The sequence below is a fragment of the Candidatus Amarolinea aalborgensis genome (genome assembly GCF_900491745.1).
GTDB classification, from domain to species: Bacteria; Chloroflexota; Anaerolineae; order SSC4; family Amarolineaceae; genus Amarolinea; species Amarolinea aalborgensis.
In genome coordinates, this window is the sequence record NZ_UETR01000022.1 from 1 (window position 1) to 48,611 (window position 48,611).

Below are 48,611 nucleotides of genomic sequence, written 5' to 3' on the forward strand. Positions count from 1 at the left end.
GCCTGGGCCAGCGGCCGAATTCCCCGCGTCTGGCTTAAGGTCTTCTTGACATTGTCTTGAGATTTCTGTGCTATCATGATGCCTGGCGCAGCGGATGCGCCAAGTCACCGGGGAGAATCAGCCTATGCCGTCACGAATCCTGGTTGTTGACGACGACAAGTCCATTTTGAAGGTGCTGCGCGCCTATCTGGAGCAGTCCGGTTACCATGTGCTGACCGCAGGCGACGGCGAGACGGCCCTGCACATGCTGCGCCATGAGCGTCCAGACCTCGTTGTGTTGGACCTGATGATGCCCAACCGCGACGGTTGGGAGGTTACGCGTATCGTGCGCGCCGACCGCATCCTGGCCGCGACGCCGATTATCATGTTGACCGCGCGCGTCGAGGACACCGACAAGATCGTCGGGTTGGAACTCGGCGCCGACGATTACATCACAAAACCGTTCAACGCGCGTGAGGTGGTGGCGCGGGTCAACGCGCTCCTGCGGCGCACCAGGCTGGATCAGCTGCCCAGCGCCGCGCCGCACGTGCTGGTCAGCGGGAGTCTGCGTCTCGATCTCGATCAACATACCCTGGCGATTGATGGCCGGCCGGTCGAACTGACGCGCACGGAGTTCAATCTACTCACCTTGTTCATGGAGAATCCAGGGTATACGCTGACTCGTGACGATCTCCTGGAGAAAGCGCTGGGCTACGCCAGCGAGGGGATGGGCCGCGCGCTCGACACGCACATCCGCAATCTGCGCCGCAAGATCGAATCCGACCCAGACAACCCGGCAACCATCCAGACGGTCTACGGCGTGGGCTATCGAATGGCCGGAGGCGTACCATGAACCGGTTATGGATCCAGCTTAGTCTGATGATCGGCGGGGTGTTGTTTTTCGTTTTCTTCATGCAGTTTCTTGCCATCACGTTCGAGAGGTCGCCGCAGAATGTGCCGGCAGGCGCCAATGCGACCGGCCTACAAGCGCCTGGCGTGGATGAGGAACCGGACCAGGCCGAGATTACACGCCGCTTGATCAACTTCATGGTGTTGTCGCTCGTCGTGGGGTTGGCGGCCGGCGTGGTGATCGGTCGCGTCGTCAGCGCGCCGATGACCGACCTGGCGCGGGCCGCCCAGCACATCGGGGCGGGCAACCTGGACACACGTGTACAGGCCCGCGGCAGCCGAGAGATGGTGCAGCTTGCTGACACCTTCAACAAGATGGCGGCCGATCTGCAGCACGCCGAGACCCTGCGCAGCAACCTGATGGCGGACGTCTCGCACGAGCTGCGCACGCCCTTGACCGTGTTAGAGGGCAACCTGCGCGCGGCGCTGGATCATGTCTATGCGCTGGACGAGGCCGAAATTGCTAACCTCTACGGACAGACGCGTCATCTCATGCGGCTGGTCAACGATCTGCGTGATCTCTCATTGGCCGAAACCCATCAGCTTCCGCTGGAAAGACAACCCACGGAGCTCAATGCGCTGGTGATCGAGACCATGCAGGCCCTGGAGCCGCTCGCCGTTGAAAAAGGCGTACAGTTAGCAGACCAAACAGCGAGACTGTCGCCTGTCATGGTGGATCCAATTCGGATGCGGCAGGTGCTCTTCAACCTGCTCTTCAACGCGCTCCGGCACACCCCCACGGGCGGCAAGATCACCGTCGGCGCAGCCGAGCGGGGCGGCAAAGTCCGCTTGGTGGTGCAGGACAGCGGCGAAGGGTTGGAGCCGGAGCAGCTGGCGGCCGTTTTCGACCGCTTTTACCGGGCCGATCGGTCGCGCAGTCGTGAGAGCGGCGGCACCGGACTGGGGCTGGCGATTGTCAAAGCGATTGTGGAAGCCCACGGCGGGCGCATCGAAGTTCACAGCGACGGCAAGGGCCGCGGCTGTCAGTTTGCGATCGAGCTGTCCGCATCCTCGGCGGCAAGTCCTCCTGCCGCGGCGGTGTCCGCGACGAGCTGACCGCCGCCATAATCCACATCAGTCAGAATTGGCGCCGGATCAGTGTGGCGTTTTGCCGCGCCAGGCCGTCAAAAGTCCTGTTCAAAGCAACTAGATTGCACGGGGAGATGAATCGGATGGGCGCTTATCTGGCCTACAAGGAAATGGTACGCAATCGGGGGCGATTCCTGCTGTTCAGCATGGTCATTGCGCTGATTACGGTGCTGGTGCTTTTCATCGCCGGCCTGGGCGAAGGCCTGGGTTCGGGCAACAAACAGTATATCGAAAAGCTCGACGCCGACTTGCTCGTCTACAAAGCCAAAGTAGACTTCTCGATCGGCACGAGCAAGCTTGAACGCTCCAAGCTCAATGCCATTCGCCGCGTCGAAGGGGTGGCGGACGTGGGGCCGATCAGCTTCTCTGCAGCATCGCTGGTTTTCCAGGACGGCCGCAAACCGCTCAACGTTTCCCTGATCGGCGTCGAGCCGGGGCTGCCCGGGGAGCCGCCCGCCTACCAGGGTCGGCAATTGGTCGGCCGGCGGGCCAACGAGGCGGTGATAGATCGGAATGCGGCGTTGCGCGCCAAAGTGACTGTCGGCGATACGATTCGCGTCCGCTCCATTCAAGGCGCCAAAGAAGAATACTACGATCTGCTCGTGGTTGGGGTGAGCGACGGACGTCAGTATTCGCTGCAGCCTTCGATCATCGTGCCTGTGCTCACCTTCGAGAAGATCAAACCGCAGGCCAATGCGGCAGCGCAAGCCGTGGACTTGATCTCCAACGTGGTGGCGGTGCGCTTGACCGATCCGGCGACACGCGCCGCCATGCAGCAGCGCATCGAGGCTGAGGTCAACGATGTTCAGGCAGCCGATCTCGTCACCGCGTATGAGAACACGCCGGGCTATTCGGCGCAGCAGGGCACATTGAACACACAGCGCGGCTTTGTGCTGTTGATCGGTGTGCTGGTCATTGGCGGCTTTTTCCAGATTCAGACGCTGCAGAAGGTCGCGCAGATCGGGATGCTCAAGGCGATCGGCACACCAAACCGCACCGTGGCCGCGGCGTCTGTCATTCAGATCATCCTGGTGACGACCATTGGCGTCGCCATCGGCAGCGCGGTGACGATTGGGCTTTCCTTGGCCTTTCCCCCCACGGTTCCCATCGCATTTACTGGCCCTAACGTTATCGTGGGCGTGGTGTCGCTGCTGGTCATTGGTCCGGTGGGCGGCCTGGTTTCGATTCGGCAGGCGCTGCGGGTGGAACCGCTGAACGCGCTAGGCCTGGCATCCTGACGAAAGGCAAAGAGAATCATGCGTGTTGTACTTGAAACACAAGCGGTAACAAAAACCTATCAGGGCGGCAGCGGCCTCATCAACGCCGTGGATGCCGTTGCGTTGAGCGTCCATGAAGGGGAATTTGTGGCCCTGGTTGGCCCCAGCGGTTCAGGCAAAACGACGATGCTGGCGATGCTGGCCGCGCTGCTCAAACCGACGGCCGGCGCGATCCTGATTGACGGGCAAGACCTGAGCACGATGAGCGAAGCGCAGCGCACCGCCTTTCGTCGCGAGAAGATCGGCTTTACTTTTCAAGCCAACAACCTGGTGCCCTTTCTCACCGCGCTGGAGAATGTGGAACTGATGCTGCGTCTCAACGGTAAGCTAGACAAAGCCAGCCAGGCGCGGGCGCGTGACTTGTTGGCGCGCCTGGGCCTGGGAGATCGTCTGCACAACCTGCCGCGACAGCTTTCGGGCGGTCAGCAGCAGCGCGTGGCGATTGCCCGCGCGCTCATTCATAACCCGCAGGTGGTGTTGGCCGATGAGCCGACCGCTTCGCTGGACACCGAGCGCGCGTTTCAGGCTGTGGAAACCTTTGCCGCGCTGATTCACGAACAGCGCCGCGCCGGCATCATGGTCACGCACGACCTGCGTATGGTGCCTTACGCTGATACCGTGATTCAGATGTTGGATGGCAAGGTGTCAAGCGTCTTGACCAGCCGGGCTGACATTGCCGCCTTGGCTGGGACTGGCCGCGGCGACCGGCCGCCGACGCGCGACATCACCAGCGAAGCGCGCCCGGTGAACCCCCTGCGCACGCCGGAACTGGCTGCGGCCCTCAACGTGGTCTGACTTTCATCCGGGGCGTCGGGAGTCCTCAACCTGTTGAGGACTTTTCATGATGGCTCACACCAAGACACAAAGCCACCAAGGAGTCAAGAGCTTCTTGGTGGCTTTGTGTGAGGGCAGACTTGAAAGTAACCCTGTAACGCAATCCGCCGGATTGCAGCGCCACAGAGGCAAGCCGGCGGATTGCGTTACATTTTGTATTCCCGTCGGCAGCTACTCTGCCAGTTCAATGCCGGCCGTTTGCAGGCGAGCTTGCAGCAGCTTGGCGATCTCCAGTTTTGCGGTGGCGGCATGGGCAAAGGTGGCCTTGGCGATGACGGTCAATGGCGTCTTGTGACCCAGGTTTTCGGCCGCGGCCAACACCTGCCAAGGCTCGATCAAATCGGGCAAAAGCGTAACGGCCTCCTGCCCCAGGGCCTCCAGCAGCGCCAGGGTGCGCGCCAGATCGGTGGATGACACCATGAAAGCCAATTTGACGCTGGAGAACGCGGCGCGGCTGAAGTTGCGAATGACCCGAATCTCTCCATTGGGCACCGTGAATAACTCGCCGGTCTGCGCGCGCACCAGGGTGTCCAGCACATTGACGCGCTCGATGACCCCTTGAATGCGATCCATCCCCACGACCATTTCGATCTTTTCGCCAATGGCGAAGGTGTTGCGGAAGATGAAGCCGCCGCCGGCCAGCAGATCGTTGACAAACGCACGCGCGCCCAGGCCAAACGCGGCGCTGAAGAGGCCGATCATCCAGATCAGGGTGTCGGAGCGAATGAAGAGCGCCAGGGTGGCAACGATGGCCACGACGAAGGCAGCAAATTTGATGCCGCTGGCAATCAGCCCCTGCAAGGTCTGACGTCGCTCAGGCGACGATCGCTGGCGTCGCGGCGCCAGGTAAGTGACCCACGCCACAACCCGCGCCAGGTGGTGCGACAGCGCCGCCGCCAGCAGCGCCAGCAAGAAGTAGAGAATAATCCACATCACCGCCGTGGCCAGCGGCTGCGCGATGATCAAAGAAGTTGGAAGCGACATCGTTCAAACACGCTGAAGACCTGATGCGCGGCTGTTGGAAGCCAACAACGGGTGGTAGCGCGCCGGGCGCCGGCGCGGCGTACGCTGTTCGGCCACGTAAGCCACCCGCAGCAGCGTCGCCTCAGCCCAATGCCGCCCGATGGCCTGCATTCCAATCGGCATCCCTGCGCCATCGTACCCCACGGGAAAACTGACCGCAGGCAGACCGGTCAAGTTGCCGGGGAAGATGAAACGCATCACCTCGGTGTCTGCGCTCAGGTCTGACCAGGCGCCGCGGCCAGCGCCCGCGGGGATGACCGGCGCCGTGATGGCGGTGGCGGGAGTCAGAATGACATCCACGTGCTGGAAAATATCATGGAAGATCGCCAGGGCGCGCGTGCGCATACGCTGCGCTTTGACGTAATCCGGCGCGCTGAACCCGTTCGCCAGGGCCAGTGTGGTTTGCACGGACGGCCCCAGGCGGCGTATGCCTTGGCCGTGATTGCGCATGCTGGCCGCCATTTCGCTCAGGATGATAATGATATGGGCCAGCCGCATCGCATCCAGTTCGGGCACGGCGATCTCGCGCACCTGCGCGCCCGCGCGTTCGAACTGCGCCAGCATCGCCTCATTGGCCGCGACCACGGCCGGCGCGGCATGGCGAAACCAGGGCTGATAGACGCCGATCGTCAGGCCGGCCAGATCGGACGCGTTCCAGTCATCCAAACTAACGGCCGGCTGCTGCTGCGAGTTCGGGTCGCGTGGATCGGGGCCGGCGATCAAGCCATAGGCCAGCGCCACATCCTCCACGGTAGCGCCCAGCGGGCCGACGTGGGCCACGCTCCAGCAGAGAGGCGCCGCGCCGGCCTCACTGACGCGGCCGAACGTCGGTTTCAGGCCCACCAGGCCGCACAGGCTGGCCGGGATACGGATCGAACCGCCGCCATCCGCGCCGATAGCGATGGGGCACAGGCCGGCGGCGACGGCTACCGCCGGCCCGCTGGAGCTGCCGCCAGGGTCACGCGCCGTGTCATACGGATTACGCGCCGCGCCATAATGGGCATTGGCGCCGTTGGGGTTGATGCCAATTTCGTGCATGTTGGCCTTGCCGATCAACAGCGCGCCGGCCGCGCGCAGGCGCGCGACGGCCGTGGCGTCGGCCACGGCTGGGCCTTGCGCCAGGAAGGTCGTGCCGACCGTCGTGGGATAAGGCGTCTGATCTAGCTCGTCTTTGATCGCCACGGGCACGCCGTCGAGCAGGCTGAGGGGCTGGCCGGCCGCGAAGCGCGCGGTGGAAGCACGCGCCTGGGCCAGGATGTCGGCCGCGTCGCTGGCAATGAAGGCGCGCAGCGGCGGATCGCCGGCCTCGCTGGCCTTGATCGCATCCACCACGCGTTGGGCCACGGCGTCGGGCGTGGTAAGCCCCTGCCGATAGGCGTGCGCAAAATCGCGCGCGGTCGTGAAGACCGCGCCGGCCGTGTAAGGGCCAAGTGCTTCCTCCACGGCCGCGGGCGCCAGGGGTTCTGCTGCCGGCGCCGCCGCGGGGGTCAGCGGATAGAACGTGGGCGGTTCCTCCAGGCGCAGGGCGCGGAAACGGTCAAAGCCGCCCTGCTTGAGCAAGTTAGGCATCAGCGCGGCCCTGGAGACCGGGTTCGCCAGCGCGCCAGCAAACGCGGTCAGTGACCGGCCGGCCAGTTTGGGCAGATTGAGAGCATGGAGATCGTAGTCACTCATCGCGGCCAACTCCTGGGATGCAGAATCAGGTACCTGAGGGAGGCACTGATAGTATAGCATACTGGCACACTGAACTCGGAATTCTGAACACTGAATTCGAGCCTACTGGCTCATCGGGGCGGGGGAATAATGCCCGGCGGTTGAACCATGAGTGGTCTGGCGGCGTCTATCCATGCAAAGGAGATGACTTGTGTCTTTTACGACTCGCATGTTGACGCGCTACCGCCCGCAGGCAGCCGTCGTGGCGTCTTTGGCGTTTGCTACGGCCGTTTGCCTGGCGCAGTTGGCGGTGCGCGCGGTTTACGCGCGCAGCGCTGTCCATTTTGGCCTGGTCTGGAACCTGTTCCTGGCCTGGCTGCCGATGCTGGGCGCGCTGGCTGCCTACAACCTGGGTCAGCGCGGCCGCTGGCGCGATTGGCTGCTGGTGCTGCCCTGCCTGGTCTTCTGGCTGCTCTTCTTCCCCAACGCGCCCTATATTCTAACCGACATCCTGCATCTGCAGCCGCAGGGCAACGTCCCGCTCTGGTACGACTTGATCCTGCTCATCACCTTTGCCTGGACCGGCGCGTTCCTGGGGCTGATCTCGCTTTACCTGATGCAGTCGCTCGTGCGGCGTTCGGCCGGCGCGGGGATCGGTTGGATCTTCTCGCTGGCGGCGCTGGCCTTGAGCGGTTTTGGCGTCTACCTGGGACGCTTTCCGCGCTGGAACAGTTGGGATGTGGTGGCCAACCCGGCCGGCCTGCTGCTCGACATCGCGCACCGCGTGCGCCATCCGGTGGCAAACGCCTCCACCTTTGTCTTTTCCGCGCTCTTTGCCCTGTGCCTGGCCGCCATGTACTTCATGCTGGTGGCGATCATCGAATTCAGGCAGGAGGAGGCCGCGCCGCGGGCCGACTGACGAAAAATCATTCTCTTTGGCCTGCCATATCGCCTGTGTTATAATGAGGATACTCCCTCGCTTGACGTTGGGGACATACCCTCAGGAGCGTGTCATGGACGTAGAAACGATCGCCGCCTGGCTGGCAGCTGGTGAGGACAGCCACACTGAATTTAAGGAGAAGTACAGCTCACGGGTCATCGAGAGCCTGGTTGCTTTTGCCAACACGGCCGGCGGACGCGTGCTGATTGGCGTGAACGATCGTGGGCAGGTGGTGGGCCTGTCAGATGCTGCCAGGGCGGTGGAAAGTGTATTGAGCGCCTGTCGCGAAGCGGTTAGCGCACCACTGACGCCCGTTGTGAAGGTCGTGCAATTACCGACTGGGACTATTGTAGTCGCCCAGGTGAAGGCCACGGGGCGGATGCACGCCAAGAGCCGGTCTGTGTTCGTGCGCCACGGGCGGCAGACGCGGCGGGGATCGAGCGAAGAGATCAGGTTGCTCACCTTGCGTGAGACGCCAGAAGCCTACGAGACGTCACCATGTCCCGGCGCCGCGTGGCGTGATTTGGATGAGGTTGCGCTGCGCAAGTATTTTTCGGCGCGCGCGCCGGGTGCGCTGGAACAGCCCGGTTTGACCCTGACAACTATAGCGATCGGCCAGAAATTCGCTGTGCGACACGGAGATGGGGCGACGCCAACGGTGGCCGGGTGCGTGCTGTTTGCGGGGCACCCAGAATGGCAACAACCGACCTGGCGTGTAACGGCTTTGCGCTTCAGCGGAATTCAGATCACCGACCCGATTGTGGACCGCCTTGACAGCGAAGGCCCGGCCTTGCGCGCCATCGAGCAGGCGGAGTCATTCTTGCGACGAAACTTGCGTGTGGCGCGTCTACTCGTGGACCGCGGCACCCATTTCGAAGAGCAGGATGTGCCGGAGTATCCCTTGGCGGCCGCGCATGAAGCCGTGGCTAACGCGGTCGCGCACCGCGATTACGCCTCCCCATCCCAGGTATTTGTGCGGCTGTACGATGACCGCTTGGAGATTCAGAATCCCGGCGGTCTGCTGGCCGGCGTGACCCTGGAACAAGTGCTGGCCGGCGGCGAGTCCCGCCGACGAAACCCAGTCATTGCCGAAGTGCTGCGCCAGATGGGCAAGATGACTACGGTGGGCCGTGGGCTGGCGCTTATTCGCCAGGAAATGGCGCGTCTCGGCTCTCAGCCGCTAGAGTTCGCCAGCGAACCGCAGCACTTTCGGGTCACGCTTCCGTCGCGGCATGTCAGGCTGCGTTCGCCGGCCGGTCAAACGACGCAGCCGATGACGTAGAGCGCGTGGCGCCCATTCTCAACGAAATCCGAGAGCAAGCCCTGACCCCGTAACCGCCGCCGCTGTCCTATGACCCGTCGTACCGCCGCCGCGTGACGGTTAGTTCGGGTGAAATCTCCAGTCCTAACCAGTCTAGCTGTTGGCGCAGGGCATCCAACTGCGCTCGATCCACCGCCACCAGGTTGGGCGCCAGCTCACCGCGCAGAAGGCTGTACAGCTTGGGACTGGAGACGATAGCCTCGAAGATGGCCGGCTGCCTGCACTGCAACACGACGATCTCGGTCAAGCTGACGGCGCTTGGCTCGCCGGCCCAGGCGCTCAGCGCCACATGGAGCAGCCGCGGCAAAGGGTAGAGCAAACGGTCGGTCAGCAGCTTGAGCAGTTCCGTCAACGCCAGCCCGGCCTTCACCCCGGCCGCCACGCTCGCGCGCGTCAACTGCCAGCGGCCCGCGCCCCGCGGCTCGGCCCAGCAGCCGAGCTGGGCATCGAGCAGCAGGTCAGGGGGAGGCGTCGTCACCGTCAACACGCCCTCTTCGTCTGCAACCAGGCACCTGGTCAACGCCGCGGCGTAGTTCACCCGCACACGGGCGCGCGTCTGAGCAGCCTGGGCCGCGTTCACGAGCAGGAACCGGTCGCCGACGACCACGCCCGGCAGGTTCGTCGTCGCGGCGTCACGCGCGGCCGCGTCCGCGTATTCCACCAGGTGCGCCCGGCGGTAGATCGTCACCTGGTCACGCAGGGCTGCCCAGGCGCGGATTTCGGCAACGACGTTCTGAGGCAGCGGCTGGCCAGCCCCGCTTTGCAGATCTGCCAACAACCGGTTCAACTCCGAGCCGCTTTCCAGGGCTGCGTAGATCGCTTGCCGCGTGAGCCGGTACTGGGCGACATGCTGCTGCGCCTGCAGCCGCTCTGCATGCCGTTCCAAGAATGCCAACTGCTGCGAGGTTGTCCGATCCAGGTAGACCAGGATCTCGAAATTGGGCTGCACCACCCAAGCCGCGCCATCTTCGGCCTTCGTGAGGATCGCGTAAGGCGTCTGACCAGGATGGAGAACCGCGCGCCCCAAATCGGTCAGGCGCAGCGCGTGAGGCGCTTTGTCCCGCAGGCCCAACTCGACCAATCCCAGGAAGTAGCACCACGTGGTCAGCGCACGGTCAATCCAGGGGCGTTCGCGACCTAGCCACGCTTTGCGTGCGCGCGTCTGCCAGGCTCTCAGCTGTTGTTGAGCCTCGGCGGGCGTTTTACCACGAGTATGGGGAGCGGGTGGCAAGTGGTCGAAAGAGAAGTGCTCGCCGATGCGCTCGAAGAGCGCGCGATCGAGGTCATCTACGGCAAAGAAGTTGACGCCCTGGTTCGGCAGCGCGCTCAGCGCCGCGGCAAGCGCCTGGCGCGCCTGGAGCAAGGGCGAAGTAGCATCATAGTCCGCCTCAAACCCACCCTCGTTCCATTCGCCGGCCTCTCGGAAGCCGTTAAAGAGCGGACGCACCTGTTCAGCATACGGCTGCGCCGCAAACTCGCTCACCGGCATGGCGAGCGTGAGATAGCCAGCGCGCGCGTTGAGCAAGCCCCCATAGCGCAGGGCGTGGATCAGCGCCGGGACCAGGTCTGGGAAAGGCAGACCGTCCACCAGGGTCATGTCTGCACTCCAGCCCATGGCCTTGGCGATACGCCGCACTTCGTTGACGCGGGGCAGGCCATTCTGCGTCAAGCCGATGCCGTCGTGGTTCTCGATCGCTTGCAGCAGACCGATCAGATTGAGCGCAATCGCGGGAGGGCGCCGAAACACCGTCGCCGCTGGGGGGGCGATTGGCTTCAGAACAAACGGCGCCACGGCGAGCGCGCCCGCGGCCGCCAGCAGCCGTTCGTCGCTAAAGATCTCAACCCGGCCATAGCCGGTCGCGTAGGTGGGGTTCTGGGGGTTGCTATTCAGCACCAAACCGCGTTTGATCAGATGTGAGATGACCTCGGCGTGATCGTCCCTACGGGCCGAACTCCTGCCCGGCAGTGGGGCGCCGCTGGCGCGCAAGGCCACACCGAACGCGCGGGCTTCCATGGCGCCGCCCGCGGCCTTGATGAGCGCCAGCGCATTCGCCTCCGCGGGCGTCAGCGTCGCCACGGCGGCTCGCACCTTAGCTGGATCGGCCAGGCTTTGCTGAATCAGGCTGATGCACTCGTTTTTGCGCGTCAGGCTGCTGCCGCCCCACAAGCGCGCCATGCTCTTCAGTTCGTTGGATTGGATTTGGGGCAGAAACGGATCGAACCGCAAGGAACCTATCGCCATCATTCCTCCACGACATGCGGCAGATGCCCGAGTTTGCGCAGGCGCGCGAGCAGCGCATCGAACCCGCCCGGCGCGATGATGGCCACACGATCCGACAGACGCACGAGGATCAACGTGCGCGCCTGCGGATCCGCGGCGATGACGTCGAGGAGCACGCCATCGGCGACTTCGATCAGCGGGATGTTTTCATGCAGAGTCGAGGCTATAGACATCATTGGGTTCCATGCTCAAACAAGCGATGCGCCGTGTGGGTGTTCACCGAATGGTGTTGCCCGATGCGCCCATGATAAACTCGGACGTTGCTTGCTGTCAATTTAGGGTCGCGCGCAGTGATTAGTGGTCTCTGTCGTCAAGAACCCAATGGGCGGCCACACAGGGCCGTCCTGGCGAAGTGTTAGCAGTTCCAAATGCGGCCTGGTTTTTGACCACAGAGATCACAAAGAACGCAAAGAAGATGCCAATTTGCGTCTGATCTGCCTTTTCTTTGTGTTCACCACCCCCGCATGTGGTCTTTGCGGTTGGATGTGTGCTACATTTGGAAATTCCTAGTCGAAGCGCAGTTCTCTTTGGATTGCCATCCCAAGTATGATATAATGACAGTACGCAGCGAACCTGGTCGTTGTGTCCGTCATTGGCCCGGGCCCGGTATGCCCCGTCTTGGCGTCGGTATGCCCGTTCCCACATGCTCACCGGGATTCCAGCATGCATCGAGCCGTGTTCCCAAACCGACGCTCGTCCATCTACAGCCGTCCGCGGCGCGCTTACGCGTGCTGCGGGCGGCTGTTTTGTTTTTCAGGCGTCGGCTACCGGGCAGGGGATGAGTTGCCCGACGGGGTACGCGGCGGCGCCAGTGCTGACGACAATAGCCTGTTGTTGCAGCATTGGCTGATAAACCGCCAGCCAGGGCGCGTCTGCATAGGTGAGCGCGAGACTGGCGGTCAGCCAGTTGGGGATTTTACCGCTGAGGATCACGCCCTTGGCGGGCGGCGCGAGCGGAACCGCCACTTCATCCAACTGGCTGTAGTCCATGTAATCGCGGGGAAGGCTGCAGGCCACATGCAGCCAGGCCGCGTCTTCGTCGCTGCGCACGGCCAGCGGCGCTTGCGGCCCGCGCGAACCAAAGCGCAGCGGCTGCGCCTGCGCCCAGCCCAAACGCACATCGAAGCTGTAGAACGCGGCCGGATGGGCCAGTCGCGCCAGCGCTGCGATCAACCAGTTGGGCGCACGGCCATAGATCGCCAGCGGCGTCGCGGCCGGCAGATAATCGAGCACCACCGGCAGATGTGCAGGCAGCCAGATCATCTTGGCGCCAGGCCGCGCCCAGCCCAGCGTCACCGCCAGGCGATCGAGGTCAACCGCCATTTCTACAGGCGCTGCGTCCAAGTGACGGCGGCGCAGGTCGTCCTGGTAGGGAGCAAAGAGCTGGCTCAGAACAGCCGTCAGCGCGTCAAGCGCCGGGTTGGCGACGGGCGCGTGGCGTTCGAGGCCAGCGATCACGCCGCTCAGGATAGGCGAGACGCTCCGCACCTGGCTCTCTCCTTCCTGGCGGGAGGTCAAATCCGCAAGCAAGGGCAAGGCATGATGATCCAGGCGCGCCTGCCATTCTGCGTGCGAAGCCTCGTCTTTGGTGAGCAGGATCGCATGGGTGCAGGCGTCGAAGATGCGCTCCTGATCGGCCGTGGGGCGACCGCCGACATCCACCAACAGGGGGAGGTGGCGGTTGCGGATGTCGCGGCAGATTGCGTCCACCCAGGCTGGCGTCCATTCGCCTTTGATGCGAATTGCGCGCACCTCGGGCGGCGGCGCCTCCTGGCTCCAGTCGCCTTCGCCGTCTGGGCAAGCTCGCAGCGCGTAGTGGGCCACATCGAGGTCGCGCAGCGCCTGGCTCAGGGTGTAGAGCAGAACCGATTTGCCGCTGTGCGGCGGGCCGCCAATCAAGACGGCGGGGAAGACCTGCATCGTTGGATCCTTTCTGATGGATGAGATTTTCAACCATTCCAGTACAACCGGCTTGATGTTAGCGACGCTCGGCGGGCAGCCCCAGGTGGTGACCTTTGCCCTGGATGCGCTGGCTGGCCGGGGCGAAACCATCCGCGACGTCGTCGTCATCCACCTGGACACGGGCAATCCGCGCACGCGCGCCTCGTTGGCCCGCCTGGCGACTGAGTTTGCCGGCGATCGCTACCAGGGCCAGGTGTGCCGGCTACGCCTGGCGCCGGTGCGCCTGCTGGACATCCGCGACGAGCAGGAGGCGGACGTCGCCTGGAACACCATGCACAGCCTGATCGGCGCCTTGAAAACTCAGGATCGGCCTTTGCACCTGTGCATTGCCGGCGGCCGGCGGATGCTGGCTCTGTTGGCCCTGTCTGCGGCTATGCTGCACTTTGGGCATGCCGACCGCCTGTGGCATTTATACACACCGGACGCGTTTCGTCAAGCTGCGGCTGGCGGCGCCATCATGCATGCCGCGCCGGCCGACGGCGTGCGCTTGATCCAGGCGCCGCTGGCGCCCCTGGGGGCGTATTTTCCGCCCATACGCGCTTTGGCGGCGACGCCAGCGGCGGCCATCCTGGCGAAGCAGACACAGTGGTTGGATGAGATCACGCGTAGCCGCGGTCGCGCGGTCATGGCCCAGTTGACCAGTCGGCAGCTCGACGTGCTGCGGGCCTTTGCCGGCGGCGCCAGTCCGCAGGAAGTCGCCGAGCAGCTGCACATCACCCTGGCCACGGTCAACACGCACAAGACCGCGATCCTGGCCGAATGCCGCGTGGCGTGGGACCTGCCGCCGGACGAATGGCTGGACTACCACTTCCTGCGCGACAAGTTCGCGCCGCTGTTCACGAGCGTACCACACCCGGGCGGGGATAGCGTCAGAGGAAATGATGAGAAAAGATGAGAGAATGTTGGAAGGAGAAAGGGGAATGGTGTGGTAGAATGGTGTAGTGGCTGTACCGTGGTGTACCGCGGCGAGGCCAGTCGGCTGGGCTGAAGCGATGCTAGGGGGTAGATGGATGGGCGGTGAAAGGCCCTCTCTGATCCTTCTCGGCTATGGGCGATGAACATCCCTCGACACCGCGACGACATCTCTGGCGAGAGCGTGTTGGTTGGGGATGGGGGAAACAGAACGAATACCATCTCACCCTGTTAGCGCCCGCGCTAGTATGCCAGCTACACATCCTAAACCAGGCGCAGGGCGTAGGCGAATGTCCCCAGGCCAAATATGGGCCACTGCTCGACCTGGCCGAAACTGTGCGGCTTGACCGCCACAAGACGACATGGCTGACAGGCAGGCAGAATGGCCAGCGCAACGACATGCCGCTGGAAGACTTGTCGTCCAGGCCTGGTACACCGCCCCCGCCGACCTGCACCGACTGGCCCATCCTGTGGTTGCGACCGTGGGTGCAAGTGGGCAAGGTGGCGGTGTGGGCGATGGGGCGGTATGAGGTGGAAGTGATCTGATCGCGATGGAGAAGCTATGACCCAAGACGTGACTGCATTCGACCGCTATCGTGTCGATGTCCTGTTCTTGCTTGTCGGCGGTAATCCACTACCGAACTACGTATCGGCGCAGTTGATGGCGAAGCCGAACGCCGATATTTTCCTATTGACGACGCCAGGCGTCGCGGGAGTCGCGCAACGCCTGGAGACGAAACTACAGCAGGTGATGAGCCAGGCTCGTATCCAACGTCACACAATTCCTGAAGTGGGCGGTTTTGAGATCGAAGACGAGCTGAGAAAGATACTTGATAAAGAGAAGAAGACCCTCGAAGGGCGAAGGATCGGCCTTAACTATACTGGCGGCACAAAGGACATGGCCGTTCACGTCTACGACCGGCTTCAGGATTTGTATGGGAATAAAAAGGCGGTCTTCAGCTATCTGGATGCACACAGTCTTCGCATGAGCATCTACGTGGAGGCGCAACCCACCCAGTGGCCGTCCACAGCATGGGCTATCACGCCATCGCTGCAGGACCTATGGCAGCTACATGGCCTGCTGCTTGATCCAGACCATCCTGAGCCACGCCACGAACCGCAAATCCATCTTAAGGACGTGGTCGCCAGCATTGCTGAGATCCATAGCACCTCGAACGGCTTTCGCCAATGGCGGCAGTGGCTGGCGATGCTCAAGAAGGAAGAAACCCTGCCCGATCCAGAGACCCATGATGAGTTGCTCCCCTTCATAAATCAGATCACGCAGGCGTGCGGTGTTGAGCATCCCACTCCCATGCAGGCAGCTGCGGTTTTGGGAAAGTCATCCCTTCGGCAATGCGACGATTTTCTGCGTGGCAAGTGGTTGGAAGAGTGGGCTTTGTGGTCGCTTCTACCAGTGTTACAGGCGAATGGTCTGGAGCAAGTAGCCATGAACCTGTTTCTCAAGCAGGAGCCCGAGCCAACACGCACCAAACCCGTGCCCCCACCTTTTGAGCTTGATGTGGCGACCGTAATGGGCTACCAACTGTTCTTGCTCTCATGTATCGCGACTGAGGGCATGGAGAACATGAAGGTGAACGACAGAGATGAGCCGAGAGCCGGTGATCGTGGCGAAGCTAAGCGGCATCTTTTTGAAGCCTATTCTCGAGCACGGCAAGTGGGCGGTGATGAAGCGCGGGTTGCGCTCGTATCATGTGTAGCAAATCCCGACACACTCAAGGCAGAAGTCGTGCATGAATGGGATGCCGAAGGTAAGATCGAGGTCTTTGGCAGGACACATCTACGCGACCTATCCACCTATCTCGCGAAATGGTTCAGAAGCGCTAACCAGCAGTAAGGAGATCGTATGGCACAAAACACGTTACTGCTCATCGAAGCAACCCGAATTCAGGATTACATCTTCGGCAGCAACGAATTGAAACAGATCATCGGCGCATCGGAGTTGGTGCAGCAAGCGACCCAAGATTGGGTCTTCGCAGCGTTGGCTAAGTTGCCGCTCCCTGTGAATGTCCAACTTGATGCCAAGGAACCGGATGGCTGGAAAATCACCGCTCCTCTGTTGGCGGGCAACTGGGCTGCCCAGGTGATTTACGCCGGCGGCGGGAATGCGGTGATCCTATTCGCAAACCCAGAGGAAGCCAGGAAATTCGCTCGTGAGCTGAGCTTCAAGGTGCTCCGGGATGCGCCTGGGCTGCTCATCATCGAAACGCAGCAGCCATTCGATCCGACGAGCCAGTCGCTCAAAGACGAATTGAACAATCTCCGCAAAGCCGCGGCGCAGCGCAAGCGTACGCCGCCTCGCTCGGCGCCGCTGCTGGGACTGGGGGTCACGGCGGCCTGCGTCTACACCGGCGCCCCGGCTGTGGATCGGCGAGACCGACGCTGGATATCAAGGGAGGCGCAGTTCAAACAGGATGCCGCGAAGCCTGGCGAGACGCGTCTGCGGCGCCACTTGCGTGACATTCAATTGGCCGGCTTCGGGTTCATTTCCGATTTCGACCAACTGGGCGAACGCGGGGAAGCCAGCTATATGGCGCTGATCCACACCGATGGAAACGGCATGGGCCAGCGCATCGAGAAGCATGGCCAGGAATTCAGCGCGCCGGCTGATAACGAGAAGTACGCCCAGGCGCAGCACGCGTTTTCCGAGAAGGTAAAAGAAGTAGCGCGTATAGCCTTGAACCGCACGGTCGGCATGCTGTTGCATCCTGCGAATCAGGAACGGGATGATAAGGGTCGGCTGAGCATTCGCGGCAAAGCGCCCATGCCACGGGATAGAGAAGACCGGACGGTCGAGCTGCTGCCCTTCCGCCCCATCGTCTTCGGCGGCGACGACGTGACTTTCGTCAGCGAGGGCCGGATCGGCTTAAGTATCGCCGCCAGGTATATCGGCGAATTCGCGGCGCAGAGCCTGGCTGACGGTAAGCCGGCAGCCGCACGCGCGGGGGTGGCCGTGGTAAAGTCGCATTACCCCTTTGCCCGGGCCTACGATCTGGCCGACGAACTGTGTGTATCGGCCAAGGGGCGTGTGAAGGAGCTCTCACGGCCAGACCTCCCGCCGACTGTCACCGCGCTCGATTGGCACTTTGCGGTCAGCGGGCTAGTGCTGCCGTTGGCTGAAATTCGGGAACGGGAGTACAGCGTGCGCGACGGCAGCCTGCTGATGCGGCCGGTGGCGCTGCACACCGCCGAAGGCGATTGGCGCTCGTGGGAAGCCTTCACCGAGACGACATTGGCTTTTCAAGAGGACAAAGAGTGGCGCGGGCAGCGCAACAAAGTCAAGGCCTTGCGCGACGCGCTACGCGGCGGCCCGGACGCTGTGAAGCTGTTCCTACCCGGAAAGTCCTTGCCCCAGACGTTGGGGACTGCTGAGTTGGCAGACAGCGGCTGGGATATCGCCGCGAAACGCTGCGGTTACTTCGATGCGGTCGAGGCGCTGGACTTCTACGTGCGCCTGGAAGGAGAGTCGGTGTGATGGAATCATATCGCTTGCGGCTTAACTTGTTGAGCGATGCCACCTTCGGCCGGGGCGATGGCGTCGCTGGCGTCGTGGATGCCGAAGTGCAGCACGATCCCACAGGATTGCCTTACCTGGCCGGCCGGACATTGAAGGGTCTGCTCGGCGCAGAGTGTGCTGACATCGTCTTCGCCGTGCAGCAGGCCAAACCCGATCAAGACGCACGTTGGGCTGCCGCCGCCGAACGGTTATTTGGCAGGCGCGGCGGCGCGTTGGCAGGCGAAGCCAATCTGCGGGTGGGATCAGCGCAATTGCCGGCAGATCTGCGCCGCCGCATCGCGCAGGATATCGGTGATGGGCAGATCACGCGCGCCGAGGTGTTGGAAAGTATCACAGCGCTGCGCCGGCAGACTGCGATGGATGTCGTGACGGGCGCGCCGCTGGAGAATACGCTGCGCGCCATGCGGGTTATCCTGCGCGGAATACCGTTCGAGGCTGAGTTGAGCTTTCAACAGCCGCCGAGCGACGACGAGCGCGCCCTGCTAGCAGCCTGCGTGAAGGCGCTGCGTCGAGCAGGCACAGGCCGCAACCGCGGCCGTGGTAAGCTCAAGGCTGAGCTGCTCGACGCGCATAAGAACTTGGTGACTGAGGCGCTGTTTGCGTCCTTCCGAAAGGCGGTGGCGGTATGAAAGCGATCACCTATCGCCTCCGGCTCATCGAGCCGGTACTGGTCACACAGGTGCAGCGCGGCGAGGAAAACAGCGCCATCGGCCTGCCGTTTGTGCCAGGCAGCGCGCTGCGCGGGGTCTTCATTGACCGCTACCGGCGTCTGCATCCAACCGTTGACATCGCCGCCGATGCGGAAGCGCGACGGCTCTTCTTCACCGGGGCAGGCTGTTTCTTGCACGCCTATCCCTGGCTCAACAACACCAGACTCGTTCCCACTCCGCTATCCTGGCAGACCGAGAAAGACAACGCAGGAGCAGACGCGCCAGAAATCCTCGATTTCGCCGTAGATGATACAAAACAGTTGAAACTGCCCAAGCCTATCAAGGCCGCCTTTTGCACGCTGGATGACGCGCCGACCCTCTACACACCCTCTATCATCAGCAGCGTGCATATCGGCCTGGAAGAAGTGAACGTGCGCGGGAGAGGCAACGCCGTCTATCGTTACGACGCGCTGGCGGCCGGTGAAGTGCTGTCCGGCGCCGTGCTGGTCCAAAACGATGCTGACACCGCCACCCTGGAAAAGCTTATCACGCCGGGGGAAGTGACGTTGGGCGGCGCGCACCTGGCAGGTTATGGCCGCGCTATGATCGAAGACGTGCAGATTAGGCGGCGTTGGGAGGAGGTCGAGACGGAGGACGAAGGAACCAACAATGCCGTGATCATCACGCTGCTTAGCGACACACTGGTGCGCGGCGCCAGTGGTCAAATCAACGGCGACCTGACGGCCGCGTTGGAGACGGCCCTTAAGCTGGCGCATGGCACACTGCACCTGAAGCGCTCATACCAACGGCTCCAGCCGGTAGGCGGCTACAACCGGAAGTGGTCGCTGCCGCTGCCGCAAGGCTGGGCGATTCAGGCCGGCAGCGTGTTTGTCTACAATGCCGCCGACCTAGACCTGTCCAGCCTCCAGGCATTGACGTACCATGGCATCGGCGAACGCCGGGCCGAAGGATTTGGTCGCTTTGTGGTCAACGCGCAGCGCGCGGCGGTTCTGCAAGGCCGGAAAACAAAACGAGCTGCGCCGGCGGCAGAGGAACTCTCGGAGAGCAGCAAAACGCTGGCCCGACAGATGGCGAACCGGCGGCTTGAACTGCTGCTCGAACGCGAGCTGGCGGCCTTGGTTAACAGAATGGAGTTCAGCATCAGGCCCACCAATGCGCAATTATCACGCGTCCGCCGGGCCGCTCAGCAGGCGCAATACCAGAAGAGCCTGGCGCCGCTTACAGCATTGCTTGACGACCTCAAAACTGCTCAGAAACACGACTTTGAGCGAGCCAGGCTGCGTTCATACAACAACATCAACCTGCTGCAATGGATACGCGAGCGGGCCACCGAAGGCGATGTAGATGTGCAGTTAATCCACGGCGCCCCCCTGCCGATGGTCGCCGGCGAACACGCGGAGCTCACCGCTGAACAGCGGGTGATCTACACAGCGCGGCTGATTGATGGCGTCATGCGCAAGGCGACGAAGGAGAATCAGCGCCGGGAGGAGGGCCGATGAACGAGCGAATTGGACGTAATGTCAGCGAACGGGTGGTGATTTCGGGCCTGTTGGTCCTGGAGACGCCAGCCCATTTCGGCAACGGCGACCCGGCGACACTGACCGATATGACCCTGGCGCGTGATCCGCTCGACCGCAGCCTGGCGCTGCTGACGGGCGCATCGGTCGCCGGCGCACTGCGAGCTTACCTGCGTGAATATGCCGGCGGCTACGGCGCAGATGGGGATGATCTCAGCGAGCAACTGTTTGGCAAGATCGAAGGGAATTTCAGCCATCAGAGCTGGCTCATGGTGGACGATGCCCTCAGCTGTCCAGTTGATAGCCAGCTTGCGACGCCTGGAGGCTACGCTCCCGTCAGTGTCGAATTGCGTGATGGCGTCTCCATTCATGCAGCCACGCGCACCGCGGAGGATGGCAAGAAATACGATGTTGAGCTGCTGCAGGCCGGCACAACTTTCAGGCTGGGCTTCGAGCTGCTGCTGACGAAGAACAATGCAAATCTACTGGCCGCATTGGCTATCGCGCTGCGCGGGCTACAGGCGGGCGAGATCGGCCTGGGGCAGCGCAAGCGTCGCGGGTTCGGCCAGTGCCGGGTCACGCAGTGGCATGTGCGCCGCTACAACCTGGGGACGCCGCAGGGCTTGATCGGCTGGCTGGATGATGATCTTGCCGTGGGAAAGCCGGGCAAAGACATCATGGCGCTGCTTGACTTGAAAGGCAAAACGTTACCCACGGAAGATCGGCGCGCTACCTTCACGATAGATGCCACCTTTGCTGTGCCCGGCTCGCTCCTGATCCGTTCGGGCGCAGGTGCGCCGGGCGAGCCGGATATGGTGCACCTGCGCTCGCGGCGCGGGGAGGCCGAGGCGCCGATCTTGTCGGGCACGAGTCTGGCCGGCGCAATTCGCGGGCGCGCCCTGCGGATTGCTAACACCATCTGGCCACAAGATGCGGACCAGGCCAGCTACCTGATTGATGAGACATTTGGCCGCCGGATCGAAAAGCATACGGACGCGCCGTCTGGCAGCCGGTTGATCGTGCGCGAAAGTGAGCTGGAGGGCACGCGCGCGCTGGTGCAGAACCGCGTCAAGTTGGATCGCTTCACCGGCGGCTCCTATCCGCAGGCGCTTTTCAGCCAGGAGCCAGCCATCGGTGGCGCGGACGCCACCGTCAACATTGTGCTGACGCTGCGCCAGCGCGTCACCGATCCGGAACCCTTACGCAAAGCGCAGATCGGCTTGCTGTTGCTGATCCTGAAGGACTTGTGGACCGGCGACCTGCCTGTTGGCGGCGAAAGTAGCGTCGGTCGCGGCCGGTTGGCTGGCCGCAACGCCAAGTTGATTCTACAGCAAGGGAAGGACGAGACCACCTGGCAACTGGAGCAGACCAAGACTGGGTTGAATGCCACGCCAATCGAATTAGAAGATTACGTCAAAGCGCTGTGGGCTTATCAGATGCCTAAGAAACAGCGCAAGGAGGCGAAATGAGCGACGCACGCTGGACGCCTGTACAACCGGGCGCTGAATTTCTCAAGGATGCGCGGGGCTGGTTAGCAGAGCAGATGACGGAAGGGATGCCGTGGCTGCTGGTTCACGCCGATGATGGGGTGATCTGGGGCAAGCAGAACCAGGATGGCAAAGTGATCTTGTCGAGCGATGTGTTCGACTTACAGCCGCAGTATCCCGCCATCGCCGTCGAGTTGCGCAGCCTGACCATCCAGCAGGCGCGCATGTTCGGCAAGGCCGGCGAGTTACTGGTCTGGCGGACCGAAGATGGCTTCGCGGGGCGGTTGATCGAGGACGGCGAGCAGACGCCGCCGGACGCCTATGAGGAAGAGCACTTGCTATGGGGCGTGGTCGCTGAGCCCCGACCCGAAGCCGGCTTCACGCTGCTGGCCGAGGGCGACCAGGGCCAGCAGCACGCCGTGCCCCTGGTCTTGACCAATCCCGAGCGTGCCTGTTTGCGGGTGCGCCACTACGTTCGCTATGATGACCACGGCCAGGCATATGTGGATCTGAGCCGATTGGTGGATCTGCGGAAACGGAGGGTAGCATGAAGCACACGAATCCTTCTCGGCCGCGACGTGATCGCTCGGTGGCGGCCCATGCTCCGTACAATTTCGTGCCGCTGCCCGAACGGATGGTTCCGGCACGCGAACCGCTACCGGCGCATAATGCCTATCAAAAGGACACATTGACCGGTTGGATTGATTGCGAATTGGAAACCTGCTCGCCGACTTACGTGCGCGGGATGATGACACGCAAGATGTTCGAGGAACAAGGCGAAAAAGCGCCGGATAAACTGACGGTTGAGGAGAAGGAGCTTCGGGCGCCTTTCTTCTCCGGTTCGGAGGCCATGATCGAAGGTCGCCCCGTGCCTGCTATCCCTGGCTCGTCACTGCGCGGGATGTTGCGCATGTTGGTAGAGATTATCGGCTATGGTCGGATGCGTTGGGTGGGGAAGGCGCCGACCTTCACTTTCCGTGCTGTGGCTGCTGGAGCAGATGATCCCTTGCGCGACCCGTATCAGGATGTGCTGGGGCGCTTCGGCGTAAATGTGCGTGCAGGCTACTTGATCCAAAAAGGCTCCACCTGGTATGTACAGCCAGCCAAGTTGCCAGCGGATATGGGGTGGCCAGAGCGTGGCAGCTATCTCAAGGTCAAGGAACGCAGCATTCCGCAGGATGCCCTACCGAAACTGATTCGCCTCAACAGTCCCTCTTACCGGCCACAGTTGCATGCGGTATCGTTCGAGGCAGACGTGCAGACGGGCAAGAACGGCCGATATGTGGCCATCACCAAGATCGGCGAGCGCAAGGCCGGCCATAAGCATGTTGGTGTGCTGGTATGCTCTGGCAACATGGTCGAAACTGGAAAGCCGGGACAGGAATCACCGCGCAAGAACCACGCGCTCGTACTCAATGTTGATCTGAAGGCGCGCACGCTCCGCATCCGCAAGCAGGCGCTTGAGGATTACCGTAAGGGATTGACGCCGTTCCAAAAAGAGGAACTGACAAACTGGGGCGGCGAAGATGGCTGCTTGAAGAACGGAGCGCCGGTCTTCTACATCGCGCAAGGGGATGAAGTCATCTACTTCGGCCATTCGCCCAATTTCCGGATCCCTGCACGTCTGTTCGGCAGCGACCGCGCTGCGTTGCCGACCGATTTCGTGCCTGAGGGGTTACGCAACGCGCCATCAACGGACCTGGCGGACGCGATCTTTGGCTGGGTGGAAGAGGCGGAGACCGGTCCAATCACCGACCGGGCGCTGAAGCTGCCGATCGGACGTGCCGGCCGGGTGACGGTCAGTGATGCCGATTTCGTCAGGGCGCTCGATGGCGTTTGGCTGAAACCGAACTCGATCAAGCCCCGCACGCTGGGTACGCCAAAACCAACGACTTTCCAACACTACCTAGTGCAAGATCGCCGGCTTGGACACGATCCCGATGATAAGCGGTCCCTGGCGCATTACGGCACGTCGCCTGAGCAGACCCAGATACGCGGTCACAAGCTCTATTGGCACCAGGGAAACACACCGGATATTGAGGCAAGTGCAAAACCCAGCAGTAGCGGCCGCGACAAAATGCGTGACCATGAGTCGCAGGCAACGCGTATCATTCCAGTCAAGCCGGGGGTGCGCTTCAGATTCACGATCCACTTCGAGAATCTGCGCTCTGAGGAATTGGGGGCTTTGATGTGGGCGCTCACGTTACCCGGCGAACCCGGCAAGGTGTATCGTCACAAGATCGGCATGGGTAAGCCGCTCGGCATGGGTTCGATTGCGATTGTGTCGAAGTTGCACATCACCGACCGGTCGCAGCGCTATGAGCAACTATTCTCTGACGCGGCTTGGGACGAAGCTTCAGCGCTGACAAAACCAGATGAGTATGTGAGAGCGTTCGAGAGATACCTGCTGAACGAACAACGGATCGCGCCGCAGAAGAGCCGTCTGGCAGAGGTCGAACGCATCCAGATGCTCCTGGCATTGCTCGAATGGCACGAAAGCAGCACAGAGTGGTTGAGCACCACCCGCTACATGGAGATCGAGCGCGGTGAGGGCAAGATCAATGAATACAAGGAACGTCCTGTCCTGCCCGATCCCCTGGCAATCTTGGCTGGCCAACCGGTGAGTCCGCCGGTGATTACACGTCCAACCAACCCGAGATCGCCCTCTTCTCGCCCGAGTGGTGAGCTACGCCGCGGCGTCGTCAAACGCTTCGACGAAGGACCAGGTCTCGGCATTATTACCCAGGAGGATGGCACAGAGATCGCAGTACATCACTCTGGGATCGTGGGCACAGGCCGGAAAAGCCTGCGTTCCGGTCAACGCGTGCGCTATCGCATCGGTACTGGGCTGAAAGGACCAGAGGCACGCGACGTGCAAGTCGAATAGAGTGTCGCGTCACACCTGAGAGACCGAAGCCTTCGCAGGTGCGACGCGACAGTGGCCCTTGCATTGGTGGCGCCGCAGGTCAAAAACTACCGGGGAGGCTATGTGACCGTCAAAGCGATCCGTCTTCAGAACTTCATGGCGTTCAGGGATACTGGTTGGGTCGAGCTTCACCCGATCACTCTGTTATTCGGACGCAACTCCAGCGGCAAGAGCACCATTCTACGGGCCTTACGCTTGTTAAGGCAAAGTCTGAACCCGCGCGCCAATGATGAACCCTTGATCTTCACTGACGAGAATGGGATAGATCTTGGCGAATTCGCTAGCGTGGTACACGACCAGGACAAGAGCAAGTCTATGGTTTTTGGTTTTCGCTGCGGGCCACTGAAATATCTGCGAGAGATACGTGTCAATGCAGTACGCCGAAACCCGGCATGGAGAGCCGAAGTCACCGATGAGGCTGATTGGGCCGAGATCGAACTCGCTTTCTCCCTCGGCGATGACGACACGGTCCAGTTGGTCGCGGTGCACGTTGCTGCATTGTCGGGCAAAGATGACCAGGATCGTTTGAACATATTGGGTGCTTACCGCCTGGATGCGGAATTGAGCCGGTTGTTTAACAACGATGAGTGGTACTTGTCCAGTGATTGCCTCTCGCCAGCGGAGGACGAAGAATTGCGTAACCGTTGGACAGGGGTGAATATCTCCCGCATCTCAGGCTTCTTGCCGCAGCTCAGTCGCTTCGATGTCCGGGCCGAAAAATCCACCTGGCTTCAAGAAGAGTTGTGGCAAGCGGAATCGTTACTGGGCGAGATCAGAGAGGAGATAAGGGATTATCTGGCCAGACTTGTCTTTCTGGATGCAATTCGGCCAGAATCACAACGTGTGTATACCTTCGACCGCTCAACACAGAAGCGTTGGGAGTTGCATGGCCTCGAAGCATTTCTCAAGTTCCTCAGCGGACGACTCCCACCAGATCAGTTAGCGGAGATTGATCACTGGCTTGTCCATCTGGATTTGGGGGTAGAAGCTCGCGCCATACGCCGGTCATCAGCGGACGCCATCTTGACGGAGTTTCAGGTTCAGCTTCGCGAACGCGGTGTAGGACTTGCTATCAACCTGAGCGATGTAGGTGTGGGCGCTGCTCAGATTTTGCCCATCATCATCCAGATGGTGGTGGGCCTACCGGGGACGGCGGTCGTTGGGGAGCAACCAGAACTGCATCTTCACCCTCGGGCTCAGGCCAGATTAGGAGATTTGTTCATCGCGGCAAAGCAACGAGGAGTCAATTGCATCATCGAAACGCACAGTGAGCATCTGTTGCTTAGATTGCAAAAACAGATTGCCAGAACCACCGCGGGCGAGATACCTATTGGGGAGCGCGGACAGATGTTGTTGCCCAATCAGCTCGCGGTTTACTTCGTTAATCGAAAAGACGGGGTCAGCACCACAACGCAGATCGAAGTGGGGCCATACGGGGATTTACTGAGCACGCCCGAGGGCTTCGAGGACTTTTTCAGCGACGACATGATCGAAACCGCTGAGCGCATGCGGGTACGATTGGCTAGCATGAGAAAGGACGGCTGAAGTGGCGGTCCAAGTATTTGCTATAGACCCAGATGTTTGGATAGCTAGCGCTACCGATCCGCGCTGCCAGGTTGCACTTTTCGACATCTGGACCCACCCGAAGAAACAAAACGAGCGTGCGGTGGCTTTGGATGGTGCCGATGTTGAGAGGGAGTATGTTCAACTCCTCACGTCAAGCAGCCTAGATAATAGTCTGAAGAAGATACTGCAAGACATCTTCAATCAACGAGAGCGGAACCCAAGAGTACATGTGATCTCATCGCACATGTCTGCCGAGCTTCAGTCAGAAATTGCCAGACACTGTTGCCATACACCCGTAGAACCTGCATTGATCGCCATGGCGGCTTCGCCAGACGGGCCAGCAATCACCTTGCTCCTGGTGGGAGAAGATACAATCCGGAAGCGTGGTTTGCACAAAAGAGGGGTAGACAAAATTCTTCGCAAGTTTTTCCGTGACCATCTGCACAAACCGTTTACTCTGCAATTGGCGACGCAGATCGGTTTACCAACGAAGAACGAGATCGTTGCCGGGCTTCACACCAGGGTTTTTGAAGATCAAGTGCGCGGAATCTTGATGCAACGAGTATACCAGAAATACAGCGTCATGCCCTGTTTTGAACGAATAACTCCAAGCGAGGTGTACCATTACCGGGACTCCGACGGTGTTGAAGCAGCAGAAATCGACTGTTACATTTACTTGGATGTGAACGGGACGCGGTATGTTTGGATAGCAGAGTGTGAACTGAGGGAGGAAGGGAATGAGGGGCAGCCAACGATCGAGGACAAGGTGGCGAAACTGGCACGCCGGGTAGAGGCTGCTCAGGCCTTCGAAGTGAAAAGGACAAACCTGTTTGTGGAAGCAAAGGGTTATCTGGTGACTAATGCAACGTCCTTGTTGCCACTCGCCGAGACCATAGTCACCGACCATAACCTTCAGTTCGTATCGGTCACAATGTCTAAAAACTGGACACCAAACATGCACTGGATACTTCACGAACAAGATTTCCCGATTTGCGATCTGTAATGCGTACACGATATCTCTTTGCGCTCCCACCATCCTCTCCTTCCCCCTGCGAGCATCCCCTGTCATCGCTGCTGCTCGATCGTGGGTTGGGGGCGTACATTCAGCGGCGGGCGAATGCACGCTAATGTAGCATTCTTGGCCGACGACATCTCGCAAGCCTTACCCCCTGGCTTGGGGCCACCAGCTATCCAAGCCAAGCACAACTATCAAATTCAGCGTCGAATCTGGCGATGATCGCTGTGCTCAGGCTCAACCGCACAGCGATCATTACCACACGCGAGTGAGACCACCGTAATCAACTAGGCACGCCATGCCCACCAAACTCACCTACACCTGGACGCACGTGAAGGCGCGGCTCAAGGACTTGCAGCCGGATGACTTCCTGCTCCTCCTGCATGACCTGTATGCGCTGAACGCGGACAACAGGCTCTTTCTGACGACGCGCCTGCTGGGCGGGACGCCGACGGAGATGGTGGCGCCGTATCGCACAGCCATTTCCCAGGTGTTCAATCCGACTGTAACCGCGCGGTCTTCCCCCCTATCCTGAGATGCGCCCCCTTGCAGATATGTCTTGACAAGTCGGTGCGCGAGGGCTATACTTATCTAAGTTAGATAACTTAGATAAGATACGCCTAAGGAGAAGCCGCATGCCTATCATTCTCAATTCCAGCCAGGTGCAGCAAAACTTCGGCGCAGCATTGGAGCGGACGTTGCGCGGGGAAGATGTGATCATCGAGCGCTATGGGAGGCCGCAGGCGGCCATGGTGCCATACGACCGCTATCAGCACCTGGTGGAGGTCGGCAAGGAGCAGGCGGAGGAGGCCATGCCGCGGACGACACAACGCGCACAACTCCATGAGGCGGCTGCAACCTACCAGGTCGGTAGGGAGGCGCCGGCCAGGGAGGCGGTGTCGTCGGCCGGGGCGGGGTCCTATCGCTATGTGACACGCGTGCCGGGCATCTGCGGCGGCCAGCCGATCATCCGCGGCACGCGTGTGCCGGTCAAGGCCATCGTTGGCTATCACAAGCTCGGCCTGAGCGCCGAAGAGGTCGCCACCGCCCTGCCGAACCTGACCCTGGCGCAAATTCACGAGACCCTGAGCTATTATTACGATCATGTGGACGAAATCGAGCAGGACATCCGCGAGAACCAATTGGAGCGGCTGGTCGAACGATATGGTTTGCAGGTAGCGGCCGATGGTCGCATCACCCTGGCGGATTGACCTGCACCATGACCGCCACGCCTTCCCTCTTCATCCGGCTCTATCTCGACGAAGACGTCCATCCTGCTGTGGCGGTCGCCCTGCGTGCGCGTGGCTTCGACGCCGTCAGCGCGCACGAGGTGGGTCGCCGGGGCGTATCGGACGCCGAGCAACTGACGCGCGCAGCGGCAGACGGGCGAGCCTTGCTGACCTTCAACGCGGTGGATTTCCTGAATCTGCATCGGGAAAGCCTCGAAACGCAGCGATCCCACTGGGGCATTCTCCTGTGCGAGCAAGCGCCCGTGGGCGAGGTGGTGCGGCGCCTGCTCAACGTGTTGAACCACATGGCAGCCGATGAGCTTTGCAATCAGCTCTATTGGTTATCCGGTTTGAGGTGATCATCATGCTCCTTCTCAACTTCTCCCACCCCCTGACCGACGCCCACCTGGAGGCCATCCGCGCGCTCACGGGCGACGACGAGGTGCAGGTAATTGCGATTCCTAACCAGGTGGATGTGCAACAGCCGCTGGCGCCGCAGGTGACGGCGCTGGCCGATGCGGCCGGGCTGACCCCGGAGACGTGGCAAACCGCGGCGCTGCTGGTCAACCTGCCTGCGCTCAACTTCAGCGCGGCGCTGCTGCTGGCCGAACTGCACGGCCGCCTGGGCTACTTTCCGGCCATCCTGCGCCTGCGCCCCGTGGCCGGCAGCACCCCACCGCGCTTCGAGGTGGCGGAGATCATCAATTTGCAAGCGGTGCGTGAACAGGCGCGGGGGTATCGCAGAGAACGAGGTGGAGGCTGAAATGGATAACGTAGAACACGCCCTGAGTTGGATTGCCAATGTAATTCAGATCGGGACCGCCATTTTTGCGATCGTGGTGTTGCTCAGCACGCGACGCCGACTGACGCAGTGGATAAGTAAGCAGAAACGCGCCAGTGGTAGTGCGCCAGCAGCCCTGGCAATCGGGCTTGCTGGGGGCATCCGAGGCCAGGTTGAGCAGTATCTCAAGGCACAGGGCATGGACATGCCGGTCGAAGACTTAGATCATCCAGAATTCGTCCCGATGAATCGTTATCCATTGCTCATGCGTGAACTCCTCAAGAAGAAGGATGAATTGACCAAGACCGGCCTGACCGAATTGCATCTGTTCTACAAAGGTCCCGTCTCTTTGGCTGCGGGAATTGGGGCCGTTTTTGACAATTGGGTCCCAGTACATCTTTATGAATTCAAGGACGGCACCTATCACCGAGCACTGACGATCGAGAAGGAGTCGGTGCGCGGTTTGCTGCCCGAAACACTGGCTGAAGGCGAGGAACTCGTGATGCGGGCTATGCAGAGTTGATGCCTGTATGGGTCAAGCCATGTGATCAACCACTAACGGCATTCCGAAAACGTGACGCGGCATGGTCCAATACTGGCAGCGTTGGCCGACCCGTTCGCAGACTTGCCGGCGCAACGTTTCCGGCAAGGCAGTCACCCGGATTTCAACGGCAGCTCGTTCGGTTCTGGCGCAGGTTGCCCTTGCCAACGAAGCGCCGCCCAGGCGTAGGCTTTGCGCAGCATCAAGTGGTCGGCCGCTTCACGGAGCGCGGCAAGTTCATTGCGCTCGTCGGCGGAGAGGAAGTCTACACTGTTTTTTTCGAGCAGTGTCATGTGGCGGGCCTGCTGTTCGAGGGGAACCTGGCTGTCGGCCACACGCTGCAACTCGACCAGGGGAAGGACTTGCATAGCCAGCAACTCGGCCTGCATGCTCGTTGGCGCCGTGGCAACCGCGGGCGGCAGATTGCCCTCCACGCTCTGGCGAACCACCTGCTCCAGGGGCCGCTGCGTGGCGATGGCGATTTGCTGAAGATAGCGGAAAACCGGCTCTGACAGTTTGAGCGTGACCGATTGTTTCGTCATGATCGGCGTCCTTGTAATCAAAATTGCACCGGGATTATACTCCAGCTGCGTGGGTTAAACAAGTGCCTAAAAAGAGAGCGTCACATGCTGGGAGCGCGGGCGTCACGCCCATTGCGCTACGAGGGGCTGTTCTCACCAACGTCTGATACTCAATGCAAATTCGTATCATCTTGTGTGTAATTGCAGTCAATGGAGGGATCTATGCCAGCGTGGCCTGAACTTACCAGTGGGGTCATCATCAACCTTGTAACAGAGATCATTGTTGTCGTTGTTGGCGTTTTCGTCGCTCAGTTCATACGACGAACCTGGGACGAATGGCGCTACGGCCGATGGATAGCTATCGTTCGGCGTAACAACGAAGACCTTGTACGGCGCAAAGTGTCGGCCGGCAAAGCGAAGGAAATACTAGGGGAGCCATCAGACCTATCGGTGTTCTTGAAGGGGCTGGTTAGCCCCTATGATACGCTGCATTGCGATATCATCGAAGTTGACAAGCAGCCCGGCTTGCTCTTGATTGATCACGATGCACGTCAATTCGTAATCAACCTCAATCTGAATCCTGTTAAATCGAAGGGAAATACGGCGGTCGTACTGTAGACTTCGGAAAACCATTCAGGTGTTCGTGAGCCTCTCTCTGGTTCATGAAGAAGGACTGTCTATGCTCATTGCCATTGTACTCAAACTGACTGCGGATCGTAACCTGTCCCTGCCGCCGCACCTGGGGCGTGCAAACTATGCGGCTACGCTGCGCCGGCTGGAAGCCGTGGATCCGGGGCTCGGCGATGTCGCGCACGCGGGCGAGGGGCCAAAGCCGTTGACCTGTTCGTCGCTGCTGAATCACCTGCCGCGCGGGGGCCAATCGCTCATCCGCGCCGGCGAAACGGTGCAGGTGCGCGTGACCGGACTGGAGGCGCGCATCAGCCAGGCGCTGCGCCGCGGCCTGCTGGAAGACCCGCCCGCCACCTGGGAGTTGGACGGGGAGACGTTCAAGGTGACGGACGCGATCTGCGACGCGGACGCGCACGGCTGGACCGGGCAGACCGCCTACCAGGAGCTGCTCAGCTATCATGTGCAGATGGCGGAGGAGGCGCCAGCCCAGGTGCAGTTGGAGTTTGGCAGCCCCACGGCCTTTTCGTCCAAGGGGCTGACTATGCCTGTGCCGCTGCCCTACCTGGTCTTCGGCAGCCTGGTGGATCGCTGGAACGCGTTCAGCCCCATTCCGCTGGCGCCGGATACGCGCCAGTTTGCGGAAGAGAGCGTCGCGCTGAGCCGCTATGACCTGCACACGCGGCCGGTGCAGACCAAAAACAGCGGCCTGTACATCGGCGCGGAAGGCATGGCCCAGTACACGGCCGTGCGCAAGGATCGCTATTGGTTGATGGCGCTCAATCTGCTGGCCGATTTCGCCCTCTTCAGCGGCGTGGGCACACAGACGACCATCGGCATGGGACAAGCGCGGCGCCGCTGGCCTGAACCATAACTGCCATACTGACGATTCCCCCGCATCAACTCAAAACCAAATGGTCACAGGGGGAAAAGCCAGGGATGAAAGAACCTGGCTTTTTCTTTCCTCCTTTTTCGTGGAATTCGTGGCAAAACTCTGCCGCAAGGAGTTCTTGATGCGATCTTGCTCTGCCTGTCAGTATGAAAATCCGGATGACGCCCTCTTTTGCGCCAAGTGCCAGACGCCGCTGACCGCGCCAGCGCCATCGCCGCCGGGGGCCGGCGTCAACGTAGGCGGCGACGCCGGCGTCGTGCGCGTGCACGACGAATCGCGCACGGTGAACAACATTACGATCAGCATCGCGCCCCAGAAGCTGGCCGACCTGATCCGCGTCAGCGGGCAAGAAACCGGCGCGGCTGTTGACGCGGAAAGCCTGGCGCTGGCCGGCGGCGCGCTGGCGGCCGAGATCAAGCTCGATTTGAACGAATTTGTTGTCGGCGCCGAGGAACTGGAGATGGTGCAGCGGGTGTTCGTCGCCCCGCCCGGCCTGGATGCGGCCCACGCGGCGTTGACCCGGCGCCTGCTGGTGCTGACGGGCGCGCCTGGCAGCGGCTGCTACACCACGGCCCTGGCCCTGGCGCTGCAGCTGCGCGATCAGCAGGCCCGGCATGGCCCGGCGCCGCGCCTCTGCACCTTGCCCCAGCGCCTGGTCGTCTCCACGCGCAGCCTGCTAAGCGGCGAGCAGGCGGCTCACGCCATCCTCATGGTTTACGATCAGGGTGAGACGGCCAGCGCCATGGCGCGGGAGCTCAGCGAGGAGCGCCAGCAGCCATCAGTCACGCGCATTCGCGCCACTCTTGCGCAGGTCAACAGCACCTTGATCCTGGTGTGCAGCCAAACTTCGCCGTTAGTGGCCAACGCCGGCGTGCGTCACGCCTTGCACGAAGCCGGCGCGCTGGTCGAGATCGGCATGCCGCCGCCAGCCCAGGTTTTGGAGCGCCACGTGACCTGGGCAGTTGGCGATGAGACCTGGCAGCAGCTGCGCGCTGGCCTGCGGGAGCGCGTGGAATGGCTGGCCCAACGCCTGCGCCTGCCGCGGCGGATTGCCAAATTCGCCCAGTTCTATGCGCGCAGCCTGGCTGAGCAGTGCCGGCCGGATGACGTGGAGGCGAACTGGCGATTGGCCGAGCGCCTGGTAGCGACCGCGCTCGACGTGCGCGCAGAGGCCCGCGCGTTGTTCAAGGGCCTCGCGGATGACCGCTTGCGTTGGTTGGCCGTGACGCTCTGCCTGTTTCACGACGCCCGCCTGACCGACTTCTGGCGGCTGTATGATCTGCTGTGCGCGCATGGACTGGCCGTGCAGGAGAGCCGTCAACCGTCCGTCCCCGCCGCATCCTCGGCCGCGGCAGCGCCCACGCCGGCGAACGCGCCGCCAACGCCTCTGCCCAGTCTCTTTGCCGACAACGATGCGGACCTGCTGCTGGCCGTGCATGGCGAGGTGGTGTCGGTGGAGGCGCGCCTGGAAACAGGCGTGGCGCTGGTGCGCCGCGTGCGTTTCGAGGATGCTGAGCTGCAGCCGGCCATGCTGGGCTTTTTGCAGGAGAACCATCACGCGCTGCTGCTCGGTCTGGCGCCGATGCTGGAAACGTTGGTCAAAGAGGGCAACCTGGAGGTGCGGATCGCGGCCGCACGCGCGCTCGGCGCCATCGGCACGTTGGACTTCGGTCGCCTGCTGCAGCCGGTGCTCGAACGCTGGCGGGACAGCGACGCCGCCTTCTTGCGCGCGACCGTGGGTTACGCGCTGGATGCCGTGCTGGCTGAAGGAGGCGCAGGCGCCGAGGCGCTGCAAATGCTGCACACCTGGATTGAGACGCGGCCCACGGGCGGCGATCGTTGGAAGCGGCAGTGGACCGTGGCGGCCGCGCTCAAGATCGTCGGGCAGCAGCGCATTGACCTGGCGCTGACGGAACTCAAACGCCTGGGGCTGGCTTTTCACCTGGTGAAAGACCGCGACGCAGTGGGCCAGGTGCTGCCCGCCTTCAGCTTCACCCTGGTGGTGCTCAGTCTGCAAGGGCATTTGCGGCCGGTGCTGCGTGCGCTGACCGAGTGGATGCACGCCGCGGAACTCCCCAGTCACACGCTGCGGCTGACCGCGGCGCTGGCCTGGGCGCAGGTGATGGATGTGTATGACGATCTGGCGCAGGCGGAACGCCAGCGCGCCACGGGCGGGCCGTATCATGAGATGACGCGCCTGGCGCTGGCGGGCGAGGAAATGAGTCTACTGGTAGACAGCGTGACGCAGGCGTTTCTGGGCTGGTACGGGGTGTGGCAGCAGAATCAGCGGCAGCACCGCGTGGTGCTCGACATCCTGCAAACATGGGCGGAGGATGCTGCGGAGCATGAGCCTGCGCGTGCGGCCGTTCAACAATTGATCGAGCAGGTGTGGCGGCGCCTGGCGCAGGGGCCAGTGCGCAACGCGCCGCGCTACTTCGAGACCGGCCTGCAGCGCTGGCGCGCCGACCGCCGCCGTCACCCTGGCGCCGCAGCGCTGTCCGAGGCGCTGTTGGCACGCGCCGTGAGCAAGAACTGAACCGCGCAGACGCCAAGTTCGCAAGGCACGCCCCGCAGGGACGCCGGAACTTAGCTGGCACGGCGTCGGATACGACGAGTGGAATGTGCGGGGCAAGCTCAATCGTCCCTACGGGACGACATGCGTAACGCCGAATCTCGGCTAAGGGCAGGCGTCCCTACGGGACGACTTTTCTGTCACTTGTTTTCTAGCAGAGGAGTACATGACGATGGCAAACGAAAATTATCTATTGAACAGCCAGGCCGTGCAGGCGCTGGATGTGGTCGAACTGCGCGAATTTGTCCGCAGCCAGATGGATTTGAGCGGGATGATGCTGTTTATCTGTAAGCGCATTGGCCAACAGCCGGTGCCGCAGCGCGTCCTGCGCGCCAGCGACAAGCTGTCTACGCTTGATCGCGCCAGGCTGCAGATGCAGCTGCGCAACGACGATGAGCGCACGATTGGCTATCTCGTCAACCTGGAAGAGGCGCGGCCATTCGAGACCAAAGCCAACTTTCGCCTGGGCGATCGTGTGTCGGAGCTGAACGCCACGATCAAGCTCTATTTTCACATTCTCGACCCGGAGAAGATCGTGCGCAACATCAACCAGGACCCGCTGAAGCGCCTGTGCGAGGAGATCGGCGCGGAGCTGCAGAAATTCTTTAGTACGCTGCTGCGCTACCAGGAGATTGACACCAACCTGGCAAAGGGCGAAGCGATGGCCATGGCCCTGGGCGACCGGCCGCATCTCGGGCTAGGCGTGGAGAAAGTGGCGTTGGATTTTGAGCTGCCCGAAGCGGTGCGCAAATCGCTGGAGGAAATTGTGGCGATTCAGATCAAGCGCGATCTGGAGGCGCAGAAGCAGCGCGACTTGCAGGACAGCCTGGATCAACTGGAGAGCCAGAAGAGCCAGGATATTCGCAAGGAGGAGATCGCAGTGGAAATCGCCCAGGCGACGCTGGATGCCAGCCGAAAGAAACTGCAAAGCCAGATCCAACGTGAAGAGATGGAGGCGGAGGCCGAGAAGGCGCGTGAGAGCCACCGCATGGAGGCGGAAACGCGGCGCAAAGAGCACGAGCTGCGTTTGTTGGCGATGCAGATGGAACACATGGACCCCAAAAACCCCGCCTCTTTGCTGGTGCAAGACCCGGAGTTTCGCCGCAGCTATCTGCAGATGGTGCATACCCAGGAAATGGAAAAAATCCGCCGCATGGCTGATATGCAGGTGCAGCAGATGGACCAGGATAAGCAGCTCGAACTGCGCTACGCCGAGGCGCGGCTGCAGTTGATCCAGGAGTTTCTACAGAGGAAGGGCGACATTCTCGAACAAGAGGAGTTGGAACGCCTGGTGGATATGCTGGACAAGGGCCGGCCAGACGTGGGGACGGGCAGTCGTCGCCTGTTGACGGCCGCGCCACCCCCCGCGGCGTCTGCGGCCCGCCCTGGGGACGATGAACCGATCGAAGGAGAGTGGGCCGCCGAATGAATTCACGGCGCAGGGGCGCGCCGGCGCAGCCGCCCGCCGAATGAATTCGGGGCGCAGGGGCGTGCCGCCACAAGGCCGGCCTGCGCCGGCCGCGGTCGCGTCTACGCAGGTAGACGCCCGGCGGAACGCCAATCAGGTGCGATTTCAATCGCTGCGCCGGCGGCGATGGCCGTCCATGCCGGCGCAATCGCCCGCCGAATGAATTCGGGGCGCAGGGGCGTGCCGCCACAAGGCCGGCCTGCGCCGGCCGCGGTCGCGTCTACGCTTGCCCTGAGCAAAGTCCGTGCCGGCGCAGCCGCCCGCCGAATGAATTCGGGGCGCAGGGGCGTGCCGCCACAAGGCCGGCCTGCGCCGGCCGCGGTCGCATCTACGCAGGTAGACGCCCGGCGGAACGCCAATCAGGTGCGATTTCAATCGCCGACCCGCGCCGGCCGCCATCGCGTCTACGCAGGTAGACGCCCGGCGGAACGCCCATCAGGTGCGATTTCAATCGCCAACCCGCGCCGGCCGCGGTCGCGTCTACGCAGGTAGACGCCTGGCGGAACGCCCATCAGGTGCGATTTCAATCGCCGGCCTGCGCCGGCCGCGGTCGCGTCTACGCAGGTAGACGCCCGGCGGAACGCCCATTAGGTGCGATTTCAATCGCCCACGCGCGCCAACCCGCGCCGGCCGCCATCGCGTCTACGCAGGTAGACGCCTGGCGGAACGCCCATCAGGTGCGATTTCAATCGCCCGGCGGAGGTGAATTCGATCGCAAAAGGAGGTGTATTGTGAGACGCAACAAGTTATGTCTTTTCTTGCATTTGGTCTGGGTCACATGGGACCGGCTGCCCATGATTACGCCCGATATCGAACGGTATCTGTATCGGGAAATCGAGAGCGAGGCGATCAAGATGCGGTGCATTGTGCTGGCGCTGAACGGGACAGCGAATCATGTACATGTGCTCCTCATCATGCCGACTACTGTGACAATTGCCGAGATAACAAAGCAGATCAAAGGCGCTTCCTCCCATTTTGTCAACGAGGTGCTGCACCCGGAGACGCCGTTCAAGTGGCAAGGCAGCTACGGCGCATTCACCGTGAGCCGATGGGACGTGGATAAAATCGTGGCATACGTCAAGAACCAGAAGCAGCATCATGCGGCTGAAACCTTGATCGCAGAGTGGGAGGAGACGTACGAAGAGGTGACGATGGATGAGGCGGAGGCGCCTTCGATGTCGGCCGCGCCGCCCGCCGAATGAATTCGGGGCGAAAGGGCGTGACGACCGCGGTCGCGTCTACGCAGGTAGACGCCCGGCGGAACGCCCTTTAGGTGCGATTTCAATCGCCCACGCGCGCCGGCCGCGATGGCCGTCCATGTCGGCCGCGCCGCCGAATGAATTCGGGGCGAAAGGGCGTACCGCCACAAGGCCGGCCTGCGCCGGCCGCCATCGCGTCTACGCAGGTAGACGCCCGGCGGAACGCCCATCAGGTGCGATTTCAATCGTCGGCCTGCGCCGGCCGCCATCGCGTCTACGCAGGTAGACGCCCGGCGGAACGCCCATCAGGTGCGATTTCAATCGCCCACCCGCGCCGGCCGCGATGGCCGTCCATGCCGGCCGCGCCGCCGAATGAATTCGGGGCGAAAGGGCGTACCGCCACAAGGCCGGCCTGCGCCGGCCGCCATCGCGTCTACGCAGGTAGACGCCTAGCGGAACGCCCATCAGGTGCGATTTCAATCGCCGACCCGCGCCGGCCGCGATGGCCGTCCATGCCGGCAGCCGCCCGCCGAATGAATTCGGGGCGCAGGGGCGTGCCGCCACAAGGCCGGCCTGCGCCGGCCGCCATCGCGTCTACGCAGGTAGACGCCCGGCGGAACGCCCATCAGGCGCGATTTCAATCGCCAACCCGCGCCGGCCGCGATGGCCGTCCATGCCGGCGCAGCCGCCCGCCGAATGAATTCGGGGCGAAAGGGCGTGACGACCGCGGTCGCGTCTACGCAGGTAGACGCCCGGCGGAACGCCCATCAGGTGCGATTTCAATCGCCGGCCTGCACCGGCCGCCATCGCGTCCACGCCGGTGGACGCCCGGCGGTACGCCCGTCAGGTGCGATTTCAATCGCTGCGCCGGCCAGCATCGCGTCCACGCCGGTAGACGCCCGGCGGAACGCCCATCAGGTGCGACCTCGGTCGCTCGAATCTCGAATCGTGAGTATAGAAAGGATCTGACCATGTCTACGATTGCGTGTCCGTCGTGCCGGCGCAGTGTGCCGGCCGACGCCAAGTTCTGCCCCTACTGCCGCGCCGCGCTGGCGACGGCCTCGTTGACGTGTTCATCATGTCACAAGGCGATCCCGGCCGACGCTCACTTCTGTCCGTTTTGCCGCGCGCCCGTGGCCGCGCAGCGCGCGCCGATCCAGGAGAACCGCTGGGCGCGCGGCGCAGATGACTTTGCCACGCGGGTGGATGTCCACGACGTGCCCGGCTTTTTCAGCAAGTCGCTGGTGGTGGAACCAGGCGTGCGCGCGTTGATCCTGGAGGATGGCGTGGCTGCAGCCGGGCAGCTGGGCGCGGGACGCTATACACTGCACACCTTCTTGGGCGCGCTGCATTGGCCGGGCGCGCCCAACCGGTTTACGGCGATCCTCGTAGATGCCGGCGACGTGTCGCTGACTTTCGAGCTGAGCGGCTTGTTCACCAGCGACCCAATCCCGGTGGCGTTGACCGCAACCGTGCTGCTGCGGTTGACCGATACGCAAGCTTTTCTGGTCAATGTGTTGAAAGGGCAAACCCAGATGAGCGTGGGCGCCCTGCGCGCCTTGCTGGCGGGTGAGGTCACGGAGGCTTGTCGCACCGTGATGGCGACTTGCGCGGCGGCCGATCTGACCGGCGCCAATGACCCGCGCAGCCGCCTGGAGAGCGAAATTGGCGGCCGGCTGGCGCTCACGCTGGCGCGCTGGGGATTGGCCTTTGTGAGCCTGCGCACGGCCGATTATCGCAGCGAGCGACTGGAAGGGGTGCGCCAGTTGCAGGGCGAGTACTGGCTGCTGGTCAGCGAAGCGGAGGCCAAGCTGCACGGCCGCCAACGCCTGGCCGATGTGTTTTCCGCGCAGGCTATCCAGGAAGTGGCTGAGGAAGTCCGTCAGGTGGCCGTGCATCGCGAACGTGTGCGTGTGTGGGCGCAGCTGCGTGAGGTGCTGCTCTCGGACCGCATGGATGAAATTCACAATGCCGAGGCGCTGGCTGCGATGGTGGCCGAGGTGGATCGCACGCACGCGCTGCGTGAGCACGAGATCAGCACGCTGAAGCAGCTGCTGGCCGAGCAGGGCGCCGATCGCCAGGCCGGCCGCGCGCATCTGTTGGCGCGTGTGGAGTTGGAGCGCCAGCGCGAGGTGCGCCTGGGTGACTTGGCGCTGCGCAAAGATATCGAGCAGGTGGAACTGACGCGCAACCAGGAGATCGAGAGTCAGCGCCTGCAGGGGATGATGGCGCTGGAAACGCGACGCTGGCAGGCGGAGTTGGACCGGCGCACGCAGGAGGCTGCGGTGCAGCGCGCACAGCAGAGCGCCGCGCAGGCCGCGCAACGTGAAGGCAAGCTGCAAGATGCCTTGAGCGAGCTGGAGATCGCCAAGGCCAAGGCCAAAACCCAGGCGGAACTTGATCGCCTGGAGCGCGAGGAAGATCGCCTGGATGTGGAATTGGGCGCGCTGGCCCTGGAGCGTATGCAGGCGGTGCGGCGCAAGGAAGACGCCGAACGTATGCGCATGGAGTTGGAGCGCAAGGCCGCCGAAATCCAGCAGGAGGTGGCGCGCGCCACCGCGGACCTGGAGCGGCGGCTGCGCGAGGAGGCGGAGCGCCATCGCCTGGAAATGGAACGCAAGCGGCATGAGTTGGAGCAGGAACGCCAGCGCCAGGAGTTCGAGATCACGCGCACCCGTACGCTGGCCGAGCAGGGCGTGGCCGGGCTGATGGCGTTGGCGACGACGCCGGAGCAGGCGCGGCTGCTGAAGGATGTGGCGCTGCTGGCGCAGGCGCGCGACCTGTCGCCCGCACAGTTGGAAATGGTCATGGCCGCGCTGTCGCCCGATCTGGCGCGCGCGCTGGGAGAGAAGTTCAAAGCGCAAGCCGCGAGCGGGGAAGCTGGTCAGGCGCAGCCGGTATACGAACGCTTGTTAGCCGAAATGAAGGCGATGGGCGCGGAGCAGGCGGCCTTGCGAGAACGCTATGCCGAGCGCATGCAGGCATGTATGAGAAAGGCATGGACACAGCCCTGGGCACCGCGCAGGCCAACGCCGACGCATGGAGCCGGTGACGCCGACGGTGATTCTGCCGTCGGCGCCTGGCCCAACGCCCACGCGACGCGCGCGTCGCCGGCCGGCGTCCATCCATGGGACGGCTGACGAGCGCACGCGGAACGATGACGAGGACGAGGATGCGGCCGACGATGAGACCGCAAGCGATGAAACGAGCGCGGCGGGAGATCGCGTCACCTGCCCGCGCTGCCAGAAGCAGACGCCCGCCGGCCGCAGCTTCTGCATCCACTGCGGGGAGGATCTGTAACCATGGACCCAACACGTGGGATGCGGCGAGTATTCAAGCGCCTGGAGGCACGCGACGCACGGCGCCAGGCGCGCGAGGGGACTGTGGAGACGACCTCTGCCGCTGCGCGCAAGGACGCGCCGGTCGAGCCTGGGCTGGAACCAGGCGCGCCGCGTGCGGTTGATTCCACGCCGGCCGATGAAGGTGGAGCAGGAACGGGCGTCACGCGACCCAAACCGCGGTTCGCTCCCAGGCCGCCGCCTACGCGACAAAAGCCGCGGAGTGGGCGCAGCGCAGGCGCCGTGTTCAATGATCTGGCCGCGGCGCGGCGCCAGACTGCCAACCGTTTGCGCCTAGATCACAAACCCCATGCTGCCTCCGCCGGCGCGCCGCGTGCAGTCAAGCCGGGCGAGCCGGCAGCGAGCAAGACGCCGGGGCTGGAGGAGGCGTTTACGCCGGCGAACCTGGCGCGCGCGTGGCTGCACATCAAGGCCAACGGCGGCGGCCCTGGCGTGGATGGGGTTTCGCTGGACGATTTCGCGGCGCACGCCGACGCGGAGCTGACCGCGCTGCGCCAGGATGTGCTCGGCGGCGCGTATCGCCCCACGCCGGTGAAGACGGTGTGGGTGCCGAAGCGCAGCGGCGAGGGACAGCGGCCGCTGGCGAAATGGACGATCCGCGACCGCGTGGCGCAGCGCGCGGTGGTGGAATACCTGGAGCCGACTTTCGAGCAGCGCTTTCTCGACTGCAGCTTTGGCTTTCGCCCCGGCCGCGGGGTGCAAGACGCCGCGGCGCGTATCCTGGCGCTGCGCGATCAAGGGTTACGCTGGGTGGTGGATGCCGACATCAAGAAGTGCTTCGAGCGCGTGGACCCGGACCTGCTGATCAAGCGGCTGCGCAGTGAGTTGGATGATCCCGGCCTGCTGTGGCTGCTGGAGGGATGGATTCGGGTGCGCATCATGAACGCGCTGGTGGGACAGCGCCCCACCGCGGGCACCTCGCAGGGCGGGCCAATCTCGCCGCTGCTGGCGAACATCTATCTGCATCCGTTGGATGTGCGGCTGACGCAGGCCAAGCTGAACCTGGTGCGCTACGCGGATGACCTGGTGGTGCTGTGCGCACGACGGCAGGACGCGGAAGCCGCATTGGCGCAGGTGGAACAGGGACTGCGCGAACTGCGCCTGGAATTGAATCCCAACAAGACGCGGTTGGTCAGCTTCGACGAGGGTTTTCAGTTCCTGGGGGTGTTCTTCATCGGCAACAAGCACCATGTCCTGGGGTTTTAGCCGAGTGCAAAGTGCAGAGTACAAAGTGCAAAATGCTGAACGCTGAGTGCCAGATATGAGCATACCTTTGCATCCTTGCGCCTCAGCGTCCTTGCGTTAAGCGATTTCGGGTGAGGAGGGACGATGCCGGTCATCTATTTGACCGATCAGGGCGCGATGGCGCACAAGAAGGGCGAGCGCCTGATCGTGGAGAAGAAGTCGGATGTGATTCTGGATATGCCGCTGATCCACGTGGAGCAGTTGGTGGTGATGGGCAATGTGCAGTTGTCAGCCGCGTTGATTTCGCAACTGCTGGTGCAGGAAGTGGACGTGGCTTTTTTCTCATCGTATGGTAAGTATCGCGGGCGCTTGACGCCGCCGGCGCTCGGTTTTGCGCAGCTGCGCTATCGCCAGTACCAGGTGCTGGGCAATCCACAGACCGCGCTGCCGATTGCGAAACAGGCGATTCAGGCCAAGCTGGCCAATCAGCGGCGCACGTTGGGCCGCCTGGCCGCGGCGGGAGGCAGCAAGGTGCAGGCCGCGGCGCAGCGGGCCACGCAGACGATGCAGGGTATCGAAAGCCAGGTGAGCGCGGCCAAGGATCTGGATAGTCTGCGCGGCTATGAAGGGAGCGGCGCGGCCGCCTATTTCGGCGGGCTGAAAGACCTGCTGCCGCCGAGCTGGGGTTTCAACGGCCGCCAGTATCGCCCGCCGCCCGATGCCGTCAACGCCGCGCTCAGCTTTGGCTATGCGCTGCTGCAGAGCGCGGCGCTGGGTATGGTCAACCTGGTAGGCCTGGACCCTTACCTGGGTTTCTTCCATACGATTGATTACAACCGGCCGTCGCTGGCGCTCGATCTGATGGAGGAGTTCCGGCCGGTGGTGGTGGACGCCATCGTGGCGCCGTTGTTCCTGCAAAACCGCTTCAGCGCGCAGGACTTTCGGCGTGAGTCAGGGGCAACGCCAGGGGTGTACCTGGTGGAGGGCGGCCGCCGGCGCTTGATCGAGGCGCACGAGAAGCAGATGGCGACGCCGGTTTTCTATCCACGCAAGAAAGAGACCACCGCCCTGCGCCGCATCATCGAGGAGCAAGCGCGCCACCTGGCGAATGTGGTGCTGGGAGAAGCGGCGAGTTACCAGGGGTACGAGGCGTAAGGGGTCTATCATGGCGAAGACGACGCAGTTTGTGCTGGTGTGTTACGATGTTCCGGATGATCGGCGGCGCACGAAGATGATGCAGACGCTGTTGGATTTTGGGCGGCGGGTGCAGTACAGCGTGTTCGAGTGCGATCTGAAGGGGAAGGACATGGATCGGCTGCTCAAGAAGTTGGCGCGACTGGTGAACCAGGAGGAGGACAGCGTCCGTTTTTACTTCTTGTGCGAGTCGTGCCTGCCGAAGGCGCTGGTGATGGGGGTGCAGACGGGGCTGGAAGATCCACGGCTGGCGGCGAGGATTTTGTAGCAATGATGAATGCTGAAAGCTGAACGATGAATGAGTTGTACGTGACGCCGGACATGTGCGGGGCGGGGGACGTGGTGTGGAAGACGGGCGTTGTCACAGTTCCGTTGTAGGTCACACCTCCGGTGTGACGTTGTGCGTAACGCCGAGAATGTGCGCGACGCCGAGAATGTGTGCGGCGGGGAATGTGCTGTGGAAGACGGGCGTTGTCACAGCGGAGCTGTGACCTACGGTGACTGCCCTTCGACTTTGCTCAGGGCAAGCGTGGACGCGATGCCGGGCGGCGACGGCGGCCGGCGATTGAAATCGCGCCTGATGGGCGTACCGCCGGGCGTCTACCTGCGTAGACGCGATGCCGGTCGGCGGCGGCCGACCTGGCGGCGGAACGCCCTTTCGCCCCGAATTCATTCGGCGGCGGCAGTGCGTGACGCCGGGCATGTGTGCGGCGGGGAGAGTGGTGTGGAAGACGGGCGTTGTCACAGCGGAGCTGTGACCTACGGTGACTGCCCTTCGACTTTGCTCAGGGCAAGCGTGGACGCGATGCCGGTCGGCGACGGCCGGCGATTGAAATCGCGCCTCATGGGCGTACCGCCGGGCGTCTACCTGCGTAGACGCGATACCGGTCGGCGGCGGCCGACCTGGCGGCGGAACGCCCCTTCGCCCCGAATTCATTCGGCGGCGGCAGTGCGCGACGCCGGACATGTGCGGGGCGGGGAGAGTGGTGTGGAAGACGGGCGTTGTCACAGCGGAGCTGTGACCTACGTGCTTTCACGGCGTTTTCGGAGAAGACGCCAAGCCTTCCGAATTCAGCATTGTCTAAAAGGGGACGATGAGGTCATCGTCGTTCGCTGTCGTTGCTCCGGTGGGCGGCGGTTGAACGATCGTGGCCGATGGTTCGCTGTCGGCGACGGCGATGATGCGGTCGAGACGGAAGACGCGCTCGGCGCGGCGCAGGTGGCAGTAAGCGACGAGGTAGGTGACGGCGCCGCGGGTTTCCAGGCGGTAGGGATCAACCCGGCGGTGGGTCAATTCGCCGCGCCAGGCGGTCCAGTAGGTCAGCTCGACGCTGTGCTCGCCGGCGATGGCGGCCGTCAGGCGGGCCTGGGTGTCGGCCAGGTTGACGGGGTGGGGGTTGTCGAGCGGTGGGCCGGAGTAGCCGTCGAACGCGGTTTGCAGGCGGGCCAGCAGTTCTTCGGCCAGGGCGTGCAGGTCGGAGGCGGTTTCGGGCGGGAGGTTGGCGGCGATTTGGTCAAGGACCGCGGCCGGCAGGCGCATGGGCAAATCGGTAAATCGGCTGAGCTGCTGAAAGACCAGGCCGGCCAGGTAGAGATAGCCGCTGTCGGCGATCTTGGCCTTGCCGGCGCGCGCGCCGCCGCGCGTCTCTGGGATGGTCAGGCGGTGAGGGATGCGCAGGCGGCGCAGGCGGCCGACCAGGCGCGGGAGAAGGCGATCGGGGACGACGACCAGGCGTCGGTTGAGGGTGCGACCGAGCAAGGGGCGTAGGGCGCGACGGGTGGTGAGCGCGGTCAGGTGGGCAGGGTCCGCAGCCTCGAGTACGGTGAGGCGGTGAATGGTGATGGGGGCCGGGGTTGCGGCCCAGCCAGCTACGACTGCATACTCGCCAGCGTCAAGCGGGCGGCCGATGGCGCCATCGAGGAGGTGTAGAACGGCGTCGAGGGTCGTGTCGCCGGCCAGGACCAGAGCCAGGTCATCCGGGCCAAAGCTGAGGCTGCCGAACTGACTGATGATCGCAAAGAGGCGCGCCAGGTCAACCGAGGCGGCGCCCAGGGCGGCGTCGCTGTTGGGCAGGCGCAGGGTGATGCGTTCCTGGTCCAGGCTGAGGGCGAAAGGCTGCGGCGCGGGGATGGATGGCAAGGGCGCGTCGTCAAGGAACGCGCGTGCGGCGGCGGTCAGGCGAATCTGTAAGCGCGTTTCGGTTTGCAGGTGGACCATGCCGAGCCAGGCGAGCGGGCCGAGGAACAGGTCGGCCAGGATGTGCGGCAGATTTTCATCTTCGGTGGGCGCTTGCCACCAGACGGGTTGAGGATGAATGAAGCGCTTGAGTTCCCTGCGCAGTTGGGGGATGGTGCGCCATTCAGCGGCCGGCGCGAGGGCGAGCACGCGCAGCACGTGCTGCACCAGGGCGGTAGGGTCTGGGGCGGTCGCGGCTGGCAGGCGAAATGCGCGCCAGGAATCTGGTTGCAGCCAGGAGCGCCAGAGCTGCTGCACGCGTACGGCGGGGTCGGCCTGCAGCCAGAGTGCGAGGGCCGGCGCGGGCTTGGGCAAATCCGCGGCGGTGGTGAGAAGGCCGAGCGTTTGCGCCAGGTAGTGCAGGAAGTGCAGGCGTGGGGCTTGCAGTTCAGAACGAAGCGCGGGCAAGGACGCGGGCTGGCGCGTCTGCTGGTTGACGAGGTGCAGGAAGGGGAGAGGCAACCAGCGTTGGTGCACGAGCGCGACGTCGTGCTGATGCAAGAGGGCCACCAGGACAGTGAGATCGTAAAGGGTGTCGAACAGAGACGGCGCGTAGGCCAGGCCGGCGGGAGCCGCAGGCCGTGCAGGGGTCATTTTGGTGAAGTAGTCGGCCAGGAACGTGCGATGTTCGGCGGCCAGGGTCAAGCGCGGCTGGCCGCCGGGGCGATCGGGCGGGGCGGGAAAGAGCAAGCCAAGGTACCAGAGGTGTTCGGCGCTGCTGACGGGGAAGCGCCAGGGACGGTCGGGCAAGGGACTGGAACGATCCCAGGGGCGGTAGGGGCGAATGGCGCCATGACGCGCGCAGAAGGCATGTTCGAGCGCGGGGTGGGGCAGCGCCAGCAGCGCGTGCAGGGCGTCTTGTTCGGCGTTGGAGAGTTGAGAGACGAGGCGTTCCAGGTTGGCGGGGTCGCTGAGGAAGGCATGCAGGGTCTCGATCCAGACTTGTTTGGGGGGATGGCGTTGGGGGGGCAGCAGAAAATGGGCCTGGGCGATGGCCCAGAGGTGGCGAAATGATGTGAAATGAAGGCAATCGAGTAGAGTTGGCATCAGAAATCACCGTGGTGCAGGCGCTGAGCGACCGCATGAGGGCGGCGGCCGCGTGCGCGTCGAGTTGACGACTTGGGGGGATCGCACTATACTATGATCAAGATTTGTTTCCAACGCGGTGTTTTCGCAAACTTTTTCCCCGGCCTCGACGTAGGGCAGCAGCGACGGCTGAACGGCCGAAAGGTATAATGAAGCGCTGCGGGAATGATAGCACAAGAAGGGGGATGGAAACAAACTGGCGTCGCAAGACAACGAATCGCCTGCGGGCGATTGAAACTTGTCGTCGTGCGACGTTAACCGTCTACAGACGGCACAGTCGCAAGACAACGAATCGCCTGCGGGCGATTGAAACAGCGATGTCCTGGCCTCGACGCGCATCGACCCAACTTGGTCGCAAGACAACGAATCGCCTGCGGGCGATTGAAACACCGCCCCCTCGCAGATGGGGGGCATGGTCGGAGTGGCCGTCGCAAGACAACGAATCGCCTGCGGGCGATTGAAACATCAGACGTACGATTCGTCTAATCATGGGTTCTCCGTCGCAAGACAACGAATCGCCTGCGGGCGATTGAAACATGGTGTTCTCCCGCCGCCTGCGAAGGCGGACGGGGCGGTCGCAAGACAACGAATCGCCTGCGGGCGATTGAAACGGCGGACGGGGCGGTCAGAAAGCTGACCGCGAAAAACAAGTCGCAAGACAACGAATCGCCTGCGGGCGATTGAAACTCGCTGTGGGGACAGCGATGCCGGCGAACAGCCGGCCAGTCGCAAGACAACGAATCGCCTGCGGGCGATTGAAACGCGGCTCGGGGTCCAAATGGCCCCAGAGCCGCCCCCGCGTCGCAAGACAACGAATCGCCTGCGGGCGATTGAAACCAGCGATGCTGAGGTCATAGACCGAATTCATGGGCAGTCGCAAGACAACGAATCGCCTGCGGGCGATTGAAACACCAGCGAGCGGTGCCCCGGATCAGACGTACGATTCGTGTCGCAAGACAACGAATCGCCTGCGGGCGATTGAAACTCTATGGTTCAGAACCCGCGCGTCAGCCGACCCCACCAGTCGCAAGACAACGAATCGCCTGCGGGCGATTGAAACTCGCCGAGGCGATCGGGGCAGGTGTGACACTTGCTGCCGGTCGCAAGACAACGAATCGCCTGCGGGCGATTGAAACCGTAAGGATCTCCACTCGCGCCAACTGCATTGACAGCAAAGTCGCAAGACAACGAATCGCCTGCGGGCGATTGAAACAAAGTCGACGAAGGGGTTGGCGGCGACGAGGTTGTCGTCGCAAGACAACGAATCGCCTGCGGGCGATTGAAACCTACAGAAACCGTCCGGCGTAGCGAATGTCCCACGCCGTGTCGCAAGACAACGAATCGCCTGCGGGCGATTGAAACTGGCCGTTGTCGTTGCTCTGTTTCTTGCGCAGGGTGTGTCGCAAGACAACGAATCGCCTGCGGGCGATTGAAACAAAATCAATCGTGCTGAAGGGGATTTCGTTGAACTCGTCGCAAGACAACGAATCGCCTGCGGGCGATTGAAACCGCCCGTGAACATCTTGCGTTCGTGCATGTGATGCTCTGGTCGCAAGACAACGAATCGCCTGCGGGCGATTGAAACCCGTTTATACGTCTCGAGCCCCGCACGCGCTGCTGCCAGTCGCAAGACAACGAATCGCCTGCGGGCGATTGAAACCCACCGTTGGCGGCGACCGCCACATCTGCGAGTACCCCGTCGCAAGACAACGAATCGCCTGCGGGCGATTGAAACTGACCACCGCGTCGCCGAGCGGCGTCGCGGTCGGGGTGGTCGCAAGACAACGAATCGCCTGCGGGCGATTGAAACCGGTTGGTAAGGGCGTGAGGGGGGTGGGGGGCGGCGGGGTCGCAAGACAACGAATCGCCTGCGGGCGATTGAAACAACTTCGTGAGCCGGCATTCCCTTGTCTCTGGCGACTAAGTCGCAAGACAACGAATCGCCTGCGGGCGATTGAAACCAACATAAACAGGACGGCCACGGCGATCAGCGGCCCGGGTCGCAAGACAACGAATCGCCTGCGGGCGATTGAAACGAGGGAGATCAACACGAACACCTTGCGCGACATAAGTCGCAAGACAACGAATCGCCTGCGGGCGATTGAAACACCCCTGTATCCGATGGCCCCACGAGCGGGCCCAGGTCGCAAGACAACGAATCGCCTGCGGGCGATTGAAACTAGCTCACCACTTCCGGTGAGCATACGAGTTCAATTTGTCGCAAGACAACGAATCGCCTGCGGGCGATTGAAACGGATCGGGGGTGGGGAGCAACTCGCGCTGCTCCCCAAGTCGCAAGACAACGAATCGCCTGCGGGCGATTGAAACGCAGATATCCAGGGGGATCTGCCCGGCACCGAAAGCGTGTCGCAAGACAACGAATCGCCTGCGGGCGATTGAAACGCGACCGGGGGGCCGAAGACGTAGGAGTACCCGCCGTCGCAAGACAACGAATCGCCTGCGGGCGATTGAAACTTGTTGGGCGACTCCGAAGTATTGAGAGTCAAATATCCTGTCGCAAGACAACGAATCGCCTGCGGGCGATTGAAACAAGATCAATCACCTCGGGGGAGGTGGGCTTGCGCTTGGTCGCAAGACAACGAATCGCCTGCGGGCGATTGAAACCCGAAGAGGACCGCCGTGATTAAAAATACCACGACTAACGTCGCAAGACAACGAATCGCCTGCGGGCGATTGAAACCGGGAATGGGTGCAGGTACGGGGTCCTGCACCAAGGCGAGTCGCAAGACAACGAATCGCCTGCGGGCGATTGAAACATAAGCCACTGTTTCCGTTTGCCCTGCGGCAAGCCCGTCGCAAGACA

38 protein-coding genes and 1 CRISPR repeat array are annotated in these 48,611 nt (G+C 62.6%); of the genes, 31 read left to right on the top strand and 7 right to left on the bottom strand.

The genetic code is table 11. The features are described 5' to 3' along the window. Positions 1-124: 124 nt before the first annotated feature. From ACPQ6D_RS18535 to ACPQ6D_RS18550, 4 genes are all read left to right on the top strand, one after another. A complete protein-coding gene (locus tag ACPQ6D_RS18535) occupies positions 125-832 on the top strand; it encodes a response regulator transcription factor (protein WP_423225834.1) in 708 nt (235 codons plus the stop codon). After that, on the top strand, positions 829-1,944 hold the full coding sequence (locus ACPQ6D_RS18540) for a sensor histidine kinase (RefSeq protein WP_423225835.1): 1,116 nt from the start codon (positions 829-831) through the stop codon (positions 1,942-1,944). The genes ACPQ6D_RS18535 and ACPQ6D_RS18540 overlap by 4 nt, the downstream gene beginning before the upstream one ends. Before the next feature lie 116 nt (positions 1,945-2,060). Beyond that, positions 2,061-3,215, top strand: a complete 1,155-nt coding sequence (locus ACPQ6D_RS18545; protein ID WP_423225836.1) for an ABC transporter permease — start codon at positions 2,061-2,063, stop codon at positions 3,213-3,215. Positions 3,216-3,233: 18 nt separating this feature from the next. Next, positions 3,234-4,049, top strand: coding sequence for an ABC transporter ATP-binding protein (locus ACPQ6D_RS18550; RefSeq protein ID WP_423225837.1), 816 nt, complete (start codon positions 3,234-3,236; stop codon positions 4,047-4,049). Positions 4,050-4,259: 210 nt separating this feature from the next. Here ACPQ6D_RS18550 and ACPQ6D_RS18555 read toward each other — a convergent pair whose 3' ends face one another. Together ACPQ6D_RS18555 and ACPQ6D_RS18560 are read right to left on the bottom strand one after the other, a co-directional pair. After that, positions 4,260-5,072 carry a mechanosensitive ion channel family protein gene (locus ACPQ6D_RS18555; RefSeq protein WP_423225838.1) on the bottom strand — a complete coding sequence of 271 codons (813 nt, stop codon included), beginning with the start codon at positions 5,070-5,072 and terminating at the stop codon, positions 4,260-4,262. 3 nt (positions 5,073-5,075) lie between these two features. Beyond that, on the bottom strand, positions 5,076-6,785 hold the full coding sequence (locus ACPQ6D_RS18560) for an amidase (protein WP_423225839.1): 1,710 nt from the start codon (positions 6,783-6,785) through the stop codon (positions 5,076-5,078). A gap of 190 nt (positions 6,786-6,975) precedes the next feature. Between ACPQ6D_RS18560 and ACPQ6D_RS18565 the strand changes: the two genes are divergently transcribed. After that, positions 6,976-7,683 carry a DUF1361 domain-containing protein gene (locus tag ACPQ6D_RS18565; protein ID WP_423225840.1) on the top strand — a complete coding sequence of 236 codons (708 nt, stop codon included), beginning with the start codon at positions 6,976-6,978 and terminating at the stop codon, positions 7,681-7,683. A gap of 94 nt (positions 7,684-7,777) precedes the next feature. Next, on the top strand, positions 7,778-8,986 hold the full coding sequence (locus ACPQ6D_RS18570; protein ID WP_423225841.1) for an ATP-binding protein: 1,209 nt from the start codon (positions 7,778-7,780) through the stop codon (positions 8,984-8,986). A gap of 67 nt (positions 8,987-9,053) precedes the next feature. Here ACPQ6D_RS18570 and ACPQ6D_RS18575 read toward each other — a convergent pair whose 3' ends face one another. From ACPQ6D_RS18575 to ACPQ6D_RS18585, 3 genes are all read right to left on the bottom strand, one after another. Next, positions 9,054-11,270, bottom strand: coding sequence for a helicase-associated domain-containing protein (locus tag ACPQ6D_RS18575; protein ID WP_423225842.1), 2,217 nt, complete (start codon positions 11,268-11,270; stop codon positions 9,054-9,056). After that, on the bottom strand, positions 11,267-11,482 hold the full coding sequence (locus ACPQ6D_RS18580) for a hypothetical protein (protein ID WP_423225843.1): 216 nt from the start codon (positions 11,480-11,482) through the stop codon (positions 11,267-11,269). Before ACPQ6D_RS18580 ends, ACPQ6D_RS18575 begins: the two co-directional genes overlap by 4 nt. A gap of 577 nt (positions 11,483-12,059) precedes the next feature. Continuing rightward, positions 12,060-13,226, bottom strand: coding sequence for a CRISPR-associated protein Csx3 (locus tag ACPQ6D_RS18585; RefSeq protein WP_423225844.1), 1,167 nt, complete (start codon positions 13,224-13,226; stop codon positions 12,060-12,062). Between the two features lie 16 nt (positions 13,227-13,242). On the opposite strand from ACPQ6D_RS18585, the gene ACPQ6D_RS18590 reads away from it, so the two are divergent. The 16 genes from ACPQ6D_RS18590 (at position 13,243) to ACPQ6D_RS18665 (ending at position 29,430) form a co-directional block, all read left to right on the top strand. After that, positions 13,243-14,163 carry a CRISPR-associated ring nuclease gene (locus ACPQ6D_RS18590; protein ID WP_423225845.1) on the top strand — a complete coding sequence of 307 codons (921 nt, stop codon included), beginning with the start codon at positions 13,243-13,245 and terminating at the stop codon, positions 14,161-14,163. A gap of 152 nt (positions 14,164-14,315) precedes the next feature. Continuing rightward, the gene (locus ACPQ6D_RS18595; RefSeq protein ID WP_423225846.1) at positions 14,316-14,726 is read left to right on the top strand and encodes a hypothetical protein; all 411 of its coding nucleotides are present in this window, start codon (positions 14,316-14,318) and stop codon (positions 14,724-14,726) included. Positions 14,727-14,742: 16 nt separating this feature from the next. After that, positions 14,743-16,035: a PDDEXK family nuclease gene (locus tag ACPQ6D_RS18600; RefSeq protein ID WP_423225847.1), complete on the top strand. Its 1,293-nt coding sequence runs from the start codon at positions 14,743-14,745 to the stop codon at positions 16,033-16,035. Positions 16,036-16,044: 9 nt separating this feature from the next. Next, a complete protein-coding gene (locus ACPQ6D_RS18605; RefSeq protein ID WP_423225848.1) occupies positions 16,045-17,673 on the top strand; it encodes a hypothetical protein in 1,629 nt (542 codons plus the stop codon). Further along, entirely contained in the window at positions 17,673-18,344 is a 672-nt protein-coding gene (locus ACPQ6D_RS18610; RefSeq protein WP_423225871.1) for an RAMP superfamily CRISPR-associated protein, read from the top strand. Before ACPQ6D_RS18605 ends, ACPQ6D_RS18610 begins: the two co-directional genes overlap by 1 nt. Next, positions 18,341-19,885: a type III-B CRISPR module-associated Cmr3 family protein gene (locus ACPQ6D_RS18615; RefSeq protein WP_423225849.1), complete on the top strand. Its 1,545-nt coding sequence runs from the start codon at positions 18,341-18,343 to the stop codon at positions 19,883-19,885. Before ACPQ6D_RS18610 ends, ACPQ6D_RS18615 begins: the two co-directional genes overlap by 4 nt. After that, positions 19,882-21,372, top strand: a complete 1,491-nt coding sequence (locus ACPQ6D_RS18620; protein WP_423225850.1) for an RAMP superfamily CRISPR-associated protein — start codon at positions 19,882-19,884, stop codon at positions 21,370-21,372. Before ACPQ6D_RS18615 ends, ACPQ6D_RS18620 begins: the two co-directional genes overlap by 4 nt. After that, the gene (gene csx19 / locus ACPQ6D_RS18625) at positions 21,369-21,941 is read left to right on the top strand and encodes a type III-D CRISPR-associated protein Csx19 (protein WP_423225851.1); all 573 of its coding nucleotides are present in this window, start codon (positions 21,369-21,371) and stop codon (positions 21,939-21,941) included. The genes ACPQ6D_RS18620 and csx19 overlap by 4 nt, the downstream gene beginning before the upstream one ends. Continuing rightward, positions 21,938-24,277, top strand: a complete 2,340-nt coding sequence (locus ACPQ6D_RS18630) for a TIGR03986 family type III CRISPR-associated RAMP protein (protein ID WP_423225852.1) — start codon at positions 21,938-21,940, stop codon at positions 24,275-24,277. Before csx19 ends, ACPQ6D_RS18630 begins: the two co-directional genes overlap by 4 nt. Before the next feature lie 51 nt (positions 24,278-24,328). Next, entirely contained in the window at positions 24,329-25,861 is a 1,533-nt protein-coding gene (locus ACPQ6D_RS18635; RefSeq protein WP_423225853.1) for an AAA family ATPase, read from the top strand. A 1-nt stretch (position 25,862) separates the two neighbouring features. After that, positions 25,863-26,885, top strand: coding sequence for a hypothetical protein (locus ACPQ6D_RS18640; protein WP_423225854.1), 1,023 nt, complete (start codon positions 25,863-25,865; stop codon positions 26,883-26,885). Between the two features lie 310 nt (positions 26,886-27,195). After that, on the top strand, positions 27,196-27,432 hold the full coding sequence (locus ACPQ6D_RS18645) for a hypothetical protein (RefSeq protein ID WP_423225855.1): 237 nt from the start codon (positions 27,196-27,198) through the stop codon (positions 27,430-27,432). 100 nt (positions 27,433-27,532) lie between these two features. Continuing rightward, positions 27,533-28,108 carry a DUF433 domain-containing protein gene (locus ACPQ6D_RS18650; protein ID WP_423225856.1) on the top strand — a complete coding sequence of 192 codons (576 nt, stop codon included), beginning with the start codon at positions 27,533-27,535 and terminating at the stop codon, positions 28,106-28,108. Between the two features lie 8 nt (positions 28,109-28,116). Then, positions 28,117-28,485 (top strand): DUF5615 family PIN-like protein, encoded by a 369-nt coding sequence (locus ACPQ6D_RS18655; RefSeq protein WP_423225857.1) that lies wholly within the window; start codon positions 28,117-28,119, stop codon positions 28,483-28,485. Between the two features lie 5 nt (positions 28,486-28,490). Then, positions 28,491-28,889, top strand: a complete 399-nt coding sequence (gene csx15, locus ACPQ6D_RS18660; RefSeq protein WP_423225858.1) for a CRISPR-associated protein Csx15 — start codon at positions 28,491-28,493, stop codon at positions 28,887-28,889. 1 nt (position 28,890) lies between these two features. Then, entirely contained in the window at positions 28,891-29,430 is a 540-nt protein-coding gene (locus ACPQ6D_RS18665; RefSeq protein WP_423225859.1) for an SAVED domain-containing protein, read from the top strand. A gap of 131 nt (positions 29,431-29,561) precedes the next feature. On the opposite strand, the gene ACPQ6D_RS18670 is transcribed toward ACPQ6D_RS18665, so the two are convergent. Then, complete coding sequence (locus ACPQ6D_RS18670; protein ID WP_423225860.1) at positions 29,562-29,990, bottom strand: hypothetical protein; 429 nt, start codon at positions 29,988-29,990, stop codon at positions 29,562-29,564. Positions 29,991-30,191: 201 nt separating this feature from the next. Between ACPQ6D_RS18670 and ACPQ6D_RS18675 the strand changes: the two genes are divergently transcribed. The 9 genes from ACPQ6D_RS18675 to cas2 all read left to right on the top strand — a co-directional run bounded on the left by ACPQ6D_RS18675 (position 30,192) and on the right by cas2 (position 42,733). After that, a complete protein-coding gene (locus ACPQ6D_RS18675; protein ID WP_423225861.1) occupies positions 30,192-30,587 on the top strand; it encodes a hypothetical protein in 396 nt (131 codons plus the stop codon). Positions 30,588-30,648: 61 nt separating this feature from the next. Further along, the gene (cas6, locus tag ACPQ6D_RS18680; RefSeq protein ID WP_423225862.1) at positions 30,649-31,470 is read left to right on the top strand and encodes a CRISPR system precrRNA processing endoribonuclease RAMP protein Cas6; all 822 of its coding nucleotides are present in this window, start codon (positions 30,649-30,651) and stop codon (positions 31,468-31,470) included. 139 nt (positions 31,471-31,609) lie between these two features. Continuing rightward, positions 31,610-34,024 (top strand): hypothetical protein, encoded by a 2,415-nt coding sequence (locus tag ACPQ6D_RS18685; RefSeq protein ID WP_423225863.1) that lies wholly within the window; start codon positions 31,610-31,612, stop codon positions 34,022-34,024. A gap of 208 nt (positions 34,025-34,232) precedes the next feature. Continuing rightward, positions 34,233-35,489, top strand: coding sequence for a hypothetical protein (locus ACPQ6D_RS18690; protein ID WP_423225864.1), 1,257 nt, complete (start codon positions 34,233-34,235; stop codon positions 35,487-35,489). A gap of 770 nt (positions 35,490-36,259) precedes the next feature. Then, on the top strand, positions 36,260-36,730 hold the full coding sequence (tnpA, locus tag ACPQ6D_RS18695; protein WP_423225865.1) for an IS200/IS605 family transposase: 471 nt from the start codon (positions 36,260-36,262) through the stop codon (positions 36,728-36,730). A 968-nt stretch (positions 36,731-37,698) separates the two neighbouring features. Continuing rightward, a complete protein-coding gene (locus tag ACPQ6D_RS18700) occupies positions 37,699-39,867 on the top strand; it encodes a double zinc ribbon domain-containing protein (protein WP_423225866.1) in 2,169 nt (722 codons plus the stop codon). A gap of 162 nt (positions 39,868-40,029) precedes the next feature. Then, positions 40,030-41,292: a reverse transcriptase domain-containing protein gene (locus ACPQ6D_RS18705; protein WP_423225867.1), complete on the top strand. Its 1,263-nt coding sequence runs from the start codon at positions 40,030-40,032 to the stop codon at positions 41,290-41,292. A 123-nt stretch (positions 41,293-41,415) separates the two neighbouring features. Continuing rightward, complete coding sequence (gene cas1, locus ACPQ6D_RS18710; protein WP_423225868.1) at positions 41,416-42,426, top strand: CRISPR-associated endonuclease Cas1; 1,011 nt, start codon at positions 41,416-41,418, stop codon at positions 42,424-42,426. Positions 42,427-42,436: 10 nt separating this feature from the next. Next, the gene (cas2, locus tag ACPQ6D_RS18715) at positions 42,437-42,733 is read left to right on the top strand and encodes a CRISPR-associated endonuclease Cas2 (RefSeq protein WP_423225869.1); all 297 of its coding nucleotides are present in this window, start codon (positions 42,437-42,439) and stop codon (positions 42,731-42,733) included. 813 nt (positions 42,734-43,546) lie between these two features. Here the strand turns inward: cas2 and ACPQ6D_RS18720 are convergent. Then, positions 43,547-45,748: a WYL domain-containing protein gene (locus ACPQ6D_RS18720; RefSeq protein ID WP_423225870.1), complete on the bottom strand. Its 2,202-nt coding sequence runs from the start codon at positions 45,746-45,748 to the stop codon at positions 43,547-43,549. Positions 45,749-45,988: 240 nt separating this feature from the next. After that, positions 45,989-48,564: a CRISPR direct-repeat array (repeat unit 37 nt; unit sequence GTCGCAAGACAACGAATCGCCTGCGGGCGATTGAAAC). Positions 48,565-48,611: the final 47 nt, after the last annotated feature.

Excerpts from the sequence above, each read along its gene's own strand:
- ACPQ6D_RS18535 (WP_423225834.1), top strand. The coding sequence starts at position 125 with ATGCCGTCACGAATCCTGGTTGTTGACGACGACAAGTCCATTTTGAAG.
- ACPQ6D_RS18540 (WP_423225835.1), top strand. The coding sequence starts at position 829 with ATGAACCGGTTATGGATCCAGCTTAGTCTGATGATCGGCGGGGTGTTG.
- ACPQ6D_RS18545 (WP_423225836.1), top strand. The coding sequence starts at position 2,061 with ATGGGCGCTTATCTGGCCTACAAGGAAATGGTACGCAATCGGGGGCGA.
- ACPQ6D_RS18550 (WP_423225837.1), top strand. The coding sequence starts at position 3,234 with ATGCGTGTTGTACTTGAAACACAAGCGGTAACAAAAACCTATCAGGGC.
- ACPQ6D_RS18555 (WP_423225838.1), bottom strand. The coding sequence starts at position 5,072 with ATGTCGCTTCCAACTTCTTTGATCATCGCGCAGCCGCTGGCCACGGCG.
- ACPQ6D_RS18560 (WP_423225839.1), bottom strand. The coding sequence starts at position 6,785 with ATGAGTGACTACGATCTCCATGCTCTCAATCTGCCCAAACTGGCCGGC.
- ACPQ6D_RS18570 (WP_423225841.1), top strand. The coding sequence starts at position 7,778 with ATGGACGTAGAAACGATCGCCGCCTGGCTGGCAGCTGGTGAGGACAGC.
- ACPQ6D_RS18575 (WP_423225842.1), bottom strand. The coding sequence starts at position 11,270 with ATGATGGCGATAGGTTCCTTGCGGTTCGATCCGTTTCTGCCCCAAATC.
- ACPQ6D_RS18580 (WP_423225843.1), bottom strand. The coding sequence starts at position 11,482 with ATGATGTCTATAGCCTCGACTCTGCATGAAAACATCCCGCTGATCGAA.
- ACPQ6D_RS18585 (WP_423225844.1), bottom strand. The coding sequence starts at position 13,226 with ATGCAGGTCTTCCCCGCCGTCTTGATTGGCGGCCCGCCGCACAGCGGC.
- ACPQ6D_RS18590 (WP_423225845.1), top strand. The coding sequence starts at position 13,243 with ATGGATGAGATTTTCAACCATTCCAGTACAACCGGCTTGATGTTAGCG.
- ACPQ6D_RS18595 (WP_423225846.1), top strand. The coding sequence starts at position 14,316 with ATGGGCGATGAACATCCCTCGACACCGCGACGACATCTCTGGCGAGAG.
- ACPQ6D_RS18600 (WP_423225847.1), top strand. The coding sequence starts at position 14,743 with ATGACCCAAGACGTGACTGCATTCGACCGCTATCGTGTCGATGTCCTG.
- ACPQ6D_RS18605 (WP_423225848.1), top strand. The coding sequence starts at position 16,045 with ATGGCACAAAACACGTTACTGCTCATCGAAGCAACCCGAATTCAGGAT.
- ACPQ6D_RS18610 (WP_423225871.1), top strand. The coding sequence starts at position 17,673 with ATGGAATCATATCGCTTGCGGCTTAACTTGTTGAGCGATGCCACCTTC.
- ACPQ6D_RS18615 (WP_423225849.1), top strand. The coding sequence starts at position 18,341 with ATGAAAGCGATCACCTATCGCCTCCGGCTCATCGAGCCGGTACTGGTC.
- ACPQ6D_RS18620 (WP_423225850.1), top strand. The coding sequence starts at position 19,882 with ATGAACGAGCGAATTGGACGTAATGTCAGCGAACGGGTGGTGATTTCG.
- csx19 (WP_423225851.1), top strand. The coding sequence starts at position 21,369 with ATGAGCGACGCACGCTGGACGCCTGTACAACCGGGCGCTGAATTTCTC.
- ACPQ6D_RS18630 (WP_423225852.1), top strand. The coding sequence starts at position 21,938 with ATGAAGCACACGAATCCTTCTCGGCCGCGACGTGATCGCTCGGTGGCG.
- ACPQ6D_RS18645 (WP_423225855.1), top strand. The coding sequence starts at position 27,196 with ATGCCCACCAAACTCACCTACACCTGGACGCACGTGAAGGCGCGGCTC.
- ACPQ6D_RS18650 (WP_423225856.1), top strand. The coding sequence starts at position 27,533 with ATGCCTATCATTCTCAATTCCAGCCAGGTGCAGCAAAACTTCGGCGCA.
- ACPQ6D_RS18655 (WP_423225857.1), top strand. The coding sequence starts at position 28,117 with ATGACCGCCACGCCTTCCCTCTTCATCCGGCTCTATCTCGACGAAGAC.
- csx15 (WP_423225858.1), top strand. The coding sequence starts at position 28,491 with ATGCTCCTTCTCAACTTCTCCCACCCCCTGACCGACGCCCACCTGGAG.
- ACPQ6D_RS18665 (WP_423225859.1), top strand. The coding sequence starts at position 28,891 with ATGGATAACGTAGAACACGCCCTGAGTTGGATTGCCAATGTAATTCAG.
- ACPQ6D_RS18670 (WP_423225860.1), bottom strand. The coding sequence starts at position 29,990 with ATGACGAAACAATCGGTCACGCTCAAACTGTCAGAGCCGGTTTTCCGC.
- ACPQ6D_RS18675 (WP_423225861.1), top strand. The coding sequence starts at position 30,192 with ATGCCAGCGTGGCCTGAACTTACCAGTGGGGTCATCATCAACCTTGTA.
- cas6 (WP_423225862.1), top strand. The coding sequence starts at position 30,649 with ATGCTCATTGCCATTGTACTCAAACTGACTGCGGATCGTAACCTGTCC.
- ACPQ6D_RS18685 (WP_423225863.1), top strand. The coding sequence starts at position 31,610 with ATGCGATCTTGCTCTGCCTGTCAGTATGAAAATCCGGATGACGCCCTC.
- ACPQ6D_RS18690 (WP_423225864.1), top strand. The coding sequence starts at position 34,233 with ATGGCAAACGAAAATTATCTATTGAACAGCCAGGCCGTGCAGGCGCTG.
- ACPQ6D_RS18700 (WP_423225866.1), top strand. The coding sequence starts at position 37,699 with ATGTCTACGATTGCGTGTCCGTCGTGCCGGCGCAGTGTGCCGGCCGAC.
- ACPQ6D_RS18705 (WP_423225867.1), top strand. The coding sequence starts at position 40,030 with ATGGACCCAACACGTGGGATGCGGCGAGTATTCAAGCGCCTGGAGGCA.
- cas1 (WP_423225868.1), top strand. The coding sequence starts at position 41,416 with ATGCCGGTCATCTATTTGACCGATCAGGGCGCGATGGCGCACAAGAAG.
- cas2 (WP_423225869.1), top strand. The coding sequence starts at position 42,437 with ATGGCGAAGACGACGCAGTTTGTGCTGGTGTGTTACGATGTTCCGGAT.
- ACPQ6D_RS18720 (WP_423225870.1), bottom strand. The coding sequence starts at position 45,748 with ATGCCAACTCTACTCGATTGCCTTCATTTCACATCATTTCGCCACCTC.